This is a genomic window from Riemerella columbina DSM 16469, assembly GCF_000374405.1.
GTDB classification, from domain to species: domain Bacteria; phylum Bacteroidota; class Bacteroidia; order Flavobacteriales; family Weeksellaceae; genus Riemerella; species Riemerella columbina.
This window is the reverse complement of the sequence record NZ_KB894282.1, coordinates 1-57,671: the sequence shown is the minus strand read 5'-3', so window position 1 is coordinate 57,671 and position 57,671 is coordinate 1. Positions and strand designations below refer to the sequence as shown.

The 57,671-nt window shown below is 35.5% G+C and carries 57 protein-coding genes, 2 tRNA genes and 1 CRISPR repeat array (1 of these 60 running past the window's edge); of the genes, 35 read left to right on the top strand and 24 right to left on the bottom strand.

Translation table 11 applies throughout. From position 1 onward, the window contains the following. The 5 genes from gldG to C237_RS0111880 all read right to left on the bottom strand — a co-directional run. A protein-coding gene (gene gldG, locus C237_RS0111900) for a gliding motility-associated ABC transporter substrate-binding protein GldG (protein WP_018676686.1) crosses the window boundary here: on the bottom strand, positions 1–211 show its 5' portion. The gene continues 1,454 nt to the left of window position 1, outside the view; the window shows 211 of its 1,665 coding nt (coding positions 1–211); it begins with the start codon at positions 209–211; the stop codon falls past the left edge of the window. After that, positions 212–946, bottom strand: coding sequence for an ABC transporter permease (locus C237_RS0111895; RefSeq protein WP_026315676.1), 735 nt, complete (start codon positions 944–946; stop codon positions 212–214). It lies immediately after the preceding gene. A 13-nt stretch (positions 947–959) separates the two neighbouring features. Continuing rightward, positions 960–1,505 carry a CopD family protein gene (locus C237_RS0111890; protein ID WP_018676684.1) on the bottom strand — a complete coding sequence of 182 codons (546 nt, stop codon included), beginning with the start codon at positions 1,503–1,505 and terminating at the stop codon, positions 960–962. A gap of 12 nt (positions 1,506–1,517) precedes the next feature. Then, complete coding sequence (locus C237_RS0111885; RefSeq protein WP_018676683.1) at positions 1,518–2,339, bottom strand: SAM hydrolase/SAM-dependent halogenase family protein; 822 nt, start codon at positions 2,337–2,339, stop codon at positions 1,518–1,520. Between the two features lie 84 nt (positions 2,340–2,423). Continuing rightward, a complete protein-coding gene (locus tag C237_RS0111880) occupies positions 2,424–3,197 on the bottom strand; it encodes an MBL fold metallo-hydrolase (RefSeq protein WP_018676682.1) in 774 nt (257 codons plus the stop codon). 64 nt (positions 3,198–3,261) lie between these two features. Here C237_RS0111880 and C237_RS0111875 point away from each other — a divergent pair, with 64 nt between their 5' ends. The 7 genes from C237_RS0111875 (at position 3,262) to C237_RS0111845 (ending at position 7,690) form a co-directional block, all read left to right on the top strand. After that, positions 3,262–4,695 carry a hypothetical protein gene (locus C237_RS0111875; RefSeq protein ID WP_018676681.1) on the top strand — a complete coding sequence of 478 codons (1,434 nt, stop codon included), beginning with the start codon at positions 3,262–3,264 and terminating at the stop codon, positions 4,693–4,695. 2 nt (positions 4,696–4,697) lie between these two features. Further along, positions 4,698–5,285: an HAD family hydrolase gene (locus tag C237_RS0111870; protein WP_026315675.1), complete on the top strand. Its 588-nt coding sequence runs from the start codon at positions 4,698–4,700 to the stop codon at positions 5,283–5,285. Positions 5,286–5,325: 40 nt separating this feature from the next. Next, entirely contained in the window at positions 5,326–5,832 is a 507-nt protein-coding gene (locus C237_RS0111865; protein WP_026315674.1) for a hypothetical protein, read from the top strand. Beyond that, the gene (locus C237_RS0111860) at positions 5,832–6,977 is read left to right on the top strand and encodes a cysteine desulfurase family protein (protein ID WP_018676678.1); all 1,146 of its coding nucleotides are present in this window, start codon (positions 5,832–5,834) and stop codon (positions 6,975–6,977) included. The genes C237_RS0111865 and C237_RS0111860 overlap by 1 nt, the downstream gene beginning before the upstream one ends. Before the next feature lie 76 nt (positions 6,978–7,053). Beyond that, positions 7,054–7,371: a thioredoxin gene (trxA, locus tag C237_RS0111855; RefSeq protein ID WP_018676677.1), complete on the top strand. Its 318-nt coding sequence runs from the start codon at positions 7,054–7,056 to the stop codon at positions 7,369–7,371. Between the two features lie 153 nt (positions 7,372–7,524). Further along, positions 7,525–7,598 (top strand) — tRNA-Asp (locus C237_RS0111850). A gap of 18 nt (positions 7,599–7,616) precedes the next feature. Beyond that, a tRNA-Asp gene (locus tag C237_RS0111845) sits at positions 7,617–7,690 on the top strand. A gap of 61 nt (positions 7,691–7,751) precedes the next feature. Here C237_RS0111845 and C237_RS0111840 read toward each other — a convergent pair. From C237_RS0111840 to C237_RS0111775, 13 genes are all read right to left on the bottom strand, one after another. After that, the gene (locus tag C237_RS0111840) at positions 7,752–9,518 is read right to left on the bottom strand and encodes an aminopeptidase P family protein (protein WP_018676676.1); all 1,767 of its coding nucleotides are present in this window, start codon (positions 9,516–9,518) and stop codon (positions 7,752–7,754) included. A gap of 435 nt (positions 9,519–9,953) precedes the next feature. Next, positions 9,954–11,375 (bottom strand): L-serine ammonia-lyase, encoded by a 1,422-nt coding sequence (locus C237_RS0111830; RefSeq protein WP_018676674.1) that lies wholly within the window; start codon positions 11,373–11,375, stop codon positions 9,954–9,956. Positions 11,376–11,423: 48 nt separating this feature from the next. After that, the gene (locus tag C237_RS0111825) at positions 11,424–12,062 is read right to left on the bottom strand and encodes an alpha/beta hydrolase (RefSeq protein ID WP_018676673.1); all 639 of its coding nucleotides are present in this window, start codon (positions 12,060–12,062) and stop codon (positions 11,424–11,426) included. 49 nt (positions 12,063–12,111) lie between these two features. After that, positions 12,112–13,449 carry a UDP-N-acetylmuramate--L-alanine ligase gene (locus tag C237_RS0111820; RefSeq protein WP_026315673.1) on the bottom strand — a complete coding sequence of 446 codons (1,338 nt, stop codon included), beginning with the start codon at positions 13,447–13,449 and terminating at the stop codon, positions 12,112–12,114. Positions 13,450–13,466: 17 nt separating this feature from the next. Then, a complete protein-coding gene (locus tag C237_RS0111815; RefSeq protein WP_018676671.1) occupies positions 13,467–14,270 on the bottom strand; it encodes a lysophospholipid acyltransferase family protein in 804 nt (267 codons plus the stop codon). Between the two features lie 26 nt (positions 14,271–14,296). Next, complete coding sequence (locus C237_RS0111810; RefSeq protein WP_018676670.1) at positions 14,297–14,926, bottom strand: NUDIX hydrolase; 630 nt, start codon at positions 14,924–14,926, stop codon at positions 14,297–14,299. 3 nt (positions 14,927–14,929) lie between these two features. After that, on the bottom strand, positions 14,930–15,625 hold the full coding sequence (locus C237_RS0111805; RefSeq protein WP_018676669.1) for a potassium channel family protein: 696 nt from the start codon (positions 15,623–15,625) through the stop codon (positions 14,930–14,932). Positions 15,626–15,659: 34 nt separating this feature from the next. Then, positions 15,660–17,417, bottom strand: a complete 1,758-nt coding sequence (locus C237_RS0111800; protein WP_018676668.1) for a TrkH family potassium uptake protein — start codon at positions 17,415–17,417, stop codon at positions 15,660–15,662. A gap of 10 nt (positions 17,418–17,427) precedes the next feature. Further along, complete coding sequence (locus C237_RS0111795) at positions 17,428–18,270, bottom strand: prephenate dehydrogenase (protein WP_018676667.1); 843 nt, start codon at positions 18,268–18,270, stop codon at positions 17,428–17,430. A 15-nt stretch (positions 18,271–18,285) separates the two neighbouring features. Continuing rightward, a complete protein-coding gene (locus tag C237_RS0111790; protein WP_018676666.1) occupies positions 18,286–18,663 on the bottom strand; it encodes a DUF4258 domain-containing protein in 378 nt (125 codons plus the stop codon). Then, on the bottom strand, positions 18,663–19,853 hold the full coding sequence (locus C237_RS0111785) for an alanine dehydrogenase (RefSeq protein WP_018676665.1): 1,191 nt from the start codon (positions 19,851–19,853) through the stop codon (positions 18,663–18,665). The genes C237_RS0111790 and C237_RS0111785 overlap by 1 nt, the downstream gene beginning before the upstream one ends. A gap of 46 nt (positions 19,854–19,899) precedes the next feature. Beyond that, positions 19,900–20,307, bottom strand: coding sequence for a tRNA (adenosine(37)-N6)-threonylcarbamoyltransferase complex ATPase subunit type 1 TsaE (gene tsaE, locus C237_RS0111780; RefSeq protein WP_018676664.1), 408 nt, complete (start codon positions 20,305–20,307; stop codon positions 19,900–19,902). A 41-nt stretch (positions 20,308–20,348) separates the two neighbouring features. After that, entirely contained in the window at positions 20,349–21,386 is a 1,038-nt protein-coding gene (locus tag C237_RS0111775) for an NAD(P)/FAD-dependent oxidoreductase (protein WP_018676663.1), read from the bottom strand. Positions 21,387–21,541: 155 nt separating this feature from the next. Here C237_RS0111775 and thrS point away from each other — a divergent pair, with 155 nt between their 5' ends. The 4 genes from thrS to rplT all read left to right on the top strand — a co-directional run bounded on the left by thrS (position 21,542) and on the right by rplT (position 24,750). Then, positions 21,542–23,461 carry a threonine--tRNA ligase gene (gene thrS / locus C237_RS0111770; RefSeq protein WP_018676662.1) on the top strand — a complete coding sequence of 640 codons (1,920 nt, stop codon included), beginning with the start codon at positions 21,542–21,544 and terminating at the stop codon, positions 23,459–23,461. 92 nt (positions 23,462–23,553) lie between these two features. Then, positions 23,554–24,051, top strand: coding sequence for a translation initiation factor IF-3 (gene infC / locus C237_RS0111765; protein WP_018676661.1), 498 nt, complete (start codon positions 23,554–23,556; stop codon positions 24,049–24,051). A 35-nt stretch (positions 24,052–24,086) separates the two neighbouring features. Then, on the top strand, positions 24,087–24,284 hold the full coding sequence (gene rpmI / locus C237_RS0111760; protein ID WP_018676660.1) for a 50S ribosomal protein L35: 198 nt from the start codon (positions 24,087–24,089) through the stop codon (positions 24,282–24,284). A gap of 121 nt (positions 24,285–24,405) precedes the next feature. Beyond that, complete coding sequence (gene rplT, locus C237_RS0111755; RefSeq protein WP_018676659.1) at positions 24,406–24,750, top strand: 50S ribosomal protein L20; 345 nt, start codon at positions 24,406–24,408, stop codon at positions 24,748–24,750. 76 nt (positions 24,751–24,826) lie between these two features. Here rplT and C237_RS0111750 read toward each other — a convergent pair whose 3' ends face one another. Then, complete coding sequence (locus tag C237_RS0111750) at positions 24,827–26,338, bottom strand: FMN-binding glutamate synthase family protein (RefSeq protein WP_018676658.1); 1,512 nt, start codon at positions 26,336–26,338, stop codon at positions 24,827–24,829. Positions 26,339–26,448: 110 nt separating this feature from the next. Between C237_RS0111750 and C237_RS0111745 the strand changes: the two genes are divergently transcribed. Continuing rightward, positions 26,449–26,757 carry a DUF493 domain-containing protein gene (locus C237_RS0111745; RefSeq protein ID WP_018676657.1) on the top strand — a complete coding sequence of 103 codons (309 nt, stop codon included), beginning with the start codon at positions 26,449–26,451 and terminating at the stop codon, positions 26,755–26,757. Between the two features lie 58 nt (positions 26,758–26,815). On the opposite strand, the gene C237_RS0111740 is transcribed toward C237_RS0111745, so the two are convergent. Continuing rightward, the gene (locus tag C237_RS0111740; protein WP_018676656.1) at positions 26,816–28,105 is read right to left on the bottom strand and encodes an adenylosuccinate synthase; all 1,290 of its coding nucleotides are present in this window, start codon (positions 28,103–28,105) and stop codon (positions 26,816–26,818) included. Between the two features lie 119 nt (positions 28,106–28,224). Between C237_RS0111740 and C237_RS0111735 the strand changes: the two genes are divergently transcribed. Continuing rightward, positions 28,225–28,740 carry a TlpA family protein disulfide reductase gene (locus tag C237_RS0111735; protein ID WP_026315672.1) on the top strand — a complete coding sequence of 172 codons (516 nt, stop codon included), beginning with the start codon at positions 28,225–28,227 and terminating at the stop codon, positions 28,738–28,740. 71 nt (positions 28,741–28,811) lie between these two features. Then, positions 28,812–31,640 carry an excinuclease ABC subunit UvrA gene (gene uvrA / locus C237_RS0111730; protein WP_018676654.1) on the top strand — a complete coding sequence of 943 codons (2,829 nt, stop codon included), beginning with the start codon at positions 28,812–28,814 and terminating at the stop codon, positions 31,638–31,640. 76 nt (positions 31,641–31,716) lie between these two features. On the opposite strand, the gene porX is transcribed toward uvrA, so the two are convergent. Next, on the bottom strand, positions 31,717–33,264 hold the full coding sequence (gene porX, locus C237_RS0111725; RefSeq protein WP_018676653.1) for a T9SS response regulator signal transducer PorX: 1,548 nt from the start codon (positions 33,262–33,264) through the stop codon (positions 31,717–31,719). A gap of 172 nt (positions 33,265–33,436) precedes the next feature. On the opposite strand from porX, the gene tpx reads away from it, so the two are divergent. The 21 genes from tpx (at position 33,437) to C237_RS13505 (ending at position 55,984) form a co-directional block, all read left to right on the top strand. Next, positions 33,437–33,934, top strand: a complete 498-nt coding sequence (gene tpx, locus C237_RS0111720; RefSeq protein ID WP_018676652.1) for a thiol peroxidase — start codon at positions 33,437–33,439, stop codon at positions 33,932–33,934. 111 nt (positions 33,935–34,045) lie between these two features. Further along, positions 34,046–34,729: a J domain-containing protein gene (locus C237_RS0111715; RefSeq protein WP_018676651.1), complete on the top strand. Its 684-nt coding sequence runs from the start codon at positions 34,046–34,048 to the stop codon at positions 34,727–34,729. A 288-nt stretch (positions 34,730–35,017) separates the two neighbouring features. Then, positions 35,018–35,788, top strand: coding sequence for a CRISPR-associated endoribonuclease Cas6 (gene cas6 / locus C237_RS0111705; RefSeq protein ID WP_018676650.1), 771 nt, complete (start codon positions 35,018–35,020; stop codon positions 35,786–35,788). 57 nt (positions 35,789–35,845) lie between these two features. Continuing rightward, the gene (locus C237_RS0111700) at positions 35,846–37,810 is read left to right on the top strand and encodes a hypothetical protein (RefSeq protein WP_018676649.1); all 1,965 of its coding nucleotides are present in this window, start codon (positions 35,846–35,848) and stop codon (positions 37,808–37,810) included. Between the two features lie 3 nt (positions 37,811–37,813). Next, positions 37,814–38,728 (top strand): type I CRISPR-associated protein Cas7, encoded by a 915-nt coding sequence (locus tag C237_RS0111695; RefSeq protein WP_018676648.1) that lies wholly within the window; start codon positions 37,814–37,816, stop codon positions 38,726–38,728. Between the two features lie 12 nt (positions 38,729–38,740). Then, positions 38,741–39,514 carry a type I-B CRISPR-associated protein Cas5b gene (gene cas5b, locus C237_RS0111690; RefSeq protein WP_018676647.1) on the top strand — a complete coding sequence of 258 codons (774 nt, stop codon included), beginning with the start codon at positions 38,741–38,743 and terminating at the stop codon, positions 39,512–39,514. Further along, a complete protein-coding gene (locus C237_RS0111685; protein ID WP_018676646.1) occupies positions 39,489–42,290 on the top strand; it encodes a CRISPR-associated helicase/endonuclease Cas3 in 2,802 nt (933 codons plus the stop codon). The genes cas5b and C237_RS0111685 overlap by 26 nt, the downstream gene beginning before the upstream one ends. After that, a complete protein-coding gene (gene cas4 / locus C237_RS0111680) occupies positions 42,290–42,826 on the top strand; it encodes a CRISPR-associated protein Cas4 (RefSeq protein ID WP_018676645.1) in 537 nt (178 codons plus the stop codon). Before C237_RS0111685 ends, cas4 begins: the two co-directional genes overlap by 1 nt. 127 nt (positions 42,827–42,953) lie before the next feature. Continuing rightward, complete coding sequence (locus tag C237_RS0111675; protein ID WP_018676644.1) at positions 42,954–44,150, top strand: ATP-binding protein; 1,197 nt, start codon at positions 42,954–42,956, stop codon at positions 44,148–44,150. A gap of 16 nt (positions 44,151–44,166) precedes the next feature. Next, on the top strand, positions 44,167–45,171 hold the full coding sequence (gene cas1b / locus C237_RS0111670; protein WP_018676643.1) for a type I-B CRISPR-associated endonuclease Cas1b: 1,005 nt from the start codon (positions 44,167–44,169) through the stop codon (positions 45,169–45,171). Positions 45,172–45,212: 41 nt separating this feature from the next. Beyond that, positions 45,213–45,476 (top strand): CRISPR-associated endonuclease Cas2, encoded by a 264-nt coding sequence (gene cas2, locus C237_RS0111665; RefSeq protein ID WP_026315671.1) that lies wholly within the window; start codon positions 45,213–45,215, stop codon positions 45,474–45,476. A gap of 206 nt (positions 45,477–45,682) precedes the next feature. Beyond that, a CRISPR array of direct repeats spans positions 45,683–46,704; the repeat unit is 30 nt; unit sequence CTTATAATTGGATTGTATCAGCATTGAAAT. Positions 46,705–46,799: 95 nt separating this feature from the next. Beyond that, on the top strand, positions 46,800–47,363 hold the full coding sequence (gene gldD, locus C237_RS0111660; RefSeq protein WP_026315670.1) for a gliding motility lipoprotein GldD: 564 nt from the start codon (positions 46,800–46,802) through the stop codon (positions 47,361–47,363). Positions 47,364–47,393: 30 nt separating this feature from the next. Next, positions 47,394–48,314: a PfkB family carbohydrate kinase gene (locus C237_RS0111655; RefSeq protein ID WP_018676640.1), complete on the top strand. Its 921-nt coding sequence runs from the start codon at positions 47,394–47,396 to the stop codon at positions 48,312–48,314. A 96-nt stretch (positions 48,315–48,410) separates the two neighbouring features. Further along, entirely contained in the window at positions 48,411–49,778 is a 1,368-nt protein-coding gene (locus tag C237_RS0111650) for a peptidylprolyl isomerase (protein ID WP_026315669.1), read from the top strand. Between the two features lie 97 nt (positions 49,779–49,875). Beyond that, a complete protein-coding gene (locus tag C237_RS0111645) occupies positions 49,876–50,937 on the top strand; it encodes a glucokinase (protein WP_018676638.1) in 1,062 nt (353 codons plus the stop codon). A gap of 92 nt (positions 50,938–51,029) precedes the next feature. Further along, the gene (locus C237_RS0111640) at positions 51,030–52,187 is read left to right on the top strand and encodes a homogentisate 1,2-dioxygenase (RefSeq protein WP_018676637.1); all 1,158 of its coding nucleotides are present in this window, start codon (positions 51,030–51,032) and stop codon (positions 52,185–52,187) included. A gap of 40 nt (positions 52,188–52,227) precedes the next feature. Next, complete coding sequence (locus C237_RS0111635) at positions 52,228–53,502, top strand: acetyl-CoA hydrolase/transferase family protein (protein ID WP_018676636.1); 1,275 nt, start codon at positions 52,228–52,230, stop codon at positions 53,500–53,502. Positions 53,503–53,646: 144 nt separating this feature from the next. Next, the gene (locus C237_RS0111630) at positions 53,647–54,177 is read left to right on the top strand and encodes a Riean_0653 family protein (protein ID WP_156809757.1); all 531 of its coding nucleotides are present in this window, start codon (positions 53,647–53,649) and stop codon (positions 54,175–54,177) included. A gap of 19 nt (positions 54,178–54,196) precedes the next feature. After that, positions 54,197–54,802, top strand: coding sequence for a Riean_0653 family protein (locus tag C237_RS0111625; RefSeq protein ID WP_018676634.1), 606 nt, complete (start codon positions 54,197–54,199; stop codon positions 54,800–54,802). A gap of 11 nt (positions 54,803–54,813) precedes the next feature. Further along, positions 54,814–55,368 (top strand): Riean_0653 family protein, encoded by a 555-nt coding sequence (locus C237_RS0111620; protein ID WP_018676633.1) that lies wholly within the window; start codon positions 54,814–54,816, stop codon positions 55,366–55,368. A gap of 4 nt (positions 55,369–55,372) precedes the next feature. After that, positions 55,373–55,984: a Riean_0653 family protein gene (locus tag C237_RS13505; RefSeq protein ID WP_018676632.1), complete on the top strand. Its 612-nt coding sequence runs from the start codon at positions 55,373–55,375 to the stop codon at positions 55,982–55,984. Between the two features lie 63 nt (positions 55,985–56,047). Here the strand turns inward: C237_RS13505 and C237_RS0111605 are convergent, their stop codons facing one another. From C237_RS0111605 to C237_RS0111595, 3 genes are all read right to left on the bottom strand, one after another. Then, complete coding sequence (locus C237_RS0111605) at positions 56,048–56,785, bottom strand: Mom family adenine methylcarbamoylation protein (RefSeq protein WP_018676631.1); 738 nt, start codon at positions 56,783–56,785, stop codon at positions 56,048–56,050. A gap of 170 nt (positions 56,786–56,955) precedes the next feature. Next, positions 56,956–57,291 carry a hypothetical protein gene (locus tag C237_RS0111600; protein WP_018676630.1) on the bottom strand — a complete coding sequence of 112 codons (336 nt, stop codon included), beginning with the start codon at positions 57,289–57,291 and terminating at the stop codon, positions 56,956–56,958. Continuing rightward, positions 57,275–57,604: a hypothetical protein gene (locus C237_RS0111595; protein ID WP_018676629.1), complete on the bottom strand. Its 330-nt coding sequence runs from the start codon at positions 57,602–57,604 to the stop codon at positions 57,275–57,277. The genes C237_RS0111600 and C237_RS0111595 overlap by 17 nt, the downstream gene beginning before the upstream one ends. Positions 57,605–57,671: the final 67 nt, after the last annotated feature.

Here is a 57,671-nt window from a genome sequence, read left to right as displayed (position 1 = left end):
GTTTAAATGAAGCAGGGAAATCGCCATCGAGGTAAATTTCGATGTTTAGCGGTTTTTTAATGGACTTTATGGTGTTTACAGAAGCCTCAGAAAGCGTATAGCGATGCTCTTGGGTTAAGTCTAAACGCTGGCTAAAAATACCGAAACTTCCTAATAACAGGAAAATCCCAATGATAGCACTGATGATAAGATATAATTTTCGATTTTTCATTTATACCGATTTCTTTTTATTGATGAAAACATACGCCAAACTTAAACTTAACCCTATAATAAATAGGAAATAACAGACATCTCGGCTATCGATAAGCCCTCTGGTAAAGCCCATGAAATGATAATAAAAGCCTGAATTTTGAAGCCAATAGTCTACACCGCCTAAAAGTTTATAACTTGCCAATTGCTCAATCCCGAAGTATAAAATAAAATTTGCAAATACCCCAATCAGATAGGCTGAAATCTGATGTTTAGATAAAGAAGAGGCTAAAATACCGATAGCAGTAAATGTCGCTACGAGCATCATTAATCCTAGATACCCGCCTAAAGTCATGCCCCAATCTAAGTTGCCTTCTGGTACCCCTAACTGATATACGGTGTAGAGATACACCAATGATGGCAATAAACAAAGTAACCCCACCATATATGCCGCCCAAAATTTACTTAATACCAACTGAAAGGTATTGATAGGCTGTGCAAATAACCAAAATAGAGTGCCATTTTGCTCTTCTTCGGCAAAGGATTTCATGGTGAGTGTAGGAACGAGAAACATCATCAGCCATGGGGAAAGGACGAAATAAGGCTGTAATGTGGCGCTTCCTATTTCAAAAATATTGAATTGATTTTCAAAAAAGAATAAAAACAAAGCACTGATGAGGCTATACGCCGCGATAATCATCCATGCCGACCAGCCACCAAAGTAAGCCTGTAAATCTTTTTTTATAATTGATATCATATTTTGTAAACGCTTATTTTCTGTTTTTATTGACCAATTTTACCGTCATCATAATTAAAAAAACAATTGAGAAAAAACCGAGTAATAGTTTCCACCAATTGGCAATGGTTTCGGACTTTAAAATTACCGTAAATACCACCAAAAATAAAATAAAAGTGGCAACTTCATTGGCTTGCCTTAATTTGATATTAGGAATGCCCAACGATTGATGGTTAAGATTTTTAATCTTAAGAATTGTTCGCCAACACCAATAATGATAGCCTGCCAAACCCAATAAAAAACTTAGTTTAAGATGAAACCAAGTCATCTTTAAAAGGTAAGGATTCATGATGATAAGGGTAATCCCAAATGCCAACATCAAAACGCCCGCTGGTACAGTAATGATGTTCCACAAGCGTCTAATCATAAATACATATTGGGCTCTTAGAATGTCTTGCTTAGGTGCGGTAAAGTCGTCGGTATCTTTATAGTACACAAAAAGTCTTACCAAATAGAATAGTCCAGCAAAATAACTGACCATAAAAATAATATGCAATGCTTTGATGATAAGATAGGTCATAATCTAAGTGGTTTACTGAAACTCAATATAAATTTTATCGCCCACTTTAAAGCCTAGTAACGAGTGGGCACCATTTTGTCTATCGCCTTTATAAATAGAAATTTCTAGTAAATCAGCATCATTGAACAAGGCGATAGGTTTACCATGAAACTTTTTCTCTTCCTTCCAGTCTGTAATAATGTCGGTGTATTGATTATAGATTTTGGACAAGGTATAATTTCGGAATTTCACTACAAAATCTTCATACGCTGCAAATTTCTCTTGGAAAAAATTTTTATTAATATTGGAAATGGCATTGCCAAAATTATCGACATAAATAATTTGCCCTGCCATAATTTTATCGTTGTATACTGCTCTAGGAAACGAGAGGTCTTTCACTTCATTAAAAGTCCTTCCGATGACTTCTGGCAAACCACCATTATACAAATGTACAGCGGCTGGAGCGAGTACATCAGTCGCAGTAAAATTGACTTCATCATCAAAACGGTTGTTTAGGGTAATTTCAAAAACTTCTTCGGGTTTTATATCGAAAAAAATAAGGCTCATCAGCCCATTATCTACCGTCACAAAATAATGTCCATCTACCTTGTAGATAATTGGTTTTCTTTCTTTATGATAAAAACTATCCACTGCAATAAGATGTACCGTGCCTTTAGGAAAATAGCGATAGGCATTTCTTATAATATAAGCGGATTGTAGTAAATCATAAGGCTGGATGTTATGGCTAATATCAATGATGTTGGCGTCTTCTTTTAAGGATACAATACGCCCTTTAATAGCCCCTACACGGTGGTCTATCAATCCATAGTCAGATGTCAGCGTAATTATTGCCATGTCGCAAAGATAAGGATTTTACGAAAGGCGGAAAATAATATGACTAAAAATAAACTTAATTATTGTAGTAGTGGTTTTTAGAAATTAATTAAAATGAATTGTTAGCCCATCGTAAGCCAAATGAACTCCCTTAGGGAGGAGATTTTGCTCAACTTCTTTATGAAAGCCTAAGTGATGACTAATATGGGTAAGATAGGTGATTTTAGGTTTTAGGCGGTTGATGATTTCTAATACTTCGGGTAAAATTAAATGAGAATGATGTTCTTTTTCGGCTCTTAAGCAATTGATGATAAGAACATCTAAGTTCATAAGTTGAGCCATAGAAGTCTCAGGAATAGATTTAGCATCGGTAATATAAGCGAGATTCCCTATTTTATAGCCCAATATAGGTAGTTTCCCATGCATAATTTCAATAGGTGTTATGGTGGCATCGAATAATTTAAAGGGTTGGGGTGTAATTTCTATCAACTCAAAACTTGGGGCACCAGGGTAGCGGTGTTCTGCAAAGGCATAGGGAAAACGATATTGTATTTCTTTAGCCACTCTCTGCTGGCAGTAGATAGGCATATCTTGCTGATTGATGAATATAAGGGGTCTCAAGTCATCTAAACCGATGATATGATCGTTGTGTTCATGGGTAACCAGTACGGCATCTACTTGATGTTCGTTTTGTGCTAGCATTTGCTGTCTAAAATCTGGACCACAATCGATTAATATTTTTTTTTCAGTATTTGTAGTGATGAGGGCTGATGTTCTAAGTCGCTTATCTTTAGGGTTTTTAGATAAACAAACGGGGTGGCTGGAACCAATAACTGGTACGCCCTGTGAGGTGCCAGTGCCTAAAAATTTCAATTGCATTTTTGATATTTAAATCATTTTGGTAAATTTACAAAAATTTTTTATTGTAAAATAAATTTAAACAATGTCTGAAATAAAACCTATTTTAGCGCCTAAACAAAAGGCATTAGCTATAAATCTTGACCCAAACATCTATGGTACATTCGCAGAAATCGGGGCAGGGCAAGAGACCGTAAGACACTTTTTTCGTGCAGGAGGCTCTTCGCTTACCATTGCTAAAGCGATGTCTGCTTACGATAAAGAATATAGTAATGCCATCTATGGTAAGGAAGAGAAAAATCGCTTTGTAACTCAAAATAGGCTTAAAAAGATGCTAAAGCACGAAGTGCGTTTGATTGAAGAACGGCTGGATAATAAGGATACACCCGATAGAAAATTTTTCTCATATGCCAATACCGTTACTACCATTAATTATCATAAAACCTTTAAAGGTCATGGTTGGGTAGGGCTTATGTTTCAGCACGAAGCCGATGCGGAATATAGCGAAATAGTATTGCATATCCGTTTTAAAGAAAACGATTCCACACACCAGCAGGAAACCCTTGGTAATCTTGGGGTTAATCTAATCTATGGTGCTTTTAACTATGCCGATAACCCTAGACGATTAATCAATAGCTTATATGATGAGATTTCTATTGACCGTATAGAAATTGATATGATTGATTTTCAAGGACCTGCATTTGAGTATGTAGACAACCGTTTGATGAGCCTTCAGTTGGTAAAAAAAGGCATGACCGAAGCGGTGATTTTCAATTCAGAAGGTCAGCCGATGCTACCTGCGGATATTCTTTATAAAAAAGATGTTTTTGCGGTTCGTGGGAGTTTTAGACCCGTAACTTTGGTAAATACCGATATGTTTGAAAATGGATTAGAATTATTTCTAAAGGATACAGGCGGTGAGCCAAAAGATACGGTAATTATTTTTGAAATTACCATTTCTAACCTTAGAGCCACGGGGAAAATAGACGAGCGAGATTTCCTAGATAGGGTAGATGTTTTAGCCAAACTCGGCTATACCGTTATGATTTCCAACTTCTCGGAATACTATCGTTTGGTGGAATATTTTTATAATTATAACATCCGTTATCTTGGCATTGGTATGGGGGTAAACAATCTATTGATGGTATTCGATGAGGAATATTATAAACACCTACCTGGAGGTATCTTGGAGGCGTTTGGTAAGTTCTTTAGAAAAGATATGAAAGTGTATCTCTATCCATATAAAGACCCGGAAACCCACGAATACCTTTATTCTGAAAACTTAAAAGTTAATGATAATCTAAAAGAATTATACAAATACTTCAAACTAAATAATAGAATTGTAGATATCGAAAATCATAACCCTGCCTATTCAGAAATCTATTCTAGAGAAATCTTGGCAAAAATCGCTCAATGTGAAACGGGTTGGGAGCATCAGTTACCAGAAGGGGTAGCAGATATGATTAAGGAACGCGGTATGTTTGGCTATAAAGAAGCCATAGAACTTAAAGAGTTTTAATGATGAAAAAACTCTACCTTTTTGATTTTGATGGCACGCTTACAACCAAAGATACGATGTTTCTGTATCTAAAGTTTTACAACCGAAAGAAATATTATATCCAATTCATAAAGTATTTGCCATTATTTATACTTTTAAAATTAAAGTTAATGAATGCTCAAAAGGTGAAAGAAAGTTTTATTTCTGGGGTTTTAAAAGGGGAGACCAAAACGAAGCTATATAAAACTTCGCAAGCATTTTTTGAACAATATTACCCTAAAATTATTAGAAACAATGCATTGGATTTTATAAAAAGTATAGACCGTTCTCAAACTTATAGTTATATCGTAACGGCATCTTTGGATATTTGGGTAAGTCCTTTTGCTGAAGCGTTTGGTATGAATTTATTAGCGACTGAAGCACTATTTGAAGGGGAACAATTTACGGGGAAATTTAAAACCAAGAATTGTAATGGTGAAGAAAAAGTAAGGAGGATAGAAATGGCAACCCAAGATTTAGTTTATGACAAAAGCATAGCGTTTGGCGATACCAATGGCGACCGACCGATGTTGGATTGGGCAAATGAAGGTCATTTTCGTTTTTTTCATTGATGGATTATTTTTTGTATTTTAGCACCAAAATCACATCAATATGAAACATTTATTTTTAATATCAGGATTATGCCTATGTACTATGTGTACGCCTCAAAATAAGAAAATTATGGCAGAACAGCACTCGACTACGCAGACGATAGAAGACTATAATAGTCAAGATTATTTATTTCATGCAGAGTTTAATGGAGGAACTCAGCAGCAAGGTTTTAGAATACTCAAGACACAATCTGAACTCGACGCGATGCTAGGTGGGAACGATTTTATATTAAAAGAAGAACAGTCTAAATCTACCGATTCAAAAGTTGTATTTCCAGAACATCAAACCGTTATTTTATATAATTTTGGCGAGTTCCGCTCTGGCGATCATACACCAAAAGGGATTGAGCGTATTGCATTAGTAGATGGGGTGCTAGAGGTCTACCTCAAAAAAGATCCACCGAGTAAATTTCCAGATCGGGAAATGGCAATACAAGTAATATCGACCCCTTATATGGTATTCTCTGTTCCAAAGACTTATGAATTTAAAACCATAGTGATTAAATAATGGAAAAAATATATTTAGATTACGCAGCTACGACACCCTTGTCGGAAGAAGTGATTGAAGCAATGGTAGCGTCTATGAAAAATCAATATGGGAACCCTTCGTCTACCCATAGTATTGGTCAAGAAGCCAAAACCAAAATTGAAGAGGTACGCCGCCAAGTAGCAGAAACATTGAATGTGCAACCCAGTGAAATTGTGTTTACCTCGTGTGGTACGGAATCCAACAATATGATTATTAAATCTTGTGTGGAACACTTGGGTATAGAGCGCATTATAACCTCGCCATTGGAGCATAAGTGTGTAGCGGAAACTTGTCTAGACATGAAGAAAAGGAAAGAGGTAGAGTTGGTTTACCTTCGTCCAGATTCAAAAGGTGATTTAGATTTGGAGCAACTGAAAACACAGTTGGCATCATCAGACAAAAAAACTTTGGTGTCTTTAATGCATGCTAATAACGAGGTAGGGAATTTATATGATATTAAAGCAATAGCGAAACTGTGCAAAGACAATGGTGCTCTATTCCATTCTGATACGGTACAAACTGTGGCACATTTGGAATTAGATTTTGAAGATACGCCGTTGGATTTTGCTTCTTGTAGTGCTCATAAATTTTTTGGACCTAAGGGGTCAGGCTTTGCATTTATCAGAAAGTCTTCTGGATTAAAAGCGTTGATTACTGGAGGACCACAAGAGCGTAGCCTAAGAGCTGGAACGGAAAATGTTTGCGGAATTGTAGGTTTAGGCAAAGCATTGGAATTATCAATGGAACATTTACAATCTTATAAAGAGAAAATACAATCGATCAAAGATTATACCATAGAGCAACTATCAAAACATATTGAAGGGGTAAAGTTTAATGGTAGAAGTGCTGAGCAAGACCGTAGTCTGTATACTGTTTTGAGTGTATTGCTTCCGTTTAAAAATCCATTACTTAGTTTGCAACTTGATATGAAGGGAATCGCGATTTCGCAAGGAAGTGCTTGTAGTTCTGGTGCGAGTAAGCCCTCTATGGTTATGATGATGCTTTTAGATGAAAAGGAAATGGAATCTTGTACACCGCTAAGGGTATCTTTTAGCCATCAAACAACGAAAGAAGAAATAGACGCGCTAGTGGCAGCTTTGTTGGATATAAAAGCAAAATTATAGATAATAACAATTTAAAGTATTGATGCTATCATCAATATAATACAGTATATTTGTGAAAAATTAAAATAAAATTATTATGGCATTAGAATTTACAGACAGTAATTTTAAAGATGAAGTATTAGGTTCAGATAAGCCCGTATTGGTGGACTTTTGGGCAGTATGGTGTGGACCATGCAGAATGTTAGCCCCAATCATTGATGAGCTTTCAAACGATTTTGAAGGTAAAGCATTAGTTGGAAAGGTAGATGTGGATAACAACCAACAGACGGCAATGGAGTATGGTATTAGAAATATTCCTACCATGCTGATTTTTAAAAATGGAGAAGTTGTAGAAAAATTGGTTGGTGTATCGCCTAAAGAAGCTATTGCGGCCAAGTTATTTGCTCATCTTTAATAAAATAATTAGATTGATTTACAACGCCTTTTGAATAAAAGGCGTTTTTTTTACAATAAAAATTTTGTTGGTATTATAAAAAGTTATATTTTTGCAACCACATTATTCAGACAAGCGTACATCATAATAAGTACAGAATAATAATTCTAAAAAGATCCGGTAGTTCAGCTGGTTAGAATACCTGCCTGTCACGCAGGTGGTCGCGGGTTCGAGTCCCGTCCGGATCGCATTTTTTTAGATATTTAGATCCGGTAGTTCAGCTGGTTAGAATACCTGCCTGTCACGCAGGTGGTCGCGGGTTCGAGTCCCGTCCGGATCGCAATAAAAAAGCCTATCAAAATTTTGATAGGCTTTTTTTTGTAATTGTGTGCTAGCACTTTTTACAAAGGCTTTACCATGTCTAGAAACCATGCTTTTACATCGCCTTCCAGATGCGGGGCTAATTTCTCTTCGCACCATTTGTGGTAATCGTTTAACCATTTAATTTCCACATCTGTCATCAACTCTTTGTTGAAGATCTCTTTATCGAATGGACAAATGGTAAGGGTTTCAAAGTTGTAGAATGTTCCAAATGGGGTAGTTTCCACTTCTTTTACAGCGATTAAATTCTCATGACGAATTCCGTATTCGTTTTCTAAATAAAATCCTGGTTCATTAGAACAAACCATTCCTGGTAGTAATTCTTGAGGGTTCATATCTTTACGAATATTTTGAGGTCCTTCGTGTACATTCATAAAACTGCCTACGCCATGTCCTGTACCGTGTGCATAATCTTTACCCTTCATCCAAAGTGGAAGTCTGGCAATCGCATCAATATGGAAACCTCTTGTGCCTTTTGGAAATTTAGCAATAGAAAGTTGAATCATTCCTTTTAACACTAAAGTACAATCATCGATAAAGTTTTGTGAGACTTTCCCTAACTTTACGGTTCTTGTAATATCCGTTGTTCCTTCTAAATATTGACCACCTGAATCTACCAAAATACTCCCTTCTGCAAAGACTTCTTTACAATCGTTTTCTTTAGCGGAATAATGGACAATTGCACCATTGCCTTGATAACCGATAATACTTCCAAAACTAATGCCCACAAAATTTTCACCTTCTGCACGGAAACTTCTCAATTTTTCACCAATGGTATATTCCGTCATAGGTTCTTTTCCTACTTGGTGTTTTAGCCAATAGAGGAATTTCACCATGGCTACCCCATCTCTTACCATTACTTTACGGAAGCCCTCTAACTCGGTCTTGTTTTTCTGAGCTTTCATCAGGTGTCCAGGTACTGCAGAAAGTACAAAATGATTGCCTTCTAAAGCATTAAATACCGATTGATTGGTATTAGGTGAAATTAAAATATTTTCGTTTTTAAATTGCTTTAAATAATTAAAAAATTCGTTGTAAGGCATTACTTTTACATTGGCGTCTTGCATTTGCTTTTGAGCCTCGGAATTAAGTTTTGCAGTATCTACAAACAATACCGTTTCGTCTTTAGAAAGCACAATATAACCTAAAAATACAGGGTTACTCGTCACATCACTTCCTCTAAGGTTAAGCGTCCACGCCACATCATCTAAACTTGAAATAATATGCACAGAAGTATTTTGCGCCTCCATTTTTTTACGAATGGCAGATAGTTTATCCTCTACCGACTGTCCTGCCCACTTTACGGGTTGGGTGAAGACTTCGTTTTTGGAAGGTTCAGGTCTTTCTGTCCAGATCTTATCCAATAATGGATTATCTACGAGTTGAATATCTTTCTTTGCTAATTTGTCTTCAAGACTTTTCCAATTGGCATGTGAGGTTGCTAAGGCATTTACAGCTACTTTTCCACCTTTTGGTGTTTGCTCTATAATCCAATCGGTATAATTAGGAGTTCCCTCTATACCATCTTTCATTAGGCTGATACCAGAGCCTTCTAATTCAATAGGGGCTTGTACAAAATAGCGTCCATCTGTCCATAAAGCGGCTTGTTCTTGGGTGATGACTACAAACCCTGCAGAGCCAGTAAAGCCTGAAAGCCATTTTCTTTCTTGCCACTCTTTCGGTAGGTATTCGCTCATATGCGGGTCTGCTGAAAATACGATAAATGCATTGATGTTTTGTTCTTTCATTTGGGCACGGAGTGCCGTTATTTTTTCTTTAGTTGTCATTATAAAATCTAATTTTGATGGTAAAGTTACGAAAAATATGATTATTAGTTTTTAGCGATTTTAAAAATTTTCTTTTTAAACGACGATTTATCCAATGATGATTATCATCTTGTATGTCGAAAGTACTGTATTTCTCATTTATGATTTATTTCCATTTTATCAGTTGGAAATTTTTTTAAGAAATATCTTTGATTAATTTATATTTTAAATAATTCGAATCTATTGTACAAATATCTAAGAATGTTTTTTCTGCGTGAGGGCGGAGGGCATTGTTGGAGTTCCTTTTTTTGGCTTTTCTGAAAAAGCCAAAAAAGAACGACTGCCCGTAGACCGACGCTTTGCCTTTTTTTTAAAAAAAGGCAGAGGGGCACGCCCAAAATATAAGGTAATTTTAAAGGGTAATTTTTATGCTAAATGTTTTGCTGATTTTGACTGCTAGCACTCTGCTATATTCACAGCTATGGCTAAGCCACCTTCTGAGGTTTCTTTGTATTTAGAATTCATGTCTTGGGCGGTTTCCCACATGGATTTTATCACATGGTCTAGGCTGACGCGGGCGTTTTTGGGATTGCTTTCCAACGCCAGATTAGAAGCAGTAATCGCCTTCATCGCACCCATAGAATTGCGCTCGATACACGGGATTTGTACCAGTCCTTTGATTGGGTCGCAAGTCAGTCCCAAATGGTGTTCCATAGCGATTTCGGCAGCCATCAGCACTTGTTCTGGAGTACCACCTGAAATTTCTGTAAGCCCTGCCGCTGCCATCGCCGAAGAAACGCCAATCTCTGCTTGGCAACCACCTGCCGCAGCGGAAATGGTAGCATTCTTTTTAAATAAAGTCCCCACTTCACCCGCGACTAATAGGAAGTGAATGATATCGTCTTTGGAATTAAATTCGGTGCAGGTTTGAGCATACATTAGCACTGCGGGAATGACACCGCTGGCACCATTGGTAGGAGCGGTAATGATGCGTCCAAAACTGGCATTTTCCTCATTGACTGCTAACGCAAAACACGAGACCCATTTGGTAATATTATTAAAGTTTTTTTCAGCATTAACCACAAGATTAAACCACTCATCGATATTGTGATAGACTTTGTCTTCGCCCAATAGTTTTCTGTTAAGTGCGGCGGCTCTGCGGGTGACATTAAGCCCGCCTGGTAAAATTCCTTCTTTATTAACGCCTTTATAGATGCATTCTTTGATTTGTTGCCATATATAGAGGGCTTCGGCTTCGGTTTCTTCTTGGCTGCGCCAAGATTCCTCATTGATTTTAATTAAATCAGAAATTTTATCTAATTTCAGCCGTTCGCAGTTGTCGATGATATCTTTACCTTTATGGCAAGGATAGAGGGTACGCACGCAAGTTTGCTCTAGCGTATTATCTTCTTTAGTCGCTACAAAGCCACCACCTACGGAATAGTAATCTTGGGAAATTTCTGTCCCATCGTTAAATACCGCTCTAAAAATCATTCCATTCGGATGAAAATCAAGGTTTTCGGTCATATTAAGCACCAAATGATGTCCGTAGATAAATGGAATTTCTTTTTCGTTACCTAAATTAAGGGTTTGAGAGGATTTAATATGCTCTATTTTTTCATCGATTTTTGTGGTATCAATGATTTTAAAATTTTCTCCTGCTAATCCTAGCATCCCAGCAATATCAGTACCGTGTCCAATGCCTGTTTTGGCTAATGAACCATAGAACTCTACAAATACTTCTTTCACTTCTTGGATAGAGCGTTCTCTTCGTATCAAATCTAAAAATAGTTCTGCGGCATTCCAAGGTCCCATGGTATGTGAACTGGATGGTCCGATGCCTACTTTGATGATTTCGAAAACGCTAATTGATTGCATAGGATATGATATTTAAAGAATTACAAATATAAGGTAGATTCTATAAACTTAGAAAACTTTTTTAAGAATTTCCGATACTTCGCGATATTTTGTAGCAGGGAAGAGGTGAGTAGCATTCTTAATGACGAAATCTGGATTGGAATTTTTAATAGGAAAGGCTAAGTCCTTATCGCCCATCACTTGAATCACATCTGGGAGTTCGTCGAACTTCCAATCTACAATTTTTTCGAGGCTCCATTTTAAATAATAAGGGTCTCTTACATTAAAGTATTTATCTACTTTGGGGCTATCGGCTTCTATAAATTTTCGGATAAAGCTATAAACGATTACGGATTTTTCTGAGAAGAACGATGCAGGCATTAGGTGTGGAATCTTTGTAAATCTTGCGGTTTTGCCTACCATCGGCATTTCTTTATCCGATTTTATAGACCCCAAAATCACGATTGTTTTAGCAGGGATTTTCTTATGGATTTCCTGAACGATAAGACCTCCGAAAGAATAGCCTAGTAAACAGAATTCTTCGGTGGTATCAATAGGTTCAGCCATTCTATCAACATAATGATGGAAATCTTCGTCTTTTTCTGGCATGAGCCAAGGGATAAATACGGGTTCTAAATGTTCTGGAAATTGAATGCGTTCTAAGATGCTGAAATCTGCACCTAAACCGCTGATGATATAAAGTTTCATAAGGTTTGTATAATGATTCGGGTAACCACTTGCAAACGCTATACCTTTTTTATCTTTTCAAATCCAAACTACCAAAATTACCGCTACTCATCATTAGAAATGCACCTTTGGTTTTATCAAGGCTGTCCCAATAGGTGTGTAAAGATTCTGCATCGGTAAATACTTTAAGATTAGGGTTTTGGAATTTTTCCTTAATTAAGTCTGGGGAAATAGGTGCCATTCGTTTAATCTTAAGGGCTTCTTCGGAATAGAATACTACGGCATGGTCTAAAGCATCTAAAGCATGAGCGTATTGTCCCAAAAATTCCGGGTTTAGTGAAGAGTAAGTATGTAACTCTAAAAAACCGTAGGTGTCTTGCTTGGCAAATTGTTTCGCAAAGGCTTGGGTGGTCGCTTTTACCTTACTTGGAGCGTGGGCAAAATCTTTGTATAAAACGGCGTGGTCGTCGCGTTCTACTTTTTCTAACCGTTTAGATGCCCCTTTAAAACTCATAATTGCCTCATAAAATTCTTCTTCCATAATACCCAATTGTTGGCAAATCAATCGTGCACCTTCCATATTGAGTAAGTTGTGAGCACCAAATACCGATACAGGAATTTTGCCTAGTTCGGTTTTAAGATACACTTGCTGATTGACTACTTCGTAATCAGGGGTTTTATAAGGCATTTTTCTAAAGTAGTTTTCTGCGGTTTCTACCACTTTTACCACTTCTGGGTCTTCTTCATTATAAACTAAAACACCACCCGGTGTAATGGTTGCCACAAATTTTCTAAATTGCTCTATATAATCATCAAAAGTTTTAAATACATTGATATGGTCCCAAGCAATCCCTGAAATCAGAGCAATATTGGGGTGATATAATAAAAATTTAGAACGCAAATCAATAGGTGAGGATAAATATTCATCACCTTCTAGAATCATAAAATCATTTTCTGCTGTGGTTTTCACCATACAATCAAAGCCTTCTAATTGCGCTCCCACCATAAAGTCCACTTCTTTTTGATGAAAGTTTAACACATGTAAAATCATCGAAGTAATGGTGGTCTTCCCATGAGACCCTCCAATAACCACTCTGGTTTTATCTTTGCTTTGCTCATAAAGGAATTCTGGGTAAGAGTAAATTTTTAGTCCTAATGCTTTAGCCTTAGCTAATTCTGGATTGTCGGCATGGGCGTGCATACCAAGAATTACAGCATCAATATCTTGGGTGATTTTTTCTGGAAACCAACCGATTTGTTCGGGCAAAATACCCTTTTGTGCTAATCTAGATTTGGAAGGTTCAAAGATAGTATCATCAGAACCTGTTACTTGGTAGCCTTTATCTTTTAGAGCAATGGCGAGATTATGCATGGCACTACCGCCAATAGCGATGAAATGTGTTTTCAATGGGAGTGTTTTTATGGTTAGTCGTTATTGCGTTCTTCTTGTTTTTTCTTTTTTAGTTCCTCGTCGTAATCATGGAGCACATTATGCTCTGGGGTTTGCTCTATGGCAAACATAATTTTTTCTAGGATTTCTTGTGCCGTTTCGTTTTCGTAATCAATATCTAAAGCGGGTTTAAATTCCATAGTCGGTTCCACGCCAGTAACTTTTATTTTCAGTCCTTTTTTGTCGAAAGCTCTACGGAAGCCATTGATTTTAATAGGAATAACGATAGGTTTTTGTTGTTTAATGAGTTTTGCCGTTCCTTTTCTACCTTGTGCAAAGGCAGAAGTGGTCCCTTGTGGAAAGGTAATCACCCAGCCGTTATCCAATGCTTTTACAATGTTTTCCACTTCGCTCATATCTACCATACGGTTGACATTTTTTCCCTCGGCACGCCAAGTTCTTTTAACGGTAACGGCTCCTGCAAGTTTAAAGATACGAGCTAACAACCCTTTATCCATAGTTTCTTTCGCTGCTACATAATAGAAATCTACTTTGGGATTGAGAAGGTAAATAGGATTTTTAATGGTATTGAGATAGCCATTATTTACCGCACAAAAAGCGTGGTACATGGCTGCCACATCTGCAAAATAAGTTTGGTGGTTAGATACAAATAGGACATTTCTCTGTGGTAAGTCAACCAAGTTTTCAGACCCTGAAATTTTGAGTTTATTGAACCCGTTAAAGCGTCTATAAGATACCAATCCTAAAACGAAGATTATAAATCGTTTCAAGAAATAGAGGTTTCCAAATGAGTCGGTAAAAATTGTTTTTTTCGCCATATTTAAAATGGATTAAGCGGACAAATTTACACATTTTTAAGCAATCGGCTAAATTCGCTTAAAATCATAGAGGTGGCACCCCAAATGGTGTAGTCTTTATAGTGAATCACAGGGACTTCTATGCCTTTAGTATCGGGAAGGGACATCCACTTTGGGCGTTCGGTCAGTTCCAAAAGTTCGGATATCGGTAACTCTATTAATTCCACAGCTTCGCGTTCTTGTAAATGGTAGGTTGGATTCTTTTTAGTATAAGAAATATACGCATATACATAGAAATTGCTCGGTGGAATATAGATGGGGCTAATTTCCCTTATCAATCGAATATAAGCTTTATGAACCCCAAGCTCCTCAGAGGTTTCTCTAATGGCAGTTGCCGCAAAGTTTTTGTCCTCTGGCTCTTGTTTTCCACCAGGTAAAGAAATTTGCCCACTATGGCGGTCGTTTTTGTTGGTGCTTCTCACAATTAGAGGGATATGCCACTCGTCATTTTTTAGGTAGAGTAGCAGATTAACGGCAGCCCATTTGGGTTGCTTGGATAAGATTTCTTCAAAAGTGAATAGCGGTCGGTAGGGTGGCGAAAACAGGCGGTGGGCTTGCTCCCCCTCTAAAGGGGCTTGCTTTATTTTCTTGACCAAATCTCTACCGAATCCATTCATATATTAAGGTCTTAGTTTTAGTTTAAGGAAGCGCTGTAAGTCTTTATTAGAGCCATAAAGCACCAATATATCGCCAGATTCCAAAATATTATTGGCAACAGCAACGCCCAATACTTTATTCTCTTTTTTAGTTTTACCTAATAGACTTTTTACTTCTACTTGCTTTATAATCGTTAAAGGTACTAAATTATATTTTTCTCTAAAGTTGAGGTCTTTTAAAGTTTGACCTACATATTCTTCAGGGACTTTAGCTTCGATGATACTGTATTCTTGGTTCAATTCAAATGAATCTACCACATTGCAGAGACAGAGTTTTTTTGCCCATCTTTCGGCGGTTTCTTCTTCGGGGTGTACTATTTCGTCTACACCAATGGCTTGTAGCACTTTTTCGTGTAAAGGGTTGATGGCTCTACTGATGAGGCGTTTTACTTGTAGATTTTTAAGTAGTGCGGTGGTCATCACATTAGAACCTTGGTCTTCCCCAATGGCCACCACAAAGATATCGGTGTCTTTTAATGGTAATCCAGATACGGTATATTCGTCTGTGGCGTCCATACAAATGGTATGGGATATTTTTTCTTTGCACGCATCTACTTTTGCCATACTGGTGTCAATCCCAATCACTTCATTGCCTTGAGCAGTTAGTTTTTCGGCTAAAGATGCCCCAAAGTTTCCGAGTCCTACGATAATATATTTCATAATTTTATTTTATAATGTTTTAATCGGTTTAAATTTAGTTCATTGTTATTTCCTCTTTAGGATATTGGTAGTTTTTGTATTTTGCTTTTTTCACAATGGCAATCACTAAAGATAGCATACTGATACGCCCTACAAACATAATTCCAATAAGCACCATTTTAGAAGGCGCGGTAAGGTCTGCTGTAATACCCAAACTAAGTCCCACGGTACTATAAGCGGAAAAACATTCAAAAGAGATATCCAAAAGATTTTTATCTGGGTCAAAAAAAGTGATGAGCATAATCCCCAGCCCAATTGCCATAAGGGATAGAGTCATAATGGCAAAGGCTCTTCTGATAGAAATTTCTGCCACCTCTCTACGGAATATTTCCACTTTAGATTTACCCTTTGCAAGGCTCAGTACATTCAAGAATGCAATGGCAAAGGTATTGGTTTTAATACCACCACCCGTAGATTGTGGTGAGGCACCTACCCACATCAGAAGAAAAATCATCATAATGGTAGGGAAGGACATAGAGGCATTATCAATAGAGTTGAATCCCGCAGTTCTAGGGGTAGCAGCTGCAAAAAACGAAGTCACAAATTTTCCAAAATAAGAATGGTGTTCTTCCAAAGTATTATGGTATTCCATAATATAAAATAGCAATGTGGCAACCGTTGTTAAAGAAATCGTTGTGACTAAAGTAATACGGCTATCTAAACTGATAATCCAAGGTTTATAAAATCTATTTTTTTTAGAAGTAAAATGTATGATTTGAGAAATTTTATAACGCAGATATTTCAAAATATTCACTACAATAGGGAAGCCCAATCCTCCAAATATAAAAGTAAACGCTACTACTAAGAGTAAGAAATAGTTATATCTAAAAGTGAGGTCGTACAAACTGGCATCTGAGGTTGAAAATCCAGCATTACAGAAGGCAGAAACCGCATGGAAAATTGCAAAAAAGACATGATGAAATTTTGATGGAAATAAATTAGGGTCTACACTAGAATAGATAAGTGCCGCAGAAAATAATTCAATTCCAAAGGTAATTAGGATAATGTTTTTTAGCATAGAAAATACATCGCCTAATTTTTTAGAACTCGTCATATCGCTTAGTGCCAGTTGGTTTTCATAAGAAGTACCCCCTTTGAAAAAATAACTGAAATAACTCGCAAAGGTTAATATCCCTAGTCCACCAATTTGAATTAAAGTAATGATAATCACTTTACCAAAAGTAGTAAAATCTGAACCTGTATTGAGTACTGCAAGCCCCGTTACACAAACGGCACTGGTAGAGGTAAATAAAGCATCAATAAAATCAATGCCATGTACAGTGGCTTTAGGTAAAGTCAACAAATAAGAACCAATTAAAATAATCGCTATAAAACTACTGATGAATAATTGTGCAGGATTGAGCACGGTTCTATTAAAATTAATTTTTAAATCCGAAAACTCTCGGATAAAAGTCAGTACCACCGTAAAAATAACCCAATAGCGATTGGCGAAGAAATGGTCTAATTGCCCATGAAAAGGGCTTAAAAAGTGAAAATAATAAATAACAATGGTAAAAATTACCGTAGCCAAATCAAACAAAAACGATTTGTTTTTTAGAAATCGGATTTTATCCTCGTAATATCTTGTTGCTGTAGAAATTAGCCCAACGGCAAGTACGAAGTGGTAATAGCCATCAAAAATAGTTCTGGACTCTTTGGAATGGGTAAAACCATAGTCTCCAATAAAGGCAATGATTCCCAAGAAACTGATAATCAATGAAAAAATGTATAAAAATCTAAAATTAAATCCCATAGGTCTTTTTCTATTTTAAAATGCCTTTTATTTTGTTTGCATTTGTTATTAATTCTTCTAAAAAAGTATAATTTTCTTTTTCTAATGCTGATTTAAATTTTCTGAGTTGAGAGATATGCTCATTTAGAACATCCAAAACATTTTCTTTGTTGTGTTTAAAAATCGGTACCCACATTTCGGGATGCGATTTTGCCAATCTTACCGTACTGGAAAATCCAGAACTTGCCAATTGGAAAATTTTATCTTCTTCTTTTTCTTTTTCCAATACAGTATTGGCTAAAGCATAAGAAGTGATGTGCGAGATATGCGAAATGTATGCCGTATGGACATCATGCTCATCAGCAGGCATATCAATTACTTCCATATCCAAATGTTGATAAATCTGTTTAGCCATTTTAAAGGCATCAGGACTCGAATCATTAATGTCGCAGAGGACGGCAACTTTTCCCGTAAAGGCTTCTTTCTGTGCCGACTGAGGTCCGCTATTTTCTGTTCCCCACATAGGATGCGTAGCTACAAACTGCGCTCTTTTGGGATGATACTTTACCATCTCAACAATGCCTTGCTTTGTAGAGCCTGTGTCCATCACCATTTGATGGGGTTTTATTTGGTCTAAAACTTCGGGCAATAATTGCTGCGTGGCATCTACTGGAATTGCTAAAATGATGACATCGGAATTTGCGATTGCCTTGTCCAAAGTAGCAGGTTTATCAATAATGCCCAGTGCCAATGCTTCCTCTAAATGCTGAATATTAGCATCTACACCATAGACCATTTCTACCGCTCTTTTTTGTTTTAATTTGAGCGCCATAGAGCCACCAATAAGTCCTACACCAATTACTGCTAATTTCATGCTTCTGAGTTAGAATTATTTTGGATTAATGGTTTCCAAAGTTTTAAAATAGGCTTTGTCCTCGCATTTTTCAAAGGTTATGCCATAGTGCTTTTGTTGGTCATGATATTCTAACCAATATTCTGGACAAGGTTTTTGCTGTGCCTTACTTTTATCAAAGTCTATATCGCCATTTGGGACTAAGGTATCCTTTACAAATTGCTCTGAAATATGATGTTGGGCTAAAGCAGTTTTAAATGCTTCTGAATATTCAAATTCTTTAGATAAAGTTTCTGTAATGACTCTACTATTAGGTAAATAGCCACTACAACTGACGCCTTTTTGGTTAAGGATAAAAATCATCAGAATACATCCTGGAATTAAACCTATTAAATAAAATTTCAATTTTCTCATTAGTAAGTTAATAAATTGATGTCATGGTAAGGCAAATGAAATCTTTCGCAAACCATTTTCTTCGTAAATTTCCCTTTGTAAGTGTAGAAACAATCCTTCATATTGGTGTTTTTTAGAAGCATCGTTTCTAGACCGCCATCGTGTTCTGCATCCAATAAATAACTAAGGAAAAAGTTACTAATGGCTTTAGTAGTTGTTCTCGGCGTTTTAGAAGTGATATTGGGAATCCCAGAATGCACCACGCCATGTTTGAAGATGACAGGGTCGTTTATCGTAGTAAGTTCTGCTGTTTCTATGGATTTGCCGTAATCTATGGTTAAGTCTATGGCGACGCTACCGGCTTTCATTTTCGTAATCATCTCTTCTGTTACCACAGGTGGAAAATTTCTGCGTTGTAAAGCTCCGATAAGGACATCGGCGCGTCTTAAACTTTTGCCTAATTCTTTAGGGTCGATGATGGAGGTAGACACTCGGTTGTCTATAAAATTGTGCAATCGTCTTAACTTAGCTAAGGAGTTGTCGAATACTTTTACATGAGCACCCAACCCAATGGCAGTTTTAGCGGCAAATTCGCCTAAAATTCCCGCCCCAATAATCACCACTTCCGCAGGACGAACTCCCGTAATCCCCCCTAGCATCAATCCATTGGATTTTGCTAAAAGTTCGGCAGCGTAGAGGATGGAAACATTCCCTGCAATTTCGCCAATTAGTCTAACCAATGCCAATTGTTGGTATTCGTCTTTTACAAATTCAAAAGCAATCGCACTGATTTTTTTGTGGGCTAAGGCTTGGAAATATTCTGCATCTCTTAAATTAACTTGTAAAGCAGAAATAAGAAATGCTCCGTTTTTCAAATAAGGAATTTCGTCTAAGGTAGGCGGGTTAACTTTTAGTACCAATTGCTGTCCTAGTGCTATTTTAGCGTCGTTGGTAATGGTGGCACCTGCTTCGGAATATTGCAAATCGGTAAAGAAGCAACCTTCCCCCGCTCCAGTTTCCATAATGACCTGATGTCCATTTTGAGTGAGTACCTGCACTGCATCGGGTGTTAGGCATAGCCTTTTTTCATTAAGACAAGTTTCTTTTGGAATACCAATAAACAATTGTTGGTTTTTCTTTACCACTTCCAAACGCTCCTCTTTTGGGAGTAAATCTTCTTCTTTAAAAGGGGTGTAAACGGTACTACTCATATTATTCTAGCGCTAAATATGGAGCAAATATAAGAAAAGATAGGCATCATTTGAATATGATATGCCTTTTTCCTTCGATATTTTCTATTTTCATCTCATGATAAGGGATATCGTAGAGTTCCTCTTCGTAGAGTTCTGGCCATTCTATAATGGATAATACACCGCTATCAAGATACTCTTCAATACCAATATCAAAGGCTTCTTCAATGGCATTCATACGGTACAAATCGAAATGATAGACTTTGCCTTTTGGTGTATCGTATTCATTAACAATAGAGTAGGTGGGCGAAGAAACTTCATCATTGGAACCTAATTGTTTTAATAAAACTTTGGTAAACGAAGTTTTTCCTGCACCAAGGTTACCTTTTAATAATAATATGGAATGTTGGATATTGGGTATCAATTCTTTGGCAACGGTTTCCCAGTCCTCTATATGTTTAATTGTAAATTCCATGTTTTAATCTTAAAATCGATTGCAAAGATAGCAGTTTTTAGTTACGAATTAAATCGTTTCCAATTCACTTCCTCTGGCAAATTACCATTATGCTCAATGTGATGATAAAGAATCTTGGCGAAATAATTACCATTTAAAATTCCTCTAGCGCCCAGACCATTAAAGATATAGAGGTTATCCCATTCCGAATGGTTGCCCAGCATTGGGCGTCTATCCTTTACGGTGGGTCTAAAGCCATATTGCGTATCTACGATATCATAATCATTAGGATAAATGGTTTCTACACCTTCTTTAAGTTGTGCTACGGCTTTATCGTCAATGCGCTCTTCTGTGCTAAAACGGTCGTAAGTGCCTCCATAATAATATTGCCCATGTGCCAGTGGAAACAAGAAATGTTTCTTTTTGATGATACCTTTAAAGTCAATATCTTTTGAGAGTGTTACTTTAATATGGTGTCCTTTGTTGGGTTGAATATCAATATTTTTAAAATAAGGATTATTTAAAATACCCATCCCTTCTGCAAATACAATGCGGCTATAATTGAGATTTTGATAAGTCTGCGTTTGTGGATTTAGTTGGTTATAATCGAATTTTTCGTTTACCAAATGATGATGTTTTTTTAAATAGTCCAAGAAAGTGCTAAAAAATGCATCTACATCTAACCTAGAAGAATGCCAAACTTCCCCCGTTCCAAAAGGATTAAGTATATTCTCAATTGATTTAAATTCAGGGTTGAGGAAGGGTTGTAATTCTTCTTTTTCTGCTCTTTTTTTTAGCCAAAGTTGTTTTTCGGTTTCATCGTGGAATACACGCTGTATAGAATCTTTTATTAGAAAATCTTTTCCGAGATAAGTGGTCATTTCGGATAGGGTAGTGTGCAGATTTTGGATTTGTGCCATGGCGTTCCAGAAGGTAGTGAATTTTTTTAATACAACAGGATTAATGATGCCCGCAGATACTTGCGAAGCCCCTTTTTTACCTTCGGAATAGAGTTTGAAAGTTTTGTTATGTTTAATGAGTTGATGGGCGAAAAATAACGCAGCATAGCCATCGCCCACGATGATGTAATCCGTTTTCATAAATCAGCACCTATTAATTTGTAAGCACAAAGATACCATCTTTTTAGTTTTTAATCGTTATCAGTAATAAAGAGATTTTTAAGGAGAACATTCGGTTGGGGGATCAGTTTTTAAATTACCATAATTTTCGTATTTTTGCGTTTTAAAATTTTAATATGATAAAAATCACTCTTCCAGATGGAAGCATCAAGGAATTTGAAGGGGCTGTAACGCCTTATGAGGTTGCAAAATCAATCAGCGACGGTCTAGCAAGAAATACAATTTCTGCTATGGTGAATGATAAGCAAGTGGAAATTACCACACCGATTACGCAAGATGCCACCGTTCAGTTACTGACATGGAATGATGATTTGGGTAAAAAAGCCTTTTGGCATTCCTCTGCCCATTTGTTGGCACAAGCCATTTTAGCGTATTACCCAGATGCTAAACTCACGATTGGTCCAGCGATTGAAAATGGATTCTATTATGATGTAGATTTCGGTGATGAAACTCTTTCCGAAAAAGACTTTGAAAAGATAGAAAAAAAAATGTTGGAGAATGCAAAGAAAAACTCCACCTTTAGTCTTTACCCTGTTTCCAAAGCTGATGCACTAAAACAATATGCAGATAACCCTTATAAGACAGAATTAATTCAAAATCTTAACGATGGTGAAATTACCTTCTGTACCCATGATGACTTTACCGACCTTTGTAGAGGAGGACATATTCCATCTACGGGAATTGTAAAAGCCGTTAAGGTATTAAATGCTGCAGGAGCTTACTGGAGAGGCGATGAGAAAAACCCTCAATTGACGAGAGTTTATGGGATTTCATTTCCAAAACAAAAATATTTAACCGAATATTTAGAAAGACTAGAAGAAGCCAAACGTCGCGACCATAGAAAGCTAGGTAAAGAGTTAGGATTATTTACTTTTTCTGAAAAAGTAGGTGCTGGATTACCCCTATGGTTACCAAAAGGAACAGCACTTAGAAAAAAATTAGAAAATTTCCTTTCCGATGCTCAGAAAAAAGGCGGATACGAATTTGTAATGACGCCACATATCGGAAATATAGAGCTCTATAAAACTTCTGGTCACTATGAAAAATACGGGGCGGATAGTTTCCAATCCATCAAAACTCCACACGAAGGCGAAGAGTTTTTATTAAAACCAATGAACTGCCCACACCATTGTGAAATTTATAAATCGCACCAATGGTCATATAGAGATTTACCGAAACGCTATGCAGAGTTTGGTACCGTATACCGCTATGAACAAAGTGGTGAGCTACACGGATTAACCAGAGTGCGAGGCTTTACTCAAGATGATGCCCACTTATTCTGTACACCAGACCAATTATTAGGTGAGTTTGAAAAAGTGATTGATTTGGTCTTATATGTCTTTAAATCTTTAGGGTTTGAGGATTTTGTGGCGCAGGTTTCTTTAAGAGATAAAGACAATAGAGAAAAATACATCGGTAGCGAAGAAAACTGGGAAAAGGCAGAGAGTGCGATTATTACCGCGGCTAAAAATAAAGGGCTTAACACCATAGTAGAATATGGGGAAGCGGCTTTTTATGGTCCGAAACTAGACTTCATGGTGAAAGATGCATTGGGTAGAAGTTGGCAGTTGGGAACTATTCAAGTAGATTATAATTTACCAGAACGCTTCGACCTTACTTATACAGGCAGTGATAATGAGAAACATAGACCGATTATGATTCACCGTGCACCATTCGGTTCTATGGAACGATTTATTGCTATTCTAATTGAAAATACGGCGGGAGATTTTCCACTTTGGCTAAGTCCAGAGCAATATATTTTATTGCCAATTAGTGAGAAACATACAAATTATGCGAAAAAAGTTTCACAATTGTTGGAAAATAACGATATTTGCGGTTTAGTAGATGAAAGAAATGAAAAAACGGGTAAAAAAATCCGTGATGCAGAACTTAATAAGATACCATTTATGCTCATCGTTGGTGAAAATGAAGAAGGAAATGGTACAGTTTCTGTAAGAAAAAGAGGTGAAGGCGATTTAGGTGAAATGTCTATTGAGGCTTTTGTGGAACTTTTCAAAAAAGAAGCTACTATTTAAAAAATAAAGTTTAACTTAAAAAATATACAGTCATAGCTATTAGAAGAAAAAACAACAGGAATGCACCGCGTCGTCAGCAGGAAGACGCGCATATGATTAATGATAAAATCCGTGCAAAAGAGCTCCGTTTAGTAGGTGAGAATGTAGAACAAGGCGTTTACCCATTGTCAAAAGCTAAAGAAATGGCTGCTGAACAAGAACTTGATTTGGTGGTGATTTCTGATAAAGCCGAACCTTATGTAGCGCGTATAATGGACTATAAAAAATTCTTATACGAGCAAAAGAAAAAACAAAAGGAACTAAAGGCTAAGCAAGTAAAAGTGGTAGTAAAAGAGATTCGTTTTGGTCCTCAGACAGATGAGCACGATTACGAGTTTAAGAAGAAACATGCTGAAAAATTCTTGGAAGAAGGTTGTAAGCTAAAGACTTATGTATTTTTCAAAGGGCGTTCTATCGTATTTAAAGATCAAGGCGAGATTTTATTGCTTAAGTTAGCTCAAGATTTAGAGCATGTAGGTAAAGTAGATCAATTACCAAAACTTGAGGGTAAAAGAATGATCATGATGATGAGTCCTAAAAAAACAAAATAAAGAATATTGATAACAAAAACATAAAAAGCAGAAAAATGCCAAAATTAAAAACGAAATCAGGAGCTAAGAAGCGTTTTGCTCTTACCGGAACAGGTAAAATCAAAAGAAAAAATGCTTACAAAAGCCACATCTTAACTAAAAAAGAAACGAAGCAAAAGAGAAATCTTACGCAAACGTCTTATGTAGCTAATGTGGATGAAAAAAGTGTTTATAAGCAATTAGCGATTAAGTAGTTTTTATAAATCAATATCGGTTTATAAGAATTAAAAAAAATTCAACAAACAAGTTTAACCCTGAAACGGTGCCCCTAAGAGAACATCATGTTCCGCCCTTTTCAAAAAAACAATTATAATTATGCCAAGATCAGTAAACGCTGTGGCGTCTCGTGCGCGCAGAAAAAAAGTAATGAAGCAAGCTAAAGGTTTTTTCGGAAGAAGAAAAAATGTTTGGACTGTAGCTAAAAACGCCGTGGAAAAAGCAATGCAATATGCTTACCGCGGTAGAAAAGAGAAAAAGAGAAATTTCAGAAGTCTTTGGATTACGCGTATTAACGCAGGATGCAGAGAGCATGGAATGTCTTACTCTCAATTTATGGGAGCTCTTAAAAAGAACAACATCGAACTAAACAGAAAGGTTCTTGCAGACTTAGCAATGAATCACCCTGAAGCGTTCAAAGCTGTTGTAGATCAAGTAAAATAAATGTATAATTTTTTTGTTATCAATATCAAAAGGCTGTCATTTCTGACAGCCTTTTTTAGTCTAGTGTTCTGTACGATTAATTTTTCATACTTACATTGGTTAATACATCTGGGAAATATAAATCCGAAAGATGCTCAAATTCGTCCCCACGCATAAACATAGAGGCGTCTACTTCGTCGTAAGATTCTCTACCCGCGGCTGCGATTAGCTCATTACAAGTATGCAAAGTATTTTTGTGGAAATAATACACACGCTCACTCTTATCGGTAACATCTAAGCCTTTAATTAGCATTTTATCTTGAGTAGCCACTCCCGTAGGACAAGCGTTGGTATTACATCTTAAAGCTTGGATGCAACCTAACGAGAACATAAAGCCACGCGCATTATTACACAAATCTGCTCCCATGGCTATGGCTCTAAGAATATCCAAAGCCGTTAAAACCTTACCACTGGCAATGATTTTAATTTGCTCTCTAATTCCGAAATTTTTAAGTGTATTATTAACGAATATCAAGGCAGGCTCTAATGGCATTCCTACACCATCTGAAAACTCTGGAGGTGCTGCGCCAGTCCCCCCTTCGGCACCGTCTATAGTGATAAAATCAGGATAGATATCCAAGGCTTTCATTTGTGTACAAATCTCTTCAAATTCTCTAGTTTCCCCAATACATAGTTTAAAACCAACAGGTTTACCACCACTTAAATCTCTTAATTGTTTAATGAAACGCAGTAGTCCAGCGGCATCTGAAAATGCAGTGTGTCCTTGCGGTGAAAGCACCGTAATTCCAGGTTTTACATGTCGGATGGCTGCAATTTCTGGTGTGTTTTTTACTGCAGGAAGCACACCACCATGTCCAGGTTTAGCCCCTTGGGACAGTTTAAGTTCTACCATTTTTACATTAGGTAGAGTCGCATATTTTTTATATAATTCTGGATTGAAATTTCCTTCTTCATCTCTACAGCCAAAATAGCCCGTTCCAATCTGCCAACATAAATCGCCACCTTCCAAATGGTAAGGTGAAATACCACCTTCCCCAGTATTATGAAAAAAATTACCTCTTTTAGCCCCTCTATTTAGAGAAATCTGAGCTCTATCGCTTAACGCTCCAAAACTCATCGCTGAAATATTTAATAATGAGGCGTTATAAGGTTGCTTACAGTCTTTACCACCCACTGTTACTCTTGGCAATTCTTCTTTCGGAGGTTTAGCATAAATAGAATGTTTAATGCCTTCGTATTTTCTATTATTGATTTCCAACTGTGTTCCAAAGGCGACGGTATCGCTAATGTTTTTAGCTCTTCTGTAGGCGGCAGACCTTTGGTTTCTAGGGAAAGGTTTACCATCGGTCTCTCTTTCAATAAAGTATTGTTGCATTTCTGGTGAAATACTCTCAAAAAAGTATCTGAAATAGCCTAAAACTGGAAAGTTTCTAAGGATGGCATGTTTCGTTTGATAGGTATTGTAAATGCCTACGGCATAGATAATCGTTAAAAGCGTACCCAGCCAGTAATAGGATTTTAGCCAATAGGCAACACCCCATACTAAAACTAATACAGCCAATCCCCAAAAGATGAATTGTCTTCTCATTTTCTAATATTTTATATTTTTTCGTTAACTACAAAAGTAATACTATTTTAGGACAAGAAACAAATGTTTTTAGTATCTTTGCTTTAAAGTTTTAAAATAATGCTAAGATTATGCCAGAAATTATAGGAGGTTCTACCGAAAAGAATCCAGAGGAATTTTATAAATCTCTAAAAGAAAATTTAACTAAAACTCATAATTTTCCAGAAGACTATTTGTTTAAATTTATCATTCCGAACGATAGCGCAAAATTGACCGATATCTATCGTGTGTTTGATGATGCCAAAGCCACAGTTTCTACTAAAGAAAGTAAAAATGGAAAATATATCTCAGTAAGTATTCAGGTCTTTGTTTTAGATGCAGACCACGTGATAAGGCTTTATAAAGAAGTCGCTAAGATAGATGGGGTAATCATGTTATAATCATTAAAAAAATCCTCGCAGAAATTTCTGCGAGGATTTTTTATTCAATTTGTACTCTTTAAAATAACTCTTTTCTGATGATATTTTGGGTTCGCTCTGGGCCTACAGATACCAAATAAACATTGATTCCTAAATAATCTTCTATAAACTTAATGTATTTCTGTGCATTGGCAGGAAGTTCATCATAACTACGGACTTTGGTAATGTCTTCTTCCCAACCTGATAAATTTTCGTAGATAGGCTCATATTTATACAATTTGGTGGTTGAAGAGGTAAAGTAATCGATGATTTTTCCATCTTCGGTTTTGTATTTTGTAGCGACTTTTAATTGTTCTATTCCTGTTAGGACATCTAATTTTGTTATCACTAAATTATTAATACCATTAATCATGCACGCGTGTTTTAGAGATACTAAATCCAACCAGCCTGTGCGTCTTGGGCGTCCAGTAGTTGCGCCAAATTCATGCCCCACTTTTCTAATATGTTCGCCTAAATCATCGTTGAGCTCCGTTGGGAAAGGGCCATTACCCACCCTAGTGGTATAGGCTTTGGCAACCCCAATAAGATTTTCTAATGCCGTAGGTGGCACACCTGCCCCCGTACAAACCCCACCAGTAGATGGTGAAGAGGAAGTAACATACGGATAAGTTCCAAAATCAATATCCAACATAAGCGCTTGAGCGCCTTCAAATAAAATATTTTTACCTTCTTTTATAGCTTCGTTAAGTTCTAATTCGGTATCTACAATGCGGTCTTTCAATCGCTCGCCAATGGCTAAAAACTCATTATAAATTTCATCAAAATCTAAAGTTGGTTTATTGAAATATTTTTCAAATAATGAATTTTTTACTTTAAGATTATTTTTAATTTTTTCAGCTAAAATATCAGGATTGAGTAAGTCAATCATACGGATACCCACACGGGCAATTTTGTCTTCGTAGCAAGGGCCGATTCCTTTTTTAGTGGTGCCAATCTGCTTTTCGCCCACCAATTCTTCTTCTCTGTAAGTGTCTAATAAAATATGGTAAGGCATAATGACATGGGCTCTTCGGCTGATGAAAATATGGTCAGTTTTAAGTCCTTTGGCTTCAATTTGTTCCACTTCGGAGATAAAGGCTTTAGGGTCTACAACCACGCCGTTGGCAATCATACACTTGCCCTTAGATTGCAACACTCCAGAAGGGAGCAGGTGGAGTACAAATTTATCTTCGCCTACATATACGGTATGTCCAGCATTATTACCCCCTTGAAAACGAACAACATAATCTGATTTTGCGGATAGCACATCGGTAATTTTTCCTTTACCTTCATCCCCATATTGGAGACCTACAACAATATAAGTTGACATATATTTTACTTTTATTAGAATTTATTGCTACAAAAATAACCGAAATTTATGGTATATACAAAGCGAATTGGTGTTATTTTTGTAAAGAAAATTTGTATTATTGTAAAATGAAATTATTTATGAAATCAATTATCAGTACCATAGCATTATTAGCGGCTTTATATGTTAATGCTCAAGAAGCACCGAAAGTGCTAAAAACAGAATTTTCTAAAGAAGCTTTAGCCCAAAAACTCACCACTTTAAATGGAAAAACCACTACGGTAAAAGAGGTTTTAAAACAACATAAAGGTAAAGTGGTGGTGCTAGATTTATGGGCAAGTTGGTGTAGAGACTGTATTAAGGCAATGCCTAAAGTGCATGAATTGGAACATAATAATCCTAAAGTAGATTTTATTTTGTTTTCCTTAGACCGCTCAAACGAAGCTTGGAAAAAAGGGATTGAAAAGTATCATCTATCGGATAAGGAGCACTATTGGTTTTCGGAAGGTTGGAAAAATGATTTTAATAATTATATCGACCTTAATTGGATTCCGCGTTATTTGGTGATTAATCAAAAATCGGGAATTGCCAAGTATTATGCTATATCTCCAGAAGACCCAGATATTCAAAAAACGATAGATGGATTGATAAAGTAGAGATTATACCAATGGTAGATTTTACTCTGCTGTTGGTTTTTTTATTCATATTTCCTCACTAAATTTGTAGAATGGACGAAACTAAGGAATTCATAGAAATTTATGGTGCCCGAGAGCATAACTTAAAAAATATAGATGTTAAAATCCCTCGAAATGAACTGGTAGTGATTACAGGCTTGTCTGGAAGTGGCAAATCTTCTTTGGCATTTGATACGATTTTTGCTGAAGGTCAGCGCCGCTATATTGAAACATTTTCGGCGTATGCAAGACAGTTTTTGGGAGGTCTAGAGCGTCCAGATGTGGATAAAATAGAAGGGCTTTCGCCTGTGATTGCGATAGAACAAAAAACCACGAATAAAAATCCGCGCTCAACCGTTGGTACAGTAACAGAACTTTACGATTTTCTTAGACTATTATTTGCGAGAGTGTCAGATGCGTATTCATTAGAATCGGGGCAGCAATTACAAAGTTATACAGAGGAGCAAATTTTAGAGGCTATTCGCACTCAGTATAAAGGCGAAAAAGTCCTATTATTGGCACCGCTTATTCGTTCAAGAAAAGGGCATTATCATGAATTATTTGTACAGTTAGCAAAGAAAGGCTATTCTCAAGCTAGAATTGATGGTGAACTTCAAGATATAGAATACGATTTAAAATTAGACCGATACAAAACCCACGATATAGAAGTAGTGGTAGACCGATGGATTATTGGTGAAAACGCTACCGAAAGTAGAATGGAAAAATCGCTATCTACCGCTTTACAAATGGGCGATGGTGTGGTGATGATTCAGAAATTTGGGAGTGATGATTTCCAGTATTTTTCTAAAAATCTGATGGATGCTTCTACGGGAACGGCGCTACCATTGCCAGAACCTAATACTTTTTCCTTTAATTCCCCGAAAGGGAGTTGCCCTACTTGCAAGGGCTTAGGCACCATCAAGAAAATTAATTTAGATTATTTGGTAGAAGATGAACATCTTTCCATACAGAGAGGAGCACTGAAGCCTTTAGAGGTTTTAAAGAGTAGCAAGTGGTTGGTGAGTCAAATTAAAGTTATTTTAGAAATTTATGGGTTGGACTTAAGAACGCCTTATAAAGACATTCCAAAAGAGGCTTTAGATTATATCTACAACGGCTGTCATAAAGAATTTACCAAAGACCTAAAACATGCAGGAATTTCTAAAAAAACAAAAATTAATTTTGATGGACTTATCCAATATTTAGAGCGTTTGGTAGAGGAGCGAGATAGCTATGATGCGGTACTTATAGAACGCCAGTTTACCACGGAAGAAGTGTGTCCAGATTGCCAAGGTACTCGTTTGAAGCCAGAGAGTTTAGCGTTTAAAATTGATGGTAAAAACATTGCGGATATCAATGCAATGAGTCTTTTAGATTTAAAGGATTGGTTAGTTAGTGTGAAAAATGTCTTTAGCCCTAAAAACAAAATCATTGCTCAAGAGATTTTAAAAGAAATTGAAACGCGGTTACAGTTTTTATTAGATGTAGGATTAGAATATTTAAGCCTAAACCGAAGTAGTAAAACACTATCTGGCGGGGAGTCTCAACGGATTAGATTGGCGACACAAATTGGGTCTCAGTTGGTGAATGTTCTATATATTTTGGACGAACCTTCTATCGGACTACATCAAAGAGATAACGAAAGGTTAATTAACTCCCTTAAAAACCTGCGAGATTTAGGCAATTCTGTATTGGTAGTGGAGCACGACAAAGATATGATTTTAGAGGCTGATGAAGTCTTAGATATTGGTCCTAAAGCAGGGAGGTTTGGGGGTAAAGTACTTTGGCAAGGCGCTCCTAAAGATTTAATAAAAGCGGATACCATTACAGCAGACTATCTTACGAGCAAAAGAAAAATCGAAATTCCTAGCGAAAGAAGGGCAGGGAGTGGGAAGGAAATTGTGCTGAAAGGCGCAACGGGGAATAATCTGAAAAATGTAACGCTTAAAATTCCTTTAGGAAAATTAGTTGTAGTCACGGGGATTTCTGGGAGTGGTAAATCATCATTGATTAATGGGACGCTTTATCCTATCCTCAACCGACATTTCTATCGTTCGGTTCAGGAGCCATTACCTTATAAGAGTATTAAAGGCATAGAGCATATTGATAAGATTGTAGATGTAGACCAATCGCCGATTGGAAGAACGCCTCGCTCTAACCCAGCGACTTATACGGGCGTATTCTCGGATATTAGGAATTTATTCGCTAATTTGCCAGAAAGTAAAATTAGAGGCTATAAGCCAGGACGGTTTTCATTTAATGTAAAAGGGGGACGCTGTGAGACTTGCCAAGGGGCAGGGCTAAAAGTCATAGAAATGAACTTTTTACCCGATGTGTATGTGCATTGTGAAACTTGTCATGGGAAGCGCTTTAATAGAGAAACTTTGGAGGTTAGGTATAAAGGGAAATCTATTGCAGATGTTTTGGAAATGACCATAGATGAAGCCGTAGCGTTTTTCCAACCTATTCCTAAAATTTTTAATAAAGTTAAAACCTTGCAAGAAGTGGGTTTGGGCTATATTACTTTAGGACAGCAATCTACAACTTTGTCAGGAGGCGAGGCGCAGCGTGTAAAGTTGGCAACGGAATTGTCCAAAAAGCAGACGGGAAATACTCTTTACATTTTAGATGAACCAACCACGGGCTTGCATTTTGAAGATGTTAAAATTCTGATGGATGTGATTCAAAAATTAGTAGATTTGGGTAATTCATTTATCATTATAGAACATAATATGGATGTGATAAAGCTGGCAGACCATATTATAGATGTAGGACCCGAAGGTGGAAAAAATGGTGGAAAAATTGTAGCGGAAGGAACGCCAGAAGAGATTATTAAAAATAAAAAATCTATCACGGGGATGTTTCTAAAAAAAGAAATGTAACATCTTATAATTAAGTTATAAAAAAGACTGCTCAAAATTTTGAGCAGCCTTTTATTTTTATGGTATAATTATAAAATTACTTTTTCGGCTCTAATAAACAAAATGGTATAATACATTCTTCTAACGAAATTCCACCGTGTTGATAAGTGTCTTTATAATAATTAACGAAATGGTTGTAATTTTTAGGGTAGGCTAAAAAGGTATTGTTTTTAGCAAAAATATATTTACTACTTAGGTTTCCTTTGGGTAAAAATAACTTTTCAGGTTGTGTAATTGCCCAAACCTCTTTGTCGTCGTAGGTAAGGCTTTTTCCTGTTTTGTATCGGATATTGGTAGAGGTTTCTCTATCGCCTACCACTCTGCTTGGTTTTTTTACATAGATGGTGCCATGGTCGGTGGTTAGTGCGAGTTTAAAGCCACTTTCTGCTGCCGCTTTTATAATCTTCATTAGAGTAGAGTTTTCAAACCAGTTATAAGTTAATGAACGGAAGGTTTTATCATCTCTAATGAGTTGGTTTACGATGTTATTATCCGTTTTGGCGTGTGAAAGAATATCGATGAAATTATAAACGATAACTACAAAATCTTTGTTCTGATGTTGTTTAAAATCTTCCAAAACCTTTTGCTCATAGTCTGAGTTTAGGATTTTGATGTATTTCATCGTTTTAGCAGATAGTCCTAATCGCTTCATTTGGTCTTTTAGGAAATCTTGCTCATACTCATTTTTATTTCCTTCTTCGTTGTCGTTTAGCCATTCGTTAGGGAATCGCTTTTCAATTTCCGAAGGCATTAGCCCTGCGAAAAAAGCATTTCTAGCATATTGCGTGGCGGTAGGCAAAATACTATAATATGGGACTTCTTCGGTTTTGGTATAGAACTTTAGGAACAAGGGTTCTATCATTTTCCATTGGTCGTAGCGCAAGTTATCTATCATCAATAATAAGACCTTATCTTGCTCTAATTCTGGCTTTACTTTTTCCTTAAAAAGCGTATGGCTCATCAATGGTTTTTCATTGGTATTGAGCCAAGATTCGTAGTTTCTTTCTATAAATTTAGCAAATTGAATGTTGGCTTCTTCTTTTTGAGATTGCAATAAGTCAGCAAATTCATTATCGAAAACTTTATCAAATTTAATTTCCCAGCCTAAGATTTTATCATAATAATTTGCCCAGTCTTCGTAGGTTCTAAGGTCGCTGAGCTCCATACTCAGATTTCTAAATTCTTGCTGATATTCCACTTTAGTTTTTTGCTCTACCAAATCTTCACTTTGTAGATTTTTCTTTAAGGATAATAGTACCTGATTAGGATTGATTGGTTTTAGTAAATAATCCGCGATTTGTGAGCCAATAGCTTGTTCCATGATATGTTCTTCTTCACTCTTGGTTACCATAACTATTTTCATGGCATTATCTTTTTGCTTGAGTAGTGGAATAGCGTCTAATCCAGAGATACCGGGCATATTCTCGTCCAGAAGAACCAGAGCAAAGCGTTCATTGTCTAGTAATTCTAAAGCTTCATTTACATTGTTGATGGGGATTACATTATACCCTTTATTTTCTAGGAATACGATGTGTGGTTTTAGTAAATCCACTTCATCATCTATCCATAATATATTTTTTGACATTTTAAATTCTTTTTTAATGATGATTCAAATATACAGCCAAAAATTAAATCTCTGAGCCAAAATATCTTTAATAAAAGTTAAAGTTCAGTTAAAATAAATATGAGAAAAGATTAAGGCAATTTTGAAGTCCTTTTTTATTGTTATATTTGAAGCAACATTAAAAAATAAAACAATGGCGAATATCACATTTAAAGGAAATCCTGCTAAAACAGTAGGTGCATTACCAGAAGTAGGGTCAACATTCAAAGATTTTAAATTGGTTAACGAGGAATTATCAGAAAAATCACTAAACGATTATTCAGGTAAAAGAAAAGTGCTTAATATCTTTCCGAGCATAGATACTGGAGTTTGTGCCGCTTCGGCAAGGAAATTTAATGAAGAAGCCACTCAATTGGACAATACTGTGGTGATTAATATTTCGAGAGATTTACCCTTTGCATTAGGGCGTTTCTGTGCGGCTGAAGGTTTAAATAATGTAGACACTTTATCTGACTTTAGAGGGAGTTTCGGCGAAGATTTTGGAGTAACTTTAGAAGATTCCCCACTTAAAGGTTTGCTAAGTAGAGCAGTGGTGGTATTAGATGAAAATAACAAAGTGCTTTATACGGAACAAGTAGCAGAAATTACCGAAGAACCTAATTATGCTAATGCTTTAGCGGCGTTAAAATAATATTTAATGGTAAGGCATAGATTTTGGAATCTGTGCCTTACTTTTTTTCAATGTTTAGTCATCAATAAGGCTGAAGTATGGTCAAAAATAAAGAATCATTGAAGTGCTAGTATGAAGAATTATTATTATTTTCTTGGTGTTGATGAAGCGGCATCTGCGGAGGATATTAAAAAAGCCTATCGTAAGTTGTCCCTAAAATACCATCCCGATAAGAATAATGACGATACTTTTTTTGTAGAACGATTTCGAGAAATGCAGGAAGCTTATGATGTACTTTCTGATGCTGATTTAAGGGTTTCGTATGATACACAATTGGCTCAATTACAGCGTTCGTTTCGTTCGGATAAGCCACCTTATATCAAGCAATTTCATATTAATAAAGTTAGAGCCAAAAAGGGGGAGGAGGTGATTCTTAATTGGAAGACTCAGAATGCAGATTTGGTGAAAATTATACCTTTTGGTTTAGAAAAAGCTTATGGGGAGCGCCGATTTAAAATCACGGAATTTGATTCTAATGGCGAATTTCAAATTTTACTGAATGCCACAAATACTTTAATACATAAATCGGTTGCAAAAGCGATTGTTATTAAAGAAGTACACTATGATGAATCTTCGGATAGAGTAGACCATCATTTGAATCAAGAATATAAAACTAAAGTTAAAAAACCAGTTTCTAGGCAACCGATGCCGTTTTTCTATTGGCAAAGGATATTTATAATTCAAAAATGGGTTTGGATTATTTTAATAATTGTGATGGTTGTTATTTTAATGACGAAACTATTACGCCATTTTTAGTCTGCCCGGACACTTTTTACAGCGTTTCCCTTTTTTAAATTTTTTACAACATTTTTTCTTCCCACAATAGAGTTCATTTGAAGATGCGTCGTAATTATGAACAGGTAGCGACGGGATTTTAAATGGAATAACTGATGCATTCATGTGGCAAATATAATGCAATTTGTAATAGTTACAAATAAAAATAAAACAATTTTATCAAAATTATTTATTGGTTTTTTGTGAGGGTTAAAGTTTGATAATCTAAAATTTATGATTAATTTTAAACAGTAAAAAATCTTTAATCTTATGCGTATAGAATTGACCATAGATCACTTACCAAACCAAAAATTACCGATTAACTATCCATACCTTATTTCGAGTTGGATTTACCACACTTTGCACCGCTCGGATGCTGATTTTTCCAAATGGCTACACGAACGAGGCTATGAAATCAATGGGAAAAAATACAAGCATTTTTGCTTTTCGATGCTTCGTCCGCAACGGTTTAAAATCCATCCAAAAGAACAAATTTTTGAACTTCAAGAAGCACCCACTCGCTTAATTCTTTCTTTTAACATCGACCAAGGGGCTAAAAATATGGTAAAAAGCCTGTTTCAAAACAATTTAATGGAACTCAAATCAGGAACTCGCTTTAAGTTTTTGGGAATGGTCAATCAAGTGCAATTGCAAACCTTACCCGAGTGGCAGGAACAAATGCGTTATCGTGCCCAAACGCCTATTTGTATTTCTGTGGGTACTGAGGGTAACAATCACGCGGAATATTTACACCCTGCGGATACACGCTATGCTGAGGCTTTTATTTCTAATTTGGTGGACAAAGCGAATGCTTATCTTGGAGAAAAACGATTTGACAAAGAAGAAGTACAGTTTAAATTATTAACTACCGAGCCCAAAGCCAAACTTTGGAAAATCAAGCAAACAAAAGTCAAAGGTTATCTTTTCGATTTTGAATTATCTGCACCCAAAGAATTACAAGAAATCGGCTATCTCGGAGGTTTTGGAACAATGAATGCGTCGCTGGGAATGGGGTATTGTGAGGTGAAGAGAAAGAATTAAAATATTTTTGTTTTTAACAAATAATTATATACCTTTGAAGAGAAATATTCTGTACTTATGCTAAGAGAGTTAATCAATTATACAGAGTCTTTGTCTGAAGAATTTAAAAGTTTGGGGCTAATGCCCAAGTCTGGGTTGCATATTTTGGTTTCGCTGAAAGATAATGGGGAATTAAATATGCAATCGGATTCGATTTCTTTTGACTACTATCACAAAAAGCGAGAGGAGTTAAGTCCTCTTTTGGAGCAATGTATGCGTTTGCAGGAAAATGCTTGGTGTGTAAATACAAACAAATGTTTTGATTTACCAATTAAAGCCATACATACTTGTTCGCCCTATTGTATCGGTTTTAAAAAAGAACACCTAAGAGAAGGAGCGAAATACATTGCTAACGAAGAGAAAAACAAACCTCAAATATACGAGCGATTTGAAGAGAAATATTTCGATAATGCAATAAATTTAGTTAGTGAAGATGAGCGATTACAAAGAGCATTTTCTTCATTTAAAGATTTTATGGTTAAAGGTTCTTGGGAGGTAGTTTTAGAGGATATATTGAATGTTAGACAGACAAAATATCAACATTTTGAACATAAATTAGATGGGCTTCAAAATGACTTAAAGGCTACCAATGATAAGCAAGAAAAGATGAGACTTAAAGAAGAAATAAAAAGTCTTCAGTATCAAATGATGGAAGTGCAGCCTTTAGATGAGGGGGATTATATCTTATTCTATTTGGATTTGCCTTTGGATAGTTATCAATCGGCTCATGATAGGTACTTAGCGGATAAACTTTTCAATACTTCGGATTATAATACAGAACCTAACGACGAAGGTCTTATCTATGGAACTAATGATTTCCTTAATGGTTTTAATTCGAATATGCCATTTTTGATGCATCAAACAGCAACTTTTGATATTACAGGTAGAATCTCAAATAAAGACGCAAAGACGCTTTACGAATTGAGTAAGGTAATGCCAAGAAAAACGCTGCCCAATCCGTTGCCTATTTTCATTTATAATGATGAGTTTAAAAAAAGAGTATTTGCTTTTTATAAGGAAGAGCGATTGAATTTTAGGGATTTGGCAAAAACTTTCTATCAGGATTATTCGGAGGATTTTCAAAATTATTACTTACTTCAATGGGCGAATACACAAAATGGAATTGTATTCAACGATTTTGATTTTGTGGCTAAATTCAATTATTATCTGACAGATGATAAAAATGGATTGAATATTTCCAATTATTTTGAAATCAAAGAAAAAGGAGGGAAAGATTTCATGCGTTATCCATTTCTGAAAACCGTATTTGATTTGGAGGACAAAGTACTGAAATACTTAATACAAAATAAATACCATCGTGTAGATTATTTTTCGGATTTTAAAAAGGAAGACTACGAAAATCGCGATTTAACATTTTTATCATATAGTAAATATAGAAAGGCGGTCTATGATTTTGTTTACAAATCTGACCGAAAAACTATTGGGGTTAAAGAATTTACCGAAATGGTCTTTAATGGTATTTTGGATGATTTAAAAAATAATAATGGCTATGGAATTAAAGAGAAACTAAACCTTTGGTATAGTTTATACGAATTTTTTGATAAAACGGATAAAAATAAACCTACTATGGCAAACAAACTAAAAGAATATCAAAACTTTATTGGGGATTTAATCAATGATAGAGTTGATGCCGAAAAAGTTACAGATGAGCAATTTGCATTTGCTGTTGGTCAAGTCATTTACTATCTGACTTCTAAAAGCAAATCAGATGATACAAGTTATCGATTGATAGACCCATACTTACAAAAGACAAATTGTAGTGCTTTGCAACAGAGAATTACAGAGGATTTTCAACGCTACAGTCACGAGAATTTTTCTGAAAAGTTTAGGAAAGTATCAGCCTTAGTGCTTACTCACGATACATCAATCAATATGAAAGATTTGCAACCTCAAATATTATCGGGGGTTTTTGCGAAAAATCAATTATTTTCTAATTCTGATAAAACAAACGAAAACTCATAAATTATGGCACAAAAATTTAATAACCGCGTGTACGGATTTGCTATTGTCAAGTCTATCAATTCTAATTATAATGCCGACTTTTCGGGACAACCAAGACGCCTGCCTAATGGAATTGTTTATGCCACAGATAAGGCGTTAAAATATTCAATCAGAAATTATTGGAAGAATGCTTTGGGCGAGAAAGTGTTTTATTTCAAATCCCTTTCTGATGATATGGCTCCTCGTACATTGGACGAAACCTATGAGTTGCATTTTGGTAAAACTAAAGAGAAAAAAGGAGCGGGGCTTCGCAAAGAAATTCTGAAAAATATACTTTCAGTTTTAGATGTGAAGTTATTTGGAGGTACTTATGCAGGAGCAACTAATGTTTCTATTCATGGGACTTGTCAAATTACGCACGGGGTCAATCGCTTTCCTGAGAATGTGATTTATTCAGAGCAAATTATGTCGCCTTTTAAGAATTCGAATGAAAAAAGCAAAGATAGTACGATGACAACTTTGGGAACACAATCGAAGTTGGAAGAGGGGCACTATGTACATCATTTTTCAGTAAATCCTAAAAATATTGAAGAAGATACTTCGCGAGTAGGTATAGAAGGATTAACAACCGATGATATTGAAAAATTAAAAGAAGGTTTGCGAAAAGGAGCAAGTTTTTATGATAGTTCAGCAAAATCAGGTACAGAAAATGAATTGTTATTTTGGATAACTCTTAAAGAAGGTTCTAAGTTAGTAATGCCGTCGTTTATTGAATTTGTAGAGATTGATAAAGATAGAAAAATTGATTTGTCGAAAGTCAAAGATTACTTATTACAAAAAGAAGTGGCAAGTGAAATAGAGTCTGTAGAAATTTATTATAATAAGGCAGTTACCCAAGTAGAAAATGCACCTGAAAACGCTGTATTTCATACGATATAAAAATCCTTTCTTATGATGAAGTTAGTTTCATTTGATATACAAAGTGATTTTGCGTTTTTTAGAAAGCCCGAAACCAATAATACGCTTAATGTATCGTATAATATGATACATAAGCCCGCTATTCTCGGGATTTTGGGGGCTATTCTTGGACTTAGAGGCTATGAAGAAAAGGGAATATTACCAGAATATTACGAAAAATTATCGGATATAAAAGTAGGAATTGCTCCATTAGAACACCAAAAAGGCAGTTTTTCTAAAACGCCTATTAAATATACTAATACGGTGGGATATGCCAATAAAGGAACGAATTTTCTTACAGAAGAACTTACTTTGATTGCTCCAAAATATCGTATCTTTATTTTGTTGGATGAACAGAAACCTGAGCAAAAAACGCTTTTAGAACGCTTGCAAATAGGACAATCGGAATATATTCCTTATCTTGGCAAAAATGAATTTACCGCTTGGTGGAGTAATTTCAAAGAGTGGCAATATAGGGAAGGAGCTCCTGAGAAGAATGCTTCTTTTGCAAGTCTTTTTAAGAAAAATCAAGTAGTGAAGGACCACAGCGAAGCATCTTCCGGAGGTTGGGATTTTTTTGATTTGGATATGGAGAATGTGGAGGACGCTTTTATGTATTTTGAGCGATTACCTACGGGATTCAATCTCGATTTGATGCAATATCATTTAGACGAATTGGTTTTTACTAATTACCAAATCCATAATGCTAATAAGATGCCAGATGTGTATCAGTTAGTAGAGAATGAAACCTATGTGCAGTTGTTATAAGAGTGTAGAACAGATTATAAAACATCATTTGGGAAGTGATGGGGTGGAGATGGCACTTCTAAATGCATCCACTTACTATGCACACACACCACCTAACGATAGAAATGTTGCTCCAGAAACATTGGCAGAACATCTCGATAGGGTATTGGGATACACTCAGAAATTGGTTGATAATCATCATTTGGATGAGGTTATCAATCGGCTAATAGAAGAATATTTTTTAGAGGTACAGTTTGAGGTTTCGCCAGAGTTGGTCAATATAACAAAAGAAATTTTTATAAAAAGTATTGCTTATCACGACCATGGAAAAGTCAATGAGAATTTCCAAGTTGTGAAGATGAAAAATCCTCATTTTCAAGGAAAAGAAAATCAGGAAAATGGTATTGAATCGAGGCACTCTACTTTGAGTAGTTTTCTTTTTTTATCTTATACCACCGACGAGATTATGCATCGCTTCTCGGGGCATAAAGAGAGGAGTTGTTTGCTCGGATTGGCATTTTTGTTTTCGTATGGAATATATAGGCATCATAGTTATGCTCTTTTAGATAACTTTTGGGATTATATTTTAGAAGAATCCAAAAGAGTGGAGGTCTTTAAAAGGTATTTAAATCAATTTTCAATTCCATTTAAAAATTCGAAATCGGTCGATTTAATAACCCGAGAGAGATTGGAATTTTATTTAGGGAAAGGGAATGCTTTTGGTCCTTATAAAGAATCGGTTGCTTTGTATCAACTTTTACGCCTAAATTATTCTCTGCTTACAGCATCGGATTATTTAGCGACTTACGATTATATCAATGGAGTGGAAGTGACAGATTTAGGGACTTTTGACAATCATAGAATAGAGGAATTATATTCTAAAATTCAAACCGATGACTTTTTGGATGAGGATAATCAAAAGGTTAATTTTAATAAGAAAACCTTTGAGGAGCTAAATACTTTGAGCCTTGAAAAGCCTACTGAAAAATCAAATGAAAATCTGAACCTACTACGCCAACAAATGGCGGCAGAGGCGATACGAACCCTTCGGAAAAATAAAAACGCTCCCATTTTTTATTTAGAAGCTCCCACCGGTGGAGGAAAGACCAATATCTCAATGTTGTTGGCTTTGGAATTGCTGAGATACGATTCAAAAATCAATAAGGTCTATTATGTTTTTCCATTCACAACCCTTATCGACCAAACTTTTGAGAGTATTAAAACTAATCTGCAATTAAATGAAAAAGAGATAGTTGCTCTACATTCTAAAACTTCATTTGCAAATGAGATAAGTGAAGATGACCAATATGGAGCGGATAAAAGAAATTTGGTTGATAAACTGTTTGTCAATTATCCGATCTGCTTATTATCTCATATCCGATTTTTTGATGTATTAAAATCTAACCGAAAGGAAACGAATTATTTACTACACCGATTAGCAAATTCGATTGTCATTATTGATGAATTACAAAGTTATAATCCTATTCATTGGGATAAGGTAATGTACCTTCTTAATCAGTATGCTAAGTTATACAATATCCGATTTATTTTGATGTCCGCAACGCTGCCCAAAATAGGAATGCTCACGATTGGTGATGCTAAAAGTGATATTATTTCTTTGTTGCCCAATTCAAAAACAGAATATTTTCAAAACCCTAATTTCTCAGATAGAGTAAAAGTTGATTTTTCTTTAGTGCAACATAAGATAACACTTAAAGAATTGGCTTCTATAGTTTTGGAAAAATCAAAGGAATATGCCGAACAAGACTATGGAGAAAGTAAGCCCAAAGGGAGTGTGTTTACTATTGTAGAATTTATCATCAAAAGTTCAACAACACTTTTTGAGAAAAAAATAGACGAAATCAGTGCTTCTTTTTTTGACGAAGTTTTTGTGTTATCGGGAACCATTTTGCACCATCGTAGAAGAGAAATCATCAATTTTATCAAAAGGAAAGAAAATCGTACGAAAAAAATCTTGCTAATTACAACCCAAGTGGTAGAGGCAGGCGTAGATATTGATATGGATTTGGGATTCAAAGACACCTCACTATTGGATAGTGATGAGCAATTGGCAGGAAGAATCAATCGAAATGTTAAGAAGAGCCATTGTCAATTATTTTTATTTAATTACAACAATGCAGGGAGCATTTATAGTCAAGATTGGCGCTATCAATTTCCTGAAAAACAATTGTCTTCTGAAGAAAAGGAGATGATTTTGAACACTAAAGATTTTGATAAATTTTATCAAATAGTTTTAGACCATAAAAATACATTGGAAAAACGGATCGAATTTATTGGAATAGCGGAATATATTGAAGCCATCCGAAAGTTGAAATTTTCGACAGTTCACGAAGAATTCCAACTAATAGACCAAGAAAGTTTGAGTTGTTTCGTGCCAATTCGGGTGCCGATTTGCGTAGAGATTGATTTGGTAGGTCAGTACGAGTCAATTTTTACACCTTCGGATTTAGATTATTTGGCAGAAGCGGGTATTTATCCAGATGATGAACAGAAAATCTGTGGTAAGCAAGTATTTGATTTTTATTTAGAGATGATTCAGTATCCACAATCTTATCAGCAAAGAGTAATTCATTTGAAAAAAATGCAGGGAATTCTATCAAAATTTGTGTTTTCAATGTTTAATTCCAAGAAAAATAAAATTCGTCTGAAAGAATTTATGGATATGGAAAAGAGTGTGTATGGATTTTGTTATCTATCAGATTGGAAGAAAATTTACGATGAAACTTTAGGGCTAAAGGAATGGGAGTTCGACGCGATTGATAACTTATTTATCTGATGAAGAGGAATATCAATGCTACTTTGGTCAATCTATATATTGTTTGTCCTCGTGAATGTTGGCTTCACGCCAATGGCATTACGATGGAGCATTCCTCAGATATGGTGTATGATGGAAAATTGTTGCACGAGATTTCTTATCCGCAACGGGCAGAGAAATATAGCGAGGTGGAATTATCAACCCAATGGAATGCCGTTGCTTTATACGGAAAAGTGGATTTTTACGACCGAAAAGAGAAAATCATACACGAAACCAAACGAGGTAACAAGGTAGAGGAAGCCCACGAATGGCAACTCAAATTTTATATTTGGCTCTTTGAACTCAATGGTATTGAAGGGGTAACGGGCAAGATAGAATATCCCAAACTTCGCCTTACAACAGAAGTGTTTTTGTCCGATACCGAACGAACATTATTAACGAAACTTATTCCCGAAATTCAGAAAACAATTCAGGATGAAAATTGCCCACCGACATTGCAATCTCGTATTTGTAAAAGTTGTAGTTATGGTGATTTTTGTTACTCGGGAGAAGAGTAGAAAGTAGTTTTGTTGTTCTTAGAAAACAATTTTAGGTTGTTTTTGTTGTATTTATGCAACAATTTAGTTTGTATTATGTTGTTGGCACAAAACAATTTTGTATCTTAGCGAGGTAAAAAACATCATTATGGAAGAATTATTTCAATTTCAGACCTATGTTTTGGCTCAGGTGAATCAAAATTTTACGCGCTATTTGTTGCCCAAATTGTATGCAAACGAGCGTCTGTTGGGGATTAAGGGACTGGGTGGGGTTGGGAAAACCACTTTGCTTTTACAATATCTGAAATATCAATACGAGAATAAAAAACAAGGACTATATGTTTCTGCCGATCATCCTTATTTCTATACCCATTCGTTGTTTGATACGGCGCAGTTGTGGTATCAGTCGGGTGGAAAACTATTGATTATTGATGAGGTTCATAAGTACGAAAATTGGTCGAGAGAATTGAAACTTATCTACGACGGATTTCCTGATTTTCAGGTTTTGTTTACCAGTTCTTCCGCCTTGAATTTGTTTCGAGGAGAATCGGATTTGAGTAGAAGGCTTATCGTTCAAAATTTGAATGGAATGTCGTTCCGAGAGTTTCTGAATTTTAGATATGGTCAGACTTTTGAAGCCTATTCGTTGGAGGATATCATCACTCATCATATCGAAATAAGTTCAGAAATTGTTGGGAAAATTAAGATTTTACCTCATTTTCAGATTTATCTAAAGAATGGTTATTTCCCTTTTGTGAAAAATGAGGATGACCCTTTGGTTAATCAAAGAATCATTCAAGTGGTTAATACTATTTTAGAAGTAGATTTGATGAATTCTATGGATTATAGTGCGGCAAATATCAATAAATTGAAAAAACTATTGGGCATCATTGCTGAATCGCCACCTTTTGAACCAAATATTACAAAAATTGCCAATCGATTGAATATCAGTAGAAATAAAGTGTATGATTATATTTATGAGTTGGGAGATGCTTTATTGGTTAGGAATATGAGCCGAACGGGTAAAGGAATGAGCCGATTGCAAAAACCCGATAAGATTTATTTTGAAAACACCTCTTTAGCCCACACGATGACGGCAAATGCTGATATGGGAAGTATCCGAGAGACCTTTTTTTTGAATCAATTGAGCAATGCAAATCACACTTTGAATTTAGTCTCTAAAGGGGATTTTGTGGTGGATGGTCAGTATACATTTGAAGTTGGAGGAAAAAATAAGACGAATAAGCAAATTGCGGGCATTTCCAATGCTTTTATTGCGATGGATGGTATCGAGGTCGGATTTGCTCATAAAATTCCGCTTTGGCTTTTTGGTTTTCTTTACTAAATAATTTCGTAAACCTATGAAAAAAAGTTACTATTTATTCAATCCCGGTCGCCTTTCACGAAAGGACAATACATTGAAATTCATACCTGTAGATAAAGAGGGTAAGGAAGGTCAAGCCAAATATATTCCTGTTGAGGGAGTGAAAAATTTATATTGTTTTGGTGCGTTAGATGCCAACTCAGCGATGTATAATTTTTTGGGTAAAAATCAAATTCCAGTACACTTTTTCGATTATTATGAGCATTATACGGGGAGTTTTATGCCCAAAGATTATTTGTTGAGCGGGAAGGTGGTCGTACAGCAAGTGAAGCATTATTCAAACCAACAAAAACGAATGGATTTGGCTCAAAAATTTGTGTCGGGAGGAGCGTATAATATGCTTCGAAATCTGAAATATTATGCCAAAAGAGAGAAGCAAGTTGCTACCCAAATAGACGCTATTGAACAATATATCGAGCAAATACCGAAAACCCAAGAGGTTGATGAGTTGATGGGGATTGAAGGGAATATTCGAATGACTTATTACGAATGTTTTGGGGAAATTATCAATGATTTTGAGATGAATAACCGAGTGAAGCAACCACCTAATAATGAAGTGAATGCTCTGATTTCGTTTCTCAATATGATGTGCTATACCACTTGTTTGGATCAATTGTACCATACACAGTTGAACCCTACGATTAGTTTTTTGCACGAGCCAGGATTTCGTCGGTACTCGTTGGCGTTGGATTTAGCGGAAATTTTTAAGCCTATTTTGGTCGATCGTTTGATTTTCTCTTTGATGAATAAAAAGCAAATTCAGACTTCTGATTTCGATAGACACCTCAATAGTTGTTTGTTAAAGGAATCGGGGTGTAAGAAAGTATTGCGCTCTTGGGAAGAAAAACTAAATGAAACCATTAAACACCGTACGCTTAATAAAAGTGTTAGTTACAAGCATCTGATAAAATTGGAGTGCTATAAAATCGTAAAGCAAATCATGGGAATTGAGGAATATCAAGCCTTTAAGGCGCGGTGGTAAAAAAAGAATAAAAGTTGTATATTTACATAAAATTTTGGAAAGTGTACTGTATTTTGGTTTATGATATAGGAGAAAAACGCGTTGCTAAGATGCTCAAATTGTGCAGACAATACCTCAATTGGATACAAAATAGTGTTTTCGAGGGAGCGATTAGCGAGGTGAAACTTAAAGAATTAATTGCCAAAGCCAAACAAATCATGGATGAGGAGGAAGACAGTCTAATCATTTTCAAATCACGCGATGAAAAATGGTTGGATAAGCAAGTGGTAGGTAAGGAAAAAAATGATTTGGATAACTTTTTGTAGTCGTCGAACTACCCAAAATAGAAGCGTTCTTTGACATACTGAAAAAATAAAATTTATAATAGGTTGAAATATAGATAATTATATTGTCGTCTATCCTAGGGGGTAATCATATCATTGAGGGTAGACGACAATTTTACCAAAAAAGTCGTATATTTGCTGTGATTTTACTATTGAAAATCAAAGAGTTGTTATTTTTGGGATAACGGCTTATAATTGGATTGTATCAGCATTGAAATAATTTTTAGAAAGCAAAAAATTTAAAAAAAATTTAAAACTTATAATTGGATTGTATCAGCATTGAAATAAGCGATTGAAGCAAGTGGAGAGATGTGTAAAAAGTCTTATAATTGGATTGTATCAGCATTGAAATTACATACATATATATATATATACAGGATAACAAAAAACTTATAATTGGATTGTATCAGCATTGAAATCGGCGGGTATAACCTTCTGCTTTTCGTTTAAATTTACTTATAATTGGATTGTATCAGCATTGAAATGGTAAGGCTATAACATTAACCATAGTGGTCTAATGTCTTATAATTGGATTGTATCAGCATTGAAATGGAGGTTACAGTAGCATCAGGATTAAGTTATTGATTCTTATAATTGGATTGTATCAGCATTGAAATATGTAATTTATCGCTTGTCAGTTGGTTGTTCCCTTTCCTTATAATTGGATTGTATCAGCATTGAAATATGAAAATTTAGGTTCTTTTCTTTGAAAATACCCCCACTTATAATTGGATTGTATCAGCATTGAAATCTTCTTAAAAAAAGATTCTCACCTAAATACACACCATCTTATAATTGGATTGTATCAGCATTGAAATAGCAGTTACAAAATAATTTAAAATAATTTAAAAATACTTATAATTGGATTGTATCAGCATTGAAATGAGTTCTGCTCCCTAAATCTTTGGGTTCTTTCTACTTATAATTGGATTGTATCAGCATTGAAATAGCAGTTACAAAATAATTTAAAATAATTTAAAAATACTTATAATTGGATTGTATCAGCATTGAAATTTCAAAAGTTATAAGCAGTAGTTTCGTAATTCCAGCTTATAATTGGATTGTATCAGCATTGAAATTAAACTTACACTTAAAACTGAGGAGGCAGCTGATTCTTATAATTGGATTGTATCAGCATTGAAATTTGGTTTGAGGCACTAAATCACCTTTCAAAGTACCCCTTATAATTGGATTGTATCAGCATTGATACCAATAAAGAAAAATAGATGCTATTTCGCATAGTAAAATTTTAAAATCTAAAGAAGGATATAGTACTCTTATCACTAAAAATATTATATTTGCAAAGTGTATAAGAAGATAGTAGTGTATGGCTTTGGTTTAGCAGTGTTGGCAGGGTGTCAGCAGGAGACTGTTCCCAAACCAAAAGGTGAACTTAGATTGGAATATCCGCAGGCTCAATATCAAGATTTTAAAAGCCCTTGCGGATATGGTTTTGAGTATTCCGATTTTGCAACAATTTCTGGTGCCAAGCAAACCCCATGCTGGTATAATCTAAGCTACCCAAAGATGAAAGCTAATGTTTTTATCACTTACTTCCCTATAAAAAACGATTTTAATTTGCATATAAAAGAAGCCGAAAAGATGGTCTACGAGCACACCATAAAAGCATCGGCTATAGAAACCAAATCGTTTAGCTATCCCGAACATCAGGTCTTTGGTAATTTTTATGAATTAAAAGGAGAAACGGCCTCTAATATTCAGTTTTATATTACCGATAGCACCCATCATTTTGTAACGGGAAATCTTTATTTTAATACACGACCTAAGCCAGATTCTTTGGCGCCTGCCATAGATTATATAAAACAAGATATACTGCATTTAATAGAAACTTTTAAATGGCAGAAATAGAACTAACAAAAACTAACATAATAGATTAATATGAAACTTTTAGCCGTAGGAACCATTGCTTTTGATGCTATAGAAACCCCGTTTGGGAAGACAGATAAAACCCTTGGTGGGGCAGCCACTTACATCGGGCTTTCGGCATCGGTATTGGATTCTAGCGTTTGCCTAGTCTCTGTAGTCGGGGGCGATTTTCCTAAAGATGGACTAAAAATGATGACGGACAGAAACATCAATATTGATGGGGTAGAGGTGATAGAAGAGGGGAAAACTTTCTTTTGGTCTGGAAAGTATCATAATGATTTAAACGCCCGAGATACCATTACTACTGAACTGAATGTTTTGGAAAATTTTGACCCTAAAGTTCCAAATATTGCAAAAAATGCAGAGATGTTATTGCTAGGAAATTTACATCCTAAAGTCCAAATGTCGGTTTTAAAACAAATGAACCAAAGACCAAAAGTGGTGATTTTGGATACTATGAATTTCTGGATGACTCATACTTGGGACGCTCTTTTAGAGATTATAGCACAAACGGATATTATTTGTATTAATGATGAAGAAGCCCGAATACTTTCTGGGGAATATTCGCTAGTAAAAGCGGCACAGAAAATTCAGGAGCTAGGGCCACATTTTGTGATTATCAAAAAAGGGGAACACGGCGCTTTGTTGTTTAATGAGCATCAGGTTTTTGCCATTCCAGCCTTGCCTTTAGAGGAAGTATTTGACCCAACTGGTGCGGGCGATACTTTTGCAGGTGGTTTTGCAGGATATTTGTCTAAAACCCAGAATTTCAGTTTTGAAAATATGAAAATGGCATTGATTGTAGGTTCTGCAATGGCATCTTTTACCGTAGAAAAATTTGGTACAGAACGATTGATTGAAGTGGACGAAGAAAAGCTAAGAGCCCGAATTAATGAGTTTAAAAAACTGACATCCTTTGAGGTAGAACTTTAGTAGCATACTGAAATTTTAAGAAATAATTATAATAAATTTTAAAGCAAAATCCATATTAAATCCTATTTTTGCACTCTAAGTAAAAAATAATAGATGATGAATCAAACTTATAGAATTAGTATTTTATGTACAATCATGTTGTTCTTGTTGAGTTCCAACATGAAGGCACAATTGAAACCAGGTGAATTGGTAGATGGGATAGCCGCCGTAGTAGGGAATGAAATTGTCCTAGAGTCGGATATCGAACAGCAAGAAAACTATGCAAAACAACAAGGCGCTAAGTCCGTAGACCGTTGTGAGTTTCTAGAGAATATGTTGAATAACAAATTATTGATTTACGAAGCCAAAAAAGATACTTTAATAGAAAACCAATCCGAAGCTATTAAAAAGCAAGCGGATGCCAAATATAACGAATTATTATCTCAATTCCCTTCGGAAAAAGCCTTGTTAGAAGCGTACAAATTCCGAAACTCTTATGAAATGAAGTCGGCAATTGAGCAAATTGATTCTGACCAATATTACGGACAGCAGAAATACGCTAGAGTAACGCAAGGAATCAACATCACACCAAATGAAGTAACGGATTTTTATAATGTATACAAATCCCAGTTGCCGATGGTAAAAGATGAGGTTACTTTAGCGAAAATTACAATTCGCCCAGAGTTGACTAAGGCACACAAGCAAGAAATAATCGACAAGCTCAATAAAATTAAAAAAGATATTGAGAATGGTGAGAGTTTTGAGCAAATGGCAAGAATCTACTCTGAAGACCCAGGTTCTGCGGCTAAAGGTGGACTCTATGAAAATATTGCTAAAGGAGCGATGGTAAAACCTTTTGAAGCTGCAGCACTCAATTTACAAGAAGGTGAAATCTCTAAGCCTATTGAGTCTGAGTTTGGTTACCACATTATCCAATTGATTAAAAAAAGAGGTAAAAACTACGATGCGAGACATATCTTACTAAAAGCTGAACCTAATGCTGAGGAAATGGCAAATGCCAAAAAAGAATTGAATAAAATAAGACAGCAAATTTTAGATGGAAAATTAACCTTTAAGGAAGCAGCGTTTAAATATTCTGATGACAAAGCAACGAAATTCAATGCTGGGATGATCGCCAATGCTGCTGGTTCGGATAAATTGGAAAAAATAAATTTGCCACCTACTTACAGTTACCAAATTGTAGGACTAAACGAAGGGGATATGACTGAGGCTTTTGAAGATGATTTGGATAAAGACAAAAAGCGCGTGAGTTTACTTAAAGTCATTAAGGAAATTCCAAGCCATACCTTAGATTTATCAACCGACTATGAAAGAATAAAAGAATATGCCCTTAACAAAAAAAGAGGGGAAGTCGTGGAAAAATGGATAGACCAAAGGTTGCCAGATACCTTTATTTCAATAGACAATCGCTATAAAGATTGCAAATTCAAAACCGATTGGAATAAACAAGCACTTACAAAATAACTGATAAAAATCCTTTCTTTAAAAAGAATGGATTTTTTATTTTTATAAAACAAAATAATCTGCTATATTTGAAACCTCACTTTAAATAAATGTAGATATGCCGTTCCAAAATCAATTTCCTTTATATTTTCCGGGTAAACAAAATACCGAAAATCAGAATATGACGCTTGTCGTTGCCAATGTTAAGCAAAATAAAACAAGAATCGCATTTTGTAAAGTAGAACAAGGCGAACTGAGCCTTGGTGATTTAAAAGAATATCCTACCCAAGATTATCAAAATTATAGCGATATATATATTCAGTTTTTACAAGATACACAATTAGAAAAACCTAATGCGCTTGTAGTGGCTGTGCCAGGTCCAGTGATGAATAACCATTGCACAACGGATAATTTACCATTTGACTTGACGGCGGATACCATTAAAGAAAAAACTCAGGTAGATAGTGTTTATCTTATTAATGATTTAAAAGCGACGGCTTACGGGTTGGCAAGTGTTAAAGAAGATGATATTTCGATGATTCAAAATCCATCTAAAACCAATTATAGCGAAAAAGGTAATGTGGCGATTTTAGCGCCAGGTAGAGGACTTGGGGAAGCAGGTCTATTTTGGGATGGCGAGTGTCTAAGACCATTTGCTACGGAAGGAGGACACTCCGAATTTTCGCCGCGTGCGATTAATGAATTGGATTTATATCAGTTCCTTAAAACCATTTATAATATTGTAAGTTGGGAAACCGTATTGTCCAACGAAGGCTTGTTTAATCTGTTTAGATTTATTAGAGATGTAAGACGCCAGCAAGTGCCTCAAGAACTAACGGATAAAATCAACGAGACACCTTTAAGACACGAAATTATTGTTGAGAAAGGACTGAGTAAAGAGAATAGAGCGTGTGAGCTTGCCATAAATACTTTTGTGGAATTTTTAGCCAGAGAAGCCAGCAATTTAGTTTTAAAATTAAAAGCTACGGGTGGGCTTATTATTACGGGAAGTATTGCCAATCAGTTGGAATCGTTACTGAACCAGCCTAAATTCTACGACACTTTTGTGATGAGTGATAAAATGCAGAATGTACTTAATAATACGCCTATTTACCTTCTGAAAAGCAAAAATACAACCTTGCTTGGGGCGGCTTATTTCGGTGCATTTGGCAAGAAATAATTGGAGGCTTTACCGCATGGAATAGTTATGCAAAGGGTTTTTAATTGTGATAAAAATTCCGTAACTTTGGATGGTATCAAAATTCTGAACTTATGAGATATATACAATTAGGTAATATACCACCGAAGCGCCATACCATTTTCAAATCCGAAAACGATGCGTTTTACTATGAACAATTGTTTGGCACCGAAGGGTTTCATGGCATTGCTTCATTACTTTATCATATCCATCGTCCTACACAAATCAAATCGGTAGGAACAGTGAAAGATGTAACGCCTAAAATTGCCGTTCAGAAAAATGTAACGCCTAGAATGTTTAAAGGCAAAAATGTAACGCCAGAGCGTGATTATTTAGATAGCCGAAAGGTACTTTTGCTTAATAACGATTTAAAAATGGGCTTGGCAAAGCCTAAATCTTCAACCAAAGATTATTTTTATAAAAATGCAGGGTGCGACGAATTATTATTTGTACACGAAGGCTCTGGAATACTAAAAACTTTTGTAGGGAATTTAGAATTTTCAGTTGGTGATTATCTTGTCATCCCCCGAGGAACGATTTATCAAATAGATTTCGATACAGAAGAGAATGTCTTATTTTTCTTAGAAAGCCATTCCCCTATATATACCCCTAAGCGCTATAGAAACGAGTTTGGACAGTTATTGGAACATTCGCCGTTTTGTGAGCGAGATATCATGGTGCCAACTTTTGTAGAGCCTAAAGATGAAAAGGGTGAATTTCTCATTAAAGTAAAAAAAGAAAATCAAATTACAGATTTTATCTATGCCACCCATCCGTTTGATGTGGTCGGTTGGGACGGTTATTTTTACCCATATAAATTTAATATTAAAAACTTTGAACCTATTACGGGAAGAATCCATCTACCGCCACCGATTCATCAAAATTTTGAGGCGCATAATTTTGTGGTGTGTTCTTTTGTGGCGAGAATGTACGACTATCATCCCAAAGCCATTCCTGCACCGTATAACCATTCAAATATTGATAGTGATGAGGTGCTATTCTATACCGAAGGCGATTTTATGAGCCGAAATCATATTGATTTAATGGACTTTACATTGCACCCAGGCGGTATTGTGCATGGACCACACCCTGGAGCGATGGAACGAAGCATTGGTAAAAAATTCACCGAAGAATATGCGGTGATGGTAGACCCTTTTAGACCTTTACAAATTACCGAAGAAGCCTTAAAGATAGAAGACCCTTCTTATGTCACCAGTTGGCTAGAAAAATAAAAAAAAACAATAATAATCAATAGTATAATTTATAAAATATATGAATTCTTATGTAAGTGCCGAAGAGGCAATATCCATTATAAATAGCGGGGAGCGTGTTTTTCTACATGGTAGTGCGTGTACCCCCAATTATTTAATAGATGAACTAGCAAGGCAATCGCATCGTTTAAAAGATGTAGAAGTGGTATCCATTACCCAGCAAGGGAATATGGAAATTGCTAAACCTCAGTACCAAGATAGTTTTTATATCAATTCTTTATTTGTGTCTACGCCAGTAAGAGAGGCGGTCAATACGGGAAGGGGTGATTTTGTTCCAGTATTTTTAAGTGAAATTCCTTTGCTGTTTAAAAAGAAAATTTTAGAATTAGATACGGCTATCGTTACGGTATCGCCACCAGATGTACATGGCTATTGTACTTTGGGAACTTCGGTGGATATTGCTAGAGCAGCAGTAGATACGGCTAAAAAAATCATTGCTATTGTCAATCCTAAAATGCCAAGAACCCATGGTAATGGGATGGTTCATATCAAGAGATTTGATAAAATGGTGTGGCATGAAGAGGAACTTCTAACCATAGATTATGGCTCTAAAGTGACCGATGTAGAGAGACAGATAGGTCATAATGTGGCTCAATTGATAGACGATGGTACTACGCTGCAAATGGGGATTGGAACGATTCCAGATGCAGTATTGAAATGCCTTAACAATCATAAAAACTTAGGGATTCATACCGAAATGCTCAGCGATGGTGTGATTGATTTAATCCAAAATGATGTGGTGAATAATAAGTTTAAAGGTGTTCATGAAAATAGAACGATTACGAGTTTCTGCTTTGGAACCAAACGCTTATACGATTTTGTAGATGATAATCCTTCCATTGCATTTCTAGATGTACAAAAGGTAAACTATCCTATCGAAATCATGAAAAACAAAAAAATGACGGCTATTAATTCTGCCATAGAAGTGGATTTAACAGGTCAGATTTGTGCGGACTCTATTGGAACTTACCAGTTTAGTGGAATTGGTGGACAGATGGATTTTATGAGAGGTGCTGCGCTTAGCGAAGATGGGAAGCCTATTATCGCTATATCTTCTAGAACTAAAAAAGGTGTACCGAGAATTGTCCCATTCTTAAAAGAAGGTGCAGGGGTAGTGACTACGCGTGGGCATATCCACTATGTGATTACAGAATATGGAACGGCGTATCTTTATGGTAAAAACTTAAGACAAAGAGCCAAAGCTTTAATTGAAATTGCCCATCCAGATGACAGAGAAATGTTGGATAAAGCCGCTTTTGAGAGGTTTAAAGTCTAAATGATAGATTGAATATAAATTATCAATTCCGTTCATAATATTGCTATGAACGGAATTTTTTTTAATGAAATGGCTTTTGAATTAAAATTTTTATTAACTTTACGGGGGTATAGTAATTATTAACTTTTTAAATCTATGTACATTATGAAAACCAAATTATTTTTAATCTTATTGATTAGCTTAATTATAGTAAGCTGTAAAGAAAGAGATGCCGATCCAGATGTATTACCTGCGGCTACTCAAACGGGTGCAAATACTGCTGGTTGCTTAGTGGATGGTAAAGTATGGGTCGCCAGTAAGAAGTTTATAAATCCAATAGGGGGATTAGGAACATATGCAATGAGTGATAAAAACTCTACTAGAATACGAGTTGACTTAAGAAGCATTTCTGATAATAGTAGAATACATATTATATTAGATAAAGAGAATTTTATTATTAATCATACATATGATATCCCTATATTTATTGATGAATATAATAGCATAGGAATGTCTTATTCTGTAAACGGAAATACATATTATTCAAAACCTAATAAGTCAAGAGGTAAAATAAAAATAACTCGTTTAGATATTCCAAAAAATATAGTCTCTGGGACATTTGAGATTGATGTTATAGATGAAAAGGGTAATGTAATTCACATTACAGAAGGACGATTTGATAAAAAATTTGACTAATCTTAAATCTATATAAATTATGAAAACAATTTTAAAATTTTCAGTTTTGTCAGTAAGCCTATTACTTACTACTTGTAAAGATCGAACAATGGAGGAAGCTCAAGAAAAACTTCCTCCTATTACTCAAAACGGAGCTAATACCGCAGGGTGTGTCATCAATGGTTACATTTTAGTTCCCAAAGATGGTATAAACTCTATAAGTGGACATAAAGTTAGAGGGTTAGGAGGATATATAGGTGCTAATTTTTATACACCTATATTAGGGGATGATTATTTATCCTTAAAAATTTCAAATTTAAAAGATAAAGGAAAATCATATTGGATTTATTTATATATGAATAATCTTAAAAATGGCGTTGGTGAATACACAATTGGTCGCGGATACGCCGAGATAGCCCCTATTGGAGATCATCCCTACATTTTTGTAAGAGAAACAAATAATAATATTAGCGGTGCCATTTACCTTTCGGGTGATAATTCAGGGAGAGTAACAATAACTAAACTTACAAAGAATGTTTGTTCTGGAACTTTTTCTGGAATAGTTTACAATGAAGATAATCCTACAGAAAAAATCCAAATTACTGATGGAAGGTTTGATATTAATATTACAATGCAACCTAAATAATAGTTTAAAATATGAAAACAATTTTAAAATTTTCAGTTTTGTCAGTAAGCCTATTATTTACTACTTGTAAAGACCGGACAACGGAGGAAGCTCAAGAAAAACTTCCGTCTATTACCCAAAACGGAGCTAATACCGCAGGATGTTTGGTAAACGGAAAGGTACTAGTTCCTAAAAATGGAGTTTCTGCAATTCCTACTGTTTACGGATTAACCATTGACATAAGTAATTATACTCCTGGGTATTATATAGATTTGTATAATGTTGAAGAAAAAAGACGTATATACATATATGTACAGAGTAAAAATAAAACAGGAAACTTCACTATAAATCAATCGAATGGTAATGGCACAGGGACATCCCAAACGCTTTCTCAAATGTTTTATGAAATAGATAATAAAAAATACCTTTCGTCAGACCATTCGGGTTTAATTACCATTACCAGATATGATTATCCGATAGTTTCAGGAACTTTTTCAGCAACGCTTTACAATGAAGACAATCCCTCGGAAAAAATCCAAATTACCGATGGAAGATTTGATATTAATGTAACAACCTTAAATCAATAAAATTATGAAACATTTATTTTCAGCCTTGTTAGTAGGTCTCTTGCTTACTACTTGTAAAGAACGAACCTCGGAAGATCCTCAAAATCAACTGCCTCCTATTACTCAGAACGGAGCTAATACCGCAGGGTGTTTAGTGAATGGAAAGGTATTAGTTCCTAAAAATGGAACACAAAATTTCGGAGGTCCTCCTGCTTATGGTTTATTTATCTCAAGGCTTTATGGAAGCTTTAGATTAGATATTAAAAACTATAAAAACGATGGATTCGTACATATGTATATCAGTAAGTTAGATGATAATAAAGTTACTTACAATATAGGACAATCGGATGGACAACCTTTTGAGCCGCATTCAAATAGTTCAGAAGCACAACTATATGCTGTTAATAATAATAATATATATATATCTTCTGCCAATTCAGGTACTATCAGTATAACTAAAAATTCATATCCTATTATTTCAGGAACTTTTTCTGCATCCCTTTATAATAAGGATAATCCATCAGAAAAAATCCAAATTACCGATGGAAGATTTGATATTAATGTAGCAACTCTTAATAAGTATAATCGCCAAATCGAAAAATCGGATTTTTGCAAACGAAATGTCCAAAAAAAATAAGGCTCTGATGATTACATTAGAGCCTGTTTTTTATCCTAAATTTAATGTCCGTTTAAGCGGTGTTTAAATTTCTGCTATCATTTTGATTAGGTTTTGTTTTATCTTCTCTCGGTCTCTTTCCCACTTGATTGGGTATTCGCCTTTATTATATGGTGGATAGGGCTTCTGAGGTTTTTTAAACTTAAAGTGCTTACAAAAAGGATAAATGTAGCGATAGGTATCTACCTTAAAATGCTCAAAATCGTTTAATAAATACGCTATATTCTCTCGAATATAAATAGAGCGACAAGTAGAGTTTGTGAGGTTCTGCTGGTGCGTTATTTCGCCCGTTCGTTTGTTTCTCAGGAATACCGTTTGATGTTTCCCGAAATACTTAAAATTAGAGGCTTTATATATCGTCCCACACCCCAAACGACCGTCTGCGAACGACTGCACCGCTACCACATTTTTATTTATTTTCCGAATGGCTTTTAATGAATGGGCTATCAATAAACTTTCTGCATTCTTTCCAAGTCTATCATCTATCCACATGCGGTTTAGCTCTATCATTATAGCATTGGGGTTTGGGTGTGTAAATATCTTTGCTTTTAAATTCTTCATATAACCATACACCGTCACGCCTAAGCATTGTATTTCTAATTCCGCTCCCTCTTGGAATATTCCAAAATTATAAAGCCCGAAGGACGCGTTATTCCATTTGTGTGAGTAGTGGTTTTTAATGATTAACTCTTTGGCTTTAGCCTTGCTTATTGGCTTTATTACCAAATTACCCAATGATTTTGTTTTAATTCTTATTTCCATAGTTTTGTTTTTTTGTTTATTTTTGTCGCTCCTACGGTAATAAATACAAAACCCACAATCAGAAGACTTTTTAGTCCTCCAACTGTGGGCTTTGTGCTAAATTAAATTACCGTAGGAAGTTTTTTAATTTGTTGGAGGACAATTTTTATCGCCTATCCTCCCTCGGCGTTTTAAAACCTTTTTAAATACTTTTTAAAAGCATATCTTTTGCGGTTTTTTAAATACTCTAAATCACTTTGATTGCCGTACGCTTCCCGTTCAAAAACAATATTTCTATACGCTTCTCTATGGTTTTTGTACTTAAACAAATTATAGAGATAATTTAAGCCGTACCAAATGAAAAACGGCAATACTAACAACTCTTTTTGTTGCTGGATATGGATTGCCTCGTGATTTAACAATACTTTGTTTTCTTTATACTCCGCTTTTGCTAATACAACAAAAGGAAATAATGAAATACCAGAGTAACCCTTTGGAACAAAGCGTTTATTAATTACTATTTTCATCTTCACTCGGGTTTTGTTCTTCCGCTTTAGTAGAAAAATTAGCGTTGATAATATCTAACATCGTAGTAAATACGGCGTTTACAATTTGTAAATCCTCTGCACTCGTTACGCCTTGCCCGTTAAGATTAAGACCGCCGTTTTTTGAGTAGTTTCCAGATAAGTTTTTCCCCTCTTGCGACTGTGTTGTAAAACTTACCATTTGCGGGGTTGGTGTCGTTTGGTCGGTTTCAAATTGATAGTAAACTTGTCTATCGTTTACATTTTCCATTAGCGTTGTTGCCACTCTCTCGTTGATTTTTGTTAAATTTTTCATAGTTAATTAGTTTTAGGTTTTATTTTTTTCTTTTTGTTATTATTCCACTATTAGTGCTTATATTAGT

Coding starts and splice junctions, on each gene's coding strand:
- C237_RS0111895 (WP_026315676.1), bottom strand. CDS start 946: ATGATATCAATTATAAAAAAAGATTTACAGGCTTACTTTGGTGGCTGG.
- C237_RS0111890 (WP_018676684.1), bottom strand. CDS start 1,505: ATGACCTATCTTATCATCAAAGCATTGCATATTATTTTTATGGTCAGT.
- C237_RS0111885 (WP_018676683.1), bottom strand. CDS start 2,339: ATGGCAATAATTACGCTGACATCTGACTATGGATTGATAGACCACCGT.
- C237_RS0111880 (WP_018676682.1), bottom strand. CDS start 3,197: ATGCAATTGAAATTTTTAGGCACTGGCACCTCACAGGGCGTACCAGTT.
- C237_RS0111875 (WP_018676681.1), top strand. CDS start 3,262: ATGTCTGAAATAAAACCTATTTTAGCGCCTAAACAAAAGGCATTAGCT.
- C237_RS0111870 (WP_026315675.1), top strand. CDS start 4,698: ATGAAAAAACTCTACCTTTTTGATTTTGATGGCACGCTTACAACCAAA.
- C237_RS0111865 (WP_026315674.1), top strand. CDS start 5,326: ATGAAACATTTATTTTTAATATCAGGATTATGCCTATGTACTATGTGT.
- C237_RS0111860 (WP_018676678.1), top strand. CDS start 5,832: ATGGAAAAAATATATTTAGATTACGCAGCTACGACACCCTTGTCGGAA.
- trxA (WP_018676677.1), top strand. CDS start 7,054: ATGGCATTAGAATTTACAGACAGTAATTTTAAAGATGAAGTATTAGGT.
- C237_RS0111840 (WP_018676676.1), bottom strand. CDS start 9,518: ATGACAACTAAAGAAAAAATAACGGCACTCCGTGCCCAAATGAAAGAA.
- C237_RS0111830 (WP_018676674.1), bottom strand. CDS start 11,375: ATGCAATCAATTAGCGTTTTCGAAATCATCAAAGTAGGCATCGGACCA.
- C237_RS0111825 (WP_018676673.1), bottom strand. CDS start 12,062: ATGAAACTTTATATCATCAGCGGTTTAGGTGCAGATTTCAGCATCTTA.
- C237_RS0111815 (WP_018676671.1), bottom strand. CDS start 14,270: ATGGCGAAAAAAACAATTTTTACCGACTCATTTGGAAACCTCTATTTC.
- C237_RS0111810 (WP_018676670.1), bottom strand. CDS start 14,926: ATGAATGGATTCGGTAGAGATTTGGTCAAGAAAATAAAGCAAGCCCCT.
- C237_RS0111805 (WP_018676669.1), bottom strand. CDS start 15,625: ATGAAATATATTATCGTAGGACTCGGAAACTTTGGGGCATCTTTAGCC.
- C237_RS0111800 (WP_018676668.1), bottom strand. CDS start 17,417: ATGGGATTTAATTTTAGATTTTTATACATTTTTTCATTGATTATCAGT.
- C237_RS0111795 (WP_018676667.1), bottom strand. CDS start 18,270: ATGAAATTAGCAGTAATTGGTGTAGGACTTATTGGTGGCTCTATGGCG.
- C237_RS0111790 (WP_018676666.1), bottom strand. CDS start 18,663: ATGAGAAAATTGAAATTTTATTTAATAGGTTTAATTCCAGGATGTATT.
- C237_RS0111785 (WP_018676665.1), bottom strand. CDS start 19,853: ATGAGTAGTACCGTTTACACCCCTTTTAAAGAAGAAGATTTACTCCCA.
- tsaE (WP_018676664.1), bottom strand. CDS start 20,307: ATGGAATTTACAATTAAACATATAGAGGACTGGGAAACCGTTGCCAAA.
- C237_RS0111775 (WP_018676663.1), bottom strand. CDS start 21,386: ATGAAAACGGATTACATCATCGTGGGCGATGGCTATGCTGCGTTATTT.
- thrS (WP_018676662.1), top strand. CDS start 21,542: ATGATAAAAATCACTCTTCCAGATGGAAGCATCAAGGAATTTGAAGGG.
- infC (WP_018676661.1), top strand. CDS start 23,554: ATGATTAATGATAAAATCCGTGCAAAAGAGCTCCGTTTAGTAGGTGAG.
- rpmI (WP_018676660.1), top strand. CDS start 24,087: ATGCCAAAATTAAAAACGAAATCAGGAGCTAAGAAGCGTTTTGCTCTT.
- rplT (WP_018676659.1), top strand. CDS start 24,406: ATGCCAAGATCAGTAAACGCTGTGGCGTCTCGTGCGCGCAGAAAAAAA.
- C237_RS0111750 (WP_018676658.1), bottom strand. CDS start 26,338: ATGAGAAGACAATTCATCTTTTGGGGATTGGCTGTATTAGTTTTAGTA.
- C237_RS0111745 (WP_018676657.1), top strand. CDS start 26,449: ATGCCAGAAATTATAGGAGGTTCTACCGAAAAGAATCCAGAGGAATTT.
- C237_RS0111740 (WP_018676656.1), bottom strand. CDS start 28,105: ATGTCAACTTATATTGTTGTAGGTCTCCAATATGGGGATGAAGGTAAA.
- C237_RS0111735 (WP_026315672.1), top strand. CDS start 28,225: ATGAAATCAATTATCAGTACCATAGCATTATTAGCGGCTTTATATGTT.
- uvrA (WP_018676654.1), top strand. CDS start 28,812: ATGGACGAAACTAAGGAATTCATAGAAATTTATGGTGCCCGAGAGCAT.
- porX (WP_018676653.1), bottom strand. CDS start 33,264: ATGTCAAAAAATATATTATGGATAGATGATGAAGTGGATTTACTAAAA.
- tpx (WP_018676652.1), top strand. CDS start 33,437: ATGGCGAATATCACATTTAAAGGAAATCCTGCTAAAACAGTAGGTGCA.
- C237_RS0111715 (WP_018676651.1), top strand. CDS start 34,046: ATGAAGAATTATTATTATTTTCTTGGTGTTGATGAAGCGGCATCTGCG.
- cas6 (WP_018676650.1), top strand. CDS start 35,018: ATGCGTATAGAATTGACCATAGATCACTTACCAAACCAAAAATTACCG.
- C237_RS0111700 (WP_018676649.1), top strand. CDS start 35,846: ATGCTAAGAGAGTTAATCAATTATACAGAGTCTTTGTCTGAAGAATTT.
- C237_RS0111695 (WP_018676648.1), top strand. CDS start 37,814: ATGGCACAAAAATTTAATAACCGCGTGTACGGATTTGCTATTGTCAAG.
- cas5b (WP_018676647.1), top strand. CDS start 38,741: ATGATGAAGTTAGTTTCATTTGATATACAAAGTGATTTTGCGTTTTTT.
- C237_RS0111685 (WP_018676646.1), top strand. CDS start 39,489: ATGAAACCTATGTGCAGTTGTTATAAGAGTGTAGAACAGATTATAAAA.
- cas4 (WP_018676645.1), top strand. CDS start 42,290: ATGAAGAGGAATATCAATGCTACTTTGGTCAATCTATATATTGTTTGT.
- C237_RS0111675 (WP_018676644.1), top strand. CDS start 42,954: ATGGAAGAATTATTTCAATTTCAGACCTATGTTTTGGCTCAGGTGAAT.
- cas1b (WP_018676643.1), top strand. CDS start 44,167: ATGAAAAAAAGTTACTATTTATTCAATCCCGGTCGCCTTTCACGAAAG.
- C237_RS0111655 (WP_018676640.1), top strand. CDS start 47,394: ATGAAACTTTTAGCCGTAGGAACCATTGCTTTTGATGCTATAGAAACC.
- C237_RS0111650 (WP_026315669.1), top strand. CDS start 48,411: ATGAATCAAACTTATAGAATTAGTATTTTATGTACAATCATGTTGTTC.
- C237_RS0111645 (WP_018676638.1), top strand. CDS start 49,876: ATGCCGTTCCAAAATCAATTTCCTTTATATTTTCCGGGTAAACAAAAT.
- C237_RS0111640 (WP_018676637.1), top strand. CDS start 51,030: ATGAGATATATACAATTAGGTAATATACCACCGAAGCGCCATACCATT.
- C237_RS0111635 (WP_018676636.1), top strand. CDS start 52,228: ATGAATTCTTATGTAAGTGCCGAAGAGGCAATATCCATTATAAATAGC.
- C237_RS0111630 (WP_156809757.1), top strand. CDS start 53,647: ATGAAAACCAAATTATTTTTAATCTTATTGATTAGCTTAATTATAGTA.
- C237_RS0111625 (WP_018676634.1), top strand. CDS start 54,197: ATGAAAACAATTTTAAAATTTTCAGTTTTGTCAGTAAGCCTATTACTT.
- C237_RS0111620 (WP_018676633.1), top strand. CDS start 54,814: ATGAAAACAATTTTAAAATTTTCAGTTTTGTCAGTAAGCCTATTATTT.
- C237_RS13505 (WP_018676632.1), top strand. CDS start 55,373: ATGAAACATTTATTTTCAGCCTTGTTAGTAGGTCTCTTGCTTACTACT.
- C237_RS0111605 (WP_018676631.1), bottom strand. CDS start 56,785: ATGGAAATAAGAATTAAAACAAAATCATTGGGTAATTTGGTAATAAAG.
- C237_RS0111600 (WP_018676630.1), bottom strand. CDS start 57,291: ATGAAAATAGTAATTAATAAACGCTTTGTTCCAAAGGGTTACTCTGGT.
- C237_RS0111595 (WP_018676629.1), bottom strand. CDS start 57,604: ATGAAAAATTTAACAAAAATCAACGAGAGAGTGGCAACAACGCTAATG.